We start from the raw sequence: 57,671 nt of genomic DNA on the forward strand, positions 1-57,671 counted from the left end.
CACTGCCTTTGTCATGCTTGGATTCCACCCAGATCCTTCCGCCATGGCGGGCCACAATTTTTTGGCAGATGGCCAGCCCTATGCCCGTGCCCTCATATTCAGACCTTGGATGCAGTCTTGTGAACACCCCGAACACTTTACCCGCGAACTCCGGCGCTATGCCAATGCCATTGTCTTTTACGGCGAACACCCATTCTCCATCCTGCCGGGTAGCGCTGATGTCCACTTCCGGTGGAGCGCCTTTTTTATGGAATTTTATTGCGTTGGTCAGCAGGTTCTGAAAAAGCGTTATAAGCTGGTTTTGATCCGCCATCACTCTGGGCAGTTCACCCGAATGAATAATGGCCACCTGCTCTTTTATTATGATTTCCAGGTTGCGGAGGGCCATCCGCAAACAATCTCCGCTTTGCGCGGGCGCCAGCGGCCTGGCCCTGGAGCTTACCCTGGAATATTCGAGCATATCATTTATAAGCGCCTGCATCCGTTTGGCGCCGTCCACGGCGAAGTTGATGAACTCGTCCGCCGTGTCGTCCAAACGGCCCTTATATTTTTTCTCCAGCAGTTGCAGGTAGCTGGACACCATCCGGAGAGGCTCCTGCAAATCGTGGGAGGCCACGTAGGCCATGGATTCCAGCTCCTGGTTTGAGCGTTCCAGTTCTACGTTCTTTTTTCTCAAAGCGTCTTCGGCTTTCAGCCGGTCAGTGATGTCCTCCGCGCTTCCTACCACGCCTATCACGGCGCCCCTGTCGAACAGAGGGGAGACATTCATAAGCAGTACCCGCGTTTGCCCATCCTTGCGGGTTATTTCAATTTTGAACCCCATCATGCTCCGGCCAATCAGGGCCGCGTCCAGGCTTTCCCTGGCCAACTTCTGGCTTTTAATGGAAACCAGCTTCAAGAACTGCTGGCCCGCAAGCTCGGCGGCGCTGAATCCGCTTAACTGCGCCCCGAAATCGCTTATCAGGCGGAACCGTCCCTCCATGTCCAGCGCGAATAAGGAGTTCGTGGCGTTTTGAAGGACTTTCTCCATAAATTCGCTGGCCCGGTGACGCTCCTCTTCAACCTGTTGCAACGTAGAGATATCCTGCACCGTGCCCCACATCTTCACGGGCCTTCCCACTTCGTCGAATATCACTTCGGCGCTTTCGTGAACGAACCTTATTTCACCTGTGGGTAGCACAATCCTGTGGACGATGCTGTACGGCTTACGCTCGTTCAGGGCCTGGTTCACGGCGCTCTTAACCATTTCCCTGTCATCGGGATGGACGGAATTTAGAAACGCCTCGTATGACGCGCCGAACTGTTGGGGTGTAAGACCGAATATCTTGTATATCTGGTCAGCCCATCGCAGGTCATTCTTAACAATGTCCCAATCCCAATCCCCCAGCTTGGCGGCGGTATGGGCTCTTTGCAGGCGGTACTGGCTCTCCTTCAGGTTCTCCTCGGCCAGGTTCCTTTCTGTCACATCCCGGGCGACGAGCATCATTCGTTCATCATCCCGGCCCATAAGACCGGCGTTTACCTCAACCTGAATGGCGCTCCCATCCCTTTTTCTATAAATGCGCTGTACAGTCATGGCTCTGCCGCTAAGCGAGTCGCCCCAGAGCTCTTCCAGTTTTTCCCTCGTAAAGTCTTGCTCCACTGCTTGAAGAGACATGGAGAGAAGCTCCTTGCGGGTGTAACCCAAGACTTCGCAGGCGATCCTGTTAGCTTCTGTGAACATGCCGTTTCTGTCGTGGATAAACACAGGGTCGGTAACACTATCTATGAGGGTATGGAACCTGGCATCGCTTTCCTTTTTTATTTCTTCGCGGCTTTTTAACTCCTGGAACATGGGTCCTATAAGGGCAATTCCGGCAAGAAGCATGATTGAGATGAGCAAGGCAAGAAGCTCCGCCGGGAGATCCACTCGAAGAGCGGTATCGCTGAGAATGGCGGTCAGCAGGGAATTGAACCTGCGGACGGACATGAGGACCAGCGCTGTGGCTAAAAGGCCCCATGCCAGTTTCCAGCCGGTTATCCTTATTAGCCGCCAAGCAACGGCGGCGGCTATAAGTTGTAAGGTAAGCGAGAGGCCTATTACCGCATAAGCCATTAGCGCGGATTCTCAGGAAGGATGTTCAACATGGCCATCAGAGCCTAACCGCCCTCCAAAAACTCTTAAAAGGCGAGGGTTACGCTGAAACACCGGGGGGGCTGGATTATTCCATGATTCCCGCCCCGGATAAAACGCCCCTTGCCGCCAATTATACAACGCCATACCGCCCATCCAGAAATGTTATGACGATTCGTATGGCAGATATATCGAGGCCACCACGCCACCCGCCTCGCCACGGTTGGACACCTCCAAAAGGCCGTCGTGGGCCTGCACCAGATGCAACGTCATGGACAGCCCCAAACCCGATCCGCCCTTCTTTCTTGAGAAGAACGGGGTGAATAGCCGTGAGAGGGTATCTTCATCCATCCCCTGCCCTTCGTCCGCCACTTCCACAAGGATAAACCTGGCTCTTCTGCCCGATGTTGTGGCGCGGGGCGCCCGCCAAGCCAGCGATGTGGTTATGGTTACCTGGCCGCCCGGATTGCACGCCTCCACGGCGTTCTTGAGTATGTTGAAAAATATCTGTTTTAACCGGTCTGCGTCCCCCAAGGCCGGGGGAAGGCTTGGATCGAACTGCCTGGCCACCTTTATCCCCTTGGTTTCCATGGCGCTCTTTAAAAGTCTCACCACGTTGTCCAGTATTGGGTAGATGTTGAGGGGCTCCTTGGCGAACTGGCCCGGCTCGTTCAACTCAATTAAATCCACCACCAGCCTGCTAATGCGGTCCACCTCGCTGATGATCAGGTTTGTGTATTCGTTCACCGGTTCGCTGGCCAGCTCATCGCCTAATAGCTGGGCCGCGCCCCGGATGCCGCCCAGCGGGTTTTTTATTTCGTGGGCGATGCCCGCCGCCAGCGTGGCCAGCTCCGACAGACGCTCGTTCATACCCATGAACCGTTCCAGCGCCTTTAGGGTGGTCCTGTCGCGGATAACCACTGCCACCCCGCCCCCCTCGGCTTCCCGCAATGGATAAACTGAGACCCCTACGGGCGCCGAATCCCCGTGCCGGTTTTTGAAGACCACGTCATGATCTGTAACCGACATGCCTGCGCTCATGGCCTGGTGGATAACCGAATGCACCGGCGAGCGTTCGGGGAACAGCGCCGACATGAAATGACCCGCCACATGCCCCATGGAGGTACCCATTAATTGTTCAGCGGCGGGATTGAGCCATTCGATGGATCCCTGGCTGTCCAGAATCACCACCGCGTCGGCGAAAGCCGAAAGGATATCCTCGAACCGGCTTACTTTGCCCATGCCTCATTCTACTTGTAAAACGCGGACTCAAAAAAAAGCCCGCCGGGCTATTTTACCAGCGCGGCGGGTAGCATTAACATCTCGCTTTTCAGGTTACAGCAACGGATTCTCGCTCATGGCCTTGATTCTTGCGAACCGCCGGTCCACCTCTTTCTGGAAGCCGTCCACGATTTCCTTATAGGGAGGCGTAAGCATGTGCTTTGTTTTGCCCATAAGCTTCAGCCAGTCCGTTACAGGGACCTTCTTGCCTTTGGCCTCCGGATCGTAATTGAGGGTGGTTATGCCATGCTCCACCTCGTAGAGGGGGAAGAAATTGCAATCCACCGCCGCCTGGACCACTTCCTGGCCGGTGTTGTCGGCGTGGCGCCAGTTCAGCGGGCAGTCGGAGAAGAGCTTGCCGAACACCATACCCTCGTGCTTGGCGTAGTACTGGGCCTTGGCCGCCTTGCGGATAAGGTCTTTGTACATGGACTCTGTCGCCGTGAACACATAAGGGATGTGGCACGCGGCGAACAGCTGGGCCGTGTCCTTATGCCCGAAGGTTTTGCCACGGCCCACCGTGCCGATGTTGGACGTGGAAGTGGAATGGCCGATGGGCGTAGTGAACGAAAGCTGGGCCCCGGTGTTCATGTAACCCTGGTTGTCATACTCCAGGACTATCAGGTTGTGGTTGCGGAAGGCCGTGCCCAAGGCTGGCCCCAGGCCGATGTCCAGCCCGCCGTCGCCTGTGACCATGATGAAGGTTATGTCCTGCTCCTTGGGTATCTCGCCGCGCCTCTGCCGCTCTTTGTACATCTCCACCACGCCGGAAAGCGTGGCCGCGCCGTTCTGGAACAGGTTGTGGATGTATGTTACGGCGAATGAGGTGTTGGGATAACCCGTGGTGACCACCATGCCGCAACCGGTATGCCACAGCATCACCACAAACCCCTCGATACCCTTCAGGAAGGTGCCGATGTTCGGGAATATGCCGCAACCCGGACAGGCGCCGTGGCCCGGCACGATGCGGTGGGGCATGGCGGTAAGGTCTCTCTGCTTTACCCCTTTAACTTCCATCAGGCCGGTTTTCTCATCCTTGTAAACGGAGAGGATACCGGGAGACTGCTGTTCCTTTGTTAAAGCGGGAACGCCAGCGACAGGTTTCCAGTTGGGGTCGCCTGGCTCCGCGCCGATATAGTCGTAAGGTATGTCCACCCTCCCCTTTTTGGCGGCGTCCTGGGCAACTCTGAACATTTCCCGGGCGTCTTCGGCGAAGAAATCCTTGCCGCCCAAGCCGTAGATGCGGGAGATTACCAGGGTTTTATTTTCCGGGTCGTCCTTGAGGGCCGCTTTCACCTCGTGAGACATCCTGCCGCCATGGGCGCCGTATGAATCGGCCCGGTCAGCCACCAGGATAGCCTTTACGTTCTTGCAAGCCTGCCTCAAAAGCTCCGCCGGGAAGGGGCGGATCATTGTGGGGTATATGACACCCACTTTCTGTCCCTTTTTCCGCAGGTCGTCCGCCACGTCCATGGCGGTGTCGGCCGCGGAGTTTAGGATGAATATGGCCGTCTCGGCGTCTTCCATCCTGTAAGTCTCAAGGACATTGTATTTCCTGCCGGAGATTTTCCCCCACTCGGCGAAAACCTTTGGGATAACGCTTTCCGCGGCGGCCATGGCCATGGAAAGCTGTTTTTTGTTGTTTATCTGGTCCGGATCGTTCATGTACGGCCCGATGGTTATGGGCTTGGCCGGGTCCACCGAGCAGTTCTGGGGCGTAAACGGCCCTACGAACTGGCGCACAACGTTTTCGTCCTCGAAATATTCCACCCGCCGTTTCTGGTGGGAGGTGAAGAAACCGTCGTCGGCCACTATCACCGGCAGGCGCACATCCGCGTGTTCACCTATCCTCACGGCGACGATGGTCATGTCGTACACCGCCTGCGGGTCTTTGGCCAGTAGCACTATCCAGCCCATATCCAGCGTGGACACCAGGTCTGAATGGTCTCCCCGGATGTCCAGCGGGCCGCTCACCGAGCGGCAAACCAGGTTCAACACCATGGGATAGCGCGTGCCGGACTGCACCGGGAGCTGTTCCAAAGAGAACAACAGGCCGTTGGCCGAAGTGGCGTTGAACACCCTTCCCCCGGCCGTGGTGGCTCCGTAGCAGATACCCGCCGCGCCGTGCTCCCCGTCGCCAGGCACAAGATGCACATGCGCCTCGCCGTTGGCCGCCATCTCGTCCAGATACTCGGCCACCTCGGTGGACGGCGTGATGGGGTAATAACCCATCACGTGGAAATTGACCTGGGCCGCCGCCAGCGACGACATTTCGTTGCCGGACTTGAAATCCACAGTCTGGGTTGTATTTTCCACGCCAGGCTGAATTTCTTTTGTTTCTGTAACGGAACCCATTTTATAAAACCTCCTGTGAATCTCCCGCCATTAATAACCGGCGGGAGACGCTGTTATTCGGTATATCCATCTTTAATGATCTGCGGGTCAACCTCGTACTCCACTTTGGATTCCAGCGCCTCGAACTTGCAAATGTCCACGCAACGCAGGCATCCCTTGCAGTACTGGTAAATGATCCGCTGTAGTGTCTGGGCGTCTTTACCCTTCTTGTCCGGAATGGCTTTCCATTCGAAACAGTAATCGGGGCAGGTTATGTCGCACTCTCCGCAAGATGTGCATTTGCTCCTGTGGAGGACCGGCACGAAACCCATCCGGGAAACGGTGAGGTCTTTGTGGATGGAGTTTCCGGGTGTGGTTATGGCCCCGCCTATGTGCTGGCTCATGTAGCCGGATTTTTGGCCATCCCGGCGGAAGGGCTGGAGCGGATATTTGCCGTCTTCGTCAAAGACCGCTTTTTTCCATTCCGCAAAGCCCCGGTCGAACGTTTTTATGTTCGCTGGAACCAGGAAAGAGTACTTCTTGCCAAGGTTGTGCTCTATATATTTCTTCACCACGTCCGGGTCGATAAAGCCCGAAGCGGCGGAAATGGCGCCAAGAAGGGCTGTGTTCACCCTGGTTTTCTCCTCCACGGCGATACGCATCGCGTCTATGGTGACAAGCGTGCCGCAGGGAAGTTTCATTTTGTCCCTGGCTTCTTCCGGGGAGAGGGCCGTGTTGAGAATCACAGTGGTGTTCTTGCTTACGCCTGAGAGGATGCCCGGATAAGAGAGCATGCTTTCAAGGAAGATCACCAGCAAATGAGGCTCTGTGACAGGGCTGTTGACGCGCACATTCACGGACGGGTCGCAGAACCGGACGAAGGATTTAACGGGGCTTCCCTTTTTCTCCGAGCCGTAGCTGGAGAAATTGGAGCCGTTGAACCCCATTCCAAGCACCCCCGCCTCGCCCAGGATTTTTCCGGCAAGGTTCGCGCCGAACCCGCCGATTGATTCCATCCTTATCTCGTAAAAGCCGAGATCGTTGACGATCGGCAATTTGGGCATAAACAAGCTTACTCCTACAGAAAAAAGGAAGTTGTAAACACGTACTAAAGCCCGACAGACTGGCGCGGGGAGAAGAACCGGCTCCAGCGGCACTGGCTATACAAAATCTCAATCCCAAGTTATATTTTACAAAATCAAATGCCTGCGTGGGAATTTTTTCGATGTTTTTTCATTATTTTTCGCGGCGTTAACAACGAAATCAACCGCTACCGCGGCATCCATGGGAAAAAAACTGGGGATACCAACAGCCATCACCACCGATAGCCGCGGATATCCCCGGAACGATTGACCTAAAAACCCTTAGTTAAGGGTGTCTTTCACCCACTTGAGCTTTATGGTCTTGAGCCCCATGGTACCCTTCCTGCCATCGGAGCCGGGCTCCAAATCCGTGGCTTTACCGCCCACGCCCACCCAAAGCTCGGTCTCGGTGGGGGCGAAATATTTCGGAAAGCTTATGGAATGCTTGTCGAAAGTGCGGTACGGCTTCTTGTCGGCGGTAAATTGCGGCGGCACCTCGTAATTGAGGCGCTGGTAGCAATAGTTCACCGAGCCGTGGGCCAGCGAGGCGCCCTGGGGCACGTTCACAAACCAGCCGGCCAGCTTGGCCTTTTTATCCTGATCCTTTAGGCCCACAACAACCTCCAGCTCGGTGGTTTCACCGGCTTTGAACGGTATCTCGGCCACACCTTCCTTGTTAATGAGGCTGGCGCCCTTGTTGTCACGCACATCAACGTAGATGTTCTTCTCAAAATCCCCGTTGCTCTTGTGGCAACCGGCGCAAGGAACCGGGCCGAACTCGTTCCCGGCCTTGGCGTTTGGATAAACGGAGGAGCCGGGAAGGGCAAAAGCCATCACCGGAGCTATCAACAGGGCCAAAATGGTAAGTATCGTCTTCTTCATGGTTTGTTACTCCCCTGCCGCAGGAACGAAAATGACCTTAATGGTATGCCCGGCCAGCGCCTCGGGGCCCATGCTGTCTTTACCGAGCGCAACGCGAAGCTCGCCGATCATGGGCTGGTCGGAAACAGCCCCGCTAAAGAAGAACGTCTGTCCGGCAACGGTGTGGAACTTCACATCCTTTTCCTGGCCGTCGGTGTCGGTGTATTTGGTCCACGGCTGGCCCTGCTCCAGTTTCCGCACGCAGTTGGGCAGTTCGGTCTCCACACCGGCGGGAAGCTTCCACAGCCAGCCCACGGCTTTGGCCTTTCCACCTTCTTTGGCGCCCAGAACGAATTTGTAACTGACCTTTCCACCCGGATGGACGGGGATGAAGATCGTGTTCGTCATCGGGTTATAATCGTCAACAATCTGTTTGCCGTCCTTCACGCGAAGCATCTTTACCGAGAGTTTGCCCCTAAACTCCGTGTTCACGTGACAGGCGCGGCACCCTTCCGCTGGCTCTGCGCCACGGGCAGGATAAGCGTCCGCCCTGGAAGCCATGGCCATACCCATTATGGCGGCCAGCCCCAGCGATAGCAGGCTTTTGGTTCGCATAAAACCCCTCCAACTAAAAAAAAGGAATTAAAAATTTCAACGGGCGCCCTATAAAAGCGCCCAATTCACACCGGAACCAAACGAGTTAAATATATAAAGAGAATGGGACGTATGGGGAAAGGTGAAAATCCCCATCAAGATTCCTTTTTTATATTTGCGGCGGCAATTTTAGTCAAGGGTTTTTAATTCATATAAACAAGGCTCAATAAGCTTATATATATTTGTAAATCAATGATTTCATGATCACCATGGTTGGCGAGCGCCCCTTTCGCGGAGCATTGGTTTTTCCATTCAGGCGCGCCATACGATGGAGCGCCATTGTTTTTAGCGCGGGGCTTTATATAATAAGCCGTTGCCAAACCTGTTAACTGGGAGATTCATTAATGGCTGAGCAGGCTCAAAAACAAAGCTCCACAACGGTGGTGTTGTGTCCTCATTGCAAAACGAACCAGGAGGGGGTTGTGGGGGTGGAGAACACCTGCGTGAACACCCTTTGTGGTAAAACTTTTACTCCCGAGGCGGAAGTTAAAGTGGTTGTTTATGGCAAACCCGGCGAGGGGGAGGAGGAGTAACCCTCCACCCTATAAAGGCGCTATCAAAAAAAACCGGCGGTCTTTATGATTCGCCGGTTTTTTTTATATCACCTCGAGGTTGGCAATCTCCGCCCAGCCGGAGAAACCGCTGTTGAGGGTTATGAACGCGAAACCTTTTTCAACCCTGCCTATCTGGCACATGGTTCCGTCGTGGAAGGTGAAAACCTTTTCACTGGAGCCTTGGGGCTCTAAAAATACATCCACGGAATCTGCCACGGCCACGGCCATATCCCCTCGCTCTATTTCATAAATCCTGGCGCCAGCCACGCCGCCGGACAAGCCCGTCAACATCCACAATGCCGCCGAAGCCGCAATGAGAACTTTCGGAAACCGTTTTCTCATGGCTATGGCGCCCAGCATGGCGGCCACCGCCCCGTAATAAAGCGATAAAGCCACAACAAGCCCCCACCCTAAGGGCATTAGCGAGAGCGTGAAGCCATAAATCCAGCCCGCGATATTGTCCCCCGCCAGTCGCTCTTTATCCTTCTTGATGGAATTTATGTATTCGATGTTTGCCAATGCGTCGGCGTCTCCTGGTTTCAAACGAAGCGCCCGGTGGAAATGAACGGCGGCTTTGCCCAGGCGGCCAAGTTTCAAATATACGGCGCCACGGTTATATTCCAAGTCCGGGTTCGCGGCTGTTATAGAGTTATATAACCCGATTGCCCCCTCATAATCCCCCGCCTGATAAAGGGCGTTTCCGGCGTTGTATATTTCCGCGTTGTCCCTGGCCCATGCGGCGTTCGCCAAAAGCGCCAGCAGAGCGGCTATGATCGAAAACCATCTCATTTCATCTTCTCCATGGCGCCGACAAGCCTTCTGGTCTTCGCCATATCGCCGCCTCGCCGTTCCTCGGGGAACGCCGGAGCGTAACGGGCCATCTCTATGGATTCGAACAACTCCTCAAATTCCGCAAGGGTATCTTCCCCGGCGCCTGTCAGTTTCTCCCCGAGAAGCTCTTTTGTTATGGATGGGGCCGTAAGGTTCCACCGGTCCGCCAGATAACCCCGTAAAGCCATGTCCAGCGCGGCGTAGAACTCTTTTTGATCCTTTTTCTTCTCCGCCTCGTCCAGCTTCTTCCGGGCGATTTTCCCGGCGTATGTAAAACGGGTCAACCCCTCGTCGGAAAGGATACGCTCCCGTCTTTTTATAAGATAAAGGCCCGTGAAGAACGAGGGGATGGGCAATACCAATATCAGCCAGAACCACGCCTGTTTGTAAAATGGCGAGCTATAGTTTTCCAGCGTGACCATATCCGGCTTGATATACCGCATACCCTGCCTGGCGCGGGCAATGGCTTGCTCTCCGGCCCCAATCTGCGATGGCCCGCCCGTGGACCGGGTTATGGTGACTTTAATTGGCGCGGTTTCTTTCTCCACATATTTCCCGGCAGACGGGTCGAACCAAGCCAGTTTGATGGCTGGCAACGTTTTTTCACCCTCATCCCTGGGAACCAAGGGGTATTCGATAATCCTTTTGGACACGATCCGCCCGCCGGTTTTATCCAGACTGTCCATCGTTTTGGGCTCGAAAGCCTCGAACCCCGGCGTTTGCGGGAAAGCTGGTGGCGTTACAGGTTTTAGATACCCTTCACCATTTACCATCACCCTGAACACAAGGCTTCCGTTCACAGGGGCCGTGGCGGGCTCCACCATGGAGTTTATTTCGTACTTCCCCACCATATTCGTAAATCCCGCTGGCTCCCCCTTTTTGGGCAACGGCTTTATGTTGATGGATACCGGGCTGGTGGTGAGCTTCATCCGGTCGCTCCAGGGGTCCAGCGACAGATAGACTTTCGCGGGCTCGATAACGTGTTTGCCCGTGGTGATTGGAATGAGGGCATACCGCAGGCGCGTCACGCGGTAGGGCTTTCCATTAAAAACCTCTTTTACGTTCTGCTCTTTCTCACCGGCGGCGAATGGAAGCTCCTCCACCCAGAACCCCTTAAAGTCCGGCTTGATGTATTGCGGCTGTTCCCAAAGCTCGGTGGCCCTGTAAAAAGAGAATGTGGCTATCACCTGCTGGTATGGTACGGCCTCTTTCTTGTCCACCTCCATGGTGATGAAAAGGTCGTCCTTTTCTATATCCTTCTGGCGCCCGGGGAAGATGCTTTTGTTGAAGAGCTTTTGGAAATCCAGCGGGTCTTTCTGGGACATCGCCCTGTTTTCCGCCGGTGGGGCCTTGGGATCCACAATTACAGCTACGGGATTGGCTGAATATTTTTTGCCGTCGTACTCCACGGTGGCCGGGGGTATCTGAAAAGTCCCCTCTTTCGGCGCGCGGATGGTGTAAACCACGGTTCTGGACACTTTCATCTGGAGGTTTACTATCTTCACCTCCTGGCTTCCGGCCTTGCCCAGGATCTCGAAATCCTTAAGTTGTGGCAGGACAGGCTCGGGCAACGATTTTATCCCGCTCCCCTCCACGGTGACGGTAAGCTGGAACGTCTCGCCCGGCGGCAGTGTTGAAGGATTCGCCGAGGCCGTAACATCCAAAGTGGCCGCCAGCGCGAACGACGGCCACCACAGGCCCAGTATTAAAAACGCGATAGGTCTCATAATGCGGTTAATCGTATATATAAAAGCGGCCGGATTTCAAGCTTGAGAAACTGTTTAAAGGATAGTGGCGGTGAATAAGGTTAGTCAATAAAGTAACGGGCGAAACGGCTCCATACGAAACCGAAAATTATCGTCACCACCCCGGTCCAGCCGGAAGAGGTCCAGTTCACCCACAAAATGGCCAGCCGAGCGTCGCCCAGGGTTCCTTGCTCCCCCCATTGGTACGGAAGCTCAGGCCTAGGGGCAAATGTGCCCGGATCCACAAGTATCATGGCGGAACCCAATGCGATACAAATAGCCCCGATCAGCTCTCGATGGTCGTACATCCAGGCTGAAAGGCCTGAACGGTTTTGCTGTTTGAGGATGGGCGCCACCTGGAACACACGGGAAGATTGCTGGGCCAGAACCTGCCGGATAACGTCGCGCCGGGCCTGTTCCCATTCCTCATCGGTAACCACCCCGTCTCCGTCCTTGTCGTACTTGGCCAGCAGGCCGGGATGCGCCTTGAGTTCCCTCAGGCGCTCTATCACCAATTGCTTTTGCCGGGCGTCAAGCTTGATCATGGTTATTATTATTACCACAACCATTATTACATTCAAGGCGCAAGCGAGTATTTGCCCGCCGTGCCAATAGGAGCCCATACACATTAAGGAACCCGCAGGCGGACTATTTGAAACATAATTTAATTGTATAAATACCCAAAATTGGTTAACATCCGCCCATCCTTTCCGTGGGGCTGGTTCTAACAGACATTATTTGATGGGGAATTCTCCGCCTATACCTGCCATTGGGGATAAGCGGTTTTTCAATTAAATTATACGAATGAAAATACGGACCGGTTTTTCTCATTTTTCTCCCATCGGCTCGTTTAAGCGTTCGGTAATCGTCACAACCCATATGCGGCGGTGGCGCAGGCTGACGTTATCAAACCATGGGGCCAAAGTAACGCTGGACAATTTTTCATGCGGCCCCTGTGGAGACAACGGATTACCTCTTTTCCCGGCGGGGAGCGTACCGCGAATATTTCCCCCCTCCCCGGTTTATCAAACCGGTTATTTGGGCCAATCTTTCCTGAAGCTGTTAGAGCTTCCCTTTATGCCGAAAAGAGAGTTGGTGGACACCGCCTTGCTTTTAGAGAAAGGCTCATCCCTATTCCCGCTGGACAATGAAGCCCGGTTTGACGCTGGCTGGCCGTTAATGGCTTCCAGCCGCGAAGGTAAACCCAAGGCCCTCATCTTCGCCATTAAAGAGGATGACGCGCTCCAAAAAATTGGAGCGATGAGAAAAGCTGGCCTTCGGCTGGCGGGCATATTCCCAGCTGTTGCGGCGCTGTGCGCGCTGGTGGCCCGTAGCGGCCCCCTGAACCGCGAAGGCGCGATGCTCCTTGCTCTGGTGGACGAGGGTTTCGCGGCCATAACCGTTTTCTCCAACGGGGCGTTGATGATGGTTAGGGAATTTTCGTTTCCCCATGGCGCCCAGGACACGGCGGCGGTTATCGCCCGGGAAACCAGCAGGACGCTGGATACGCTCAAACGCACCATGGGTATAAACCAGGTCTCCGGATTTATAACCGGCGAGACGGCCTTCCCCTCCATAGCCGAAAGTATTTCTGAAACCTGCGGAACGCAATTCGCCATTTATGACCCGCTGGCGGATTTCGTGATCTGCAAATGCTCCGGTCCGGTTCATGGGCCGTCGCTGGCCTTATCCCTTGGCGCCGCGCTGGATGGCGGTAAAACCGTTAACCTGGCCAGCGGCGCGGCAGGCAGGTTTTATGATCGCGTTCGACGCATGGGCAATGTGGCAAAAGCCGCGGTAGCATGCTTTGCGCTTGTACTTGTCATGGCTGGCGGCATTTGGGCAGACATGAAACGGCTAGAGTTTTTATCCGCAAGGCTTGAAAAAGATTTAACTGCGTTAAGACCCGTAAAATCCGAATACGAAAACAATATGGCGGATTTGAATGAACTGGAACTGCGGGACAAAATGCTGTCCAGGGAAATGGCGGCATTGAGCCACCCGGCAGTCCGCAAGGCCGACTGGAACGGCATGTTCGGTTTCATGTCCGCAAGAATGCCCCATAACATGGCGCTCACCAAATTGCGGATGGATATTAATGGTCTGACGGAAAATAAAAACGCTCCGATAGCGTCACAACCGGTAAAGGCCGTGAAGCTGGAAGGATTGGCAAAAGGTCCAGATGGCGAACGTATCTCGTCGGTCAGATATCTGGTAGAAGCGCTGAATGATAATCCATACTTCGCCACCGCCACATTGGCGCGGCTCAAAAAAGAGGGGGCCGCCAGCGGGGGCATGACAGAATTTGAAATTGTGGCGGATTGGACTGCCCAAAACCAGCCGGGGATCCGGTGAGCATGACACGAAAACCATTCAGCCTGCGGGAGAAGGTTTTGGTGGCTATGGCCATAGCGGTGTCGCTGGCGTTTGTGGCGGAACCGCTACTGGCGCGGCCGGTGATGGCTTCATGGCGCGCCCGCAAGGATCGTTACGAGACTCTGGTGGCTGAAAAGCGGTTAATGGATAGATATGTTAATGAACTGCCATCCCTGAAAATGCGGTTGAGCCTGGCTCGAAAGAAAAGCGATAACGTAATGGGCCGCCTTCCCGGGGGAAAAGAAACCTGGGGCCAGGGAAACCTGCTGGAGTTTATAGAAGAGACCGCCACTGGGGAGAGAATCACTTTAAAAGAGATAGTGGTGACCGCCGAGCCGGTTAAAGCAAACCCGCCGCCCGGCGACGGAAACTCAACGCTATCAGCCTCGGTTTATGCTTCAAGCGCTTGTGTGCGTAACCGGGTTAGTTTGAGGCTGGAGAGCGGATACCGGGAATTAGTTCATTTCCTAACCAGGCTTGATGAGCAGGATATGCCCCTTGCTATCCGCAAGGTAATTGTGTCCGCCCAAATAGACGGCATCCCTTCCAACTGGCTATTTTCGGAGATAGAACTTGAGGCCCTTACCTTATGACATTTTTAAGGAAAGCCATTTTTTGTCTGCTTTTAATAATGCCTGTTTGCGGTTCGGCTTTTGGCGATGACGGTTTGAGCCGTAACCCTTTCATCTTTGGAAATGAAATTGAGATTCACGGGAAAAGCGGCCAGACCGTATCCAGGGCCAATGGCGTAAAGGTGGAGATGACTCTTATCCAGGGCGATAAAAAACTGGCGGTGATAAACGGCGAGAAGAAAACCATAGGCGATATGGTAGGTTCCGCGAAAATTTTGGAGATAACAGCGGAGGGCGTGGAGCTTTCCTCGAAAGGCAGGCGATGGGTATGCAAAGTGGAAAACCGGTGAAAAACGGAATTGCCGCTGGATTCTTCGCCATATTGGTTGCGGCTGGGCTTATGTCCTGCGCCCGGGGCGGCGGCCCGGAAAAAGTATCGCTACGCCCTGTCTCCGTGCCTGGGCAACCCGTGAGCCCTGTCCAGTTCGGGCCGATTCCCCAGGAGTTCTCCGCTCAAAGAGAAACCAGCCCGGCGCAGGCTGAACCAGCTCAAAGTGTCAACGCGGTGGATCCGCCGGAGTCGGTAATATCGTTTAAAAACCAGCGAATTCCAAACCAAGCGGATCAACGGATAACCCTGAGCCTTGCCGAGCCGGTCCTGGAATCGGCGCTGGCGGTTTTGGCCGAGGTGTCCGGAATTAAATTCGCGCCAGACCCGGAGTTGAGGAAATTGAGGCTGGCCCCCATAAGCTTGCAGGATGTTTCATGGTTCTCCGCGCTGGAAGTTATTATGCGGGCCAACAACCTTATGGCGGTGGCGCGGGATGAGGAAATATTTTTTAACGCAGGTGGTTTCGGCCCCCAGCGCGCTTTTGGTAAAGACGACATTATCACCATCACCACCTATGAAAAAAATCTCCGGTTGCAGGAAGCCATGCTGAAATCAGCGGACGCCTCCATAGACATCGCCGAACGGCGCCGCAAGGCCGTGGAGGAGCGTATCGCCTCCGCCATGGCGGCGCAAAGCGGCCAGATGGAAACGAGGAGTTACCGGTTCCGCTACGCCGACCCGGTGGAGGCAGTGGAATATCTTGAACGGCTGTTCATAGAGTACGACAAGGAAACATTAAAAAACTCCACAGCCCAAGCTTCCACCGATCTGGCGCTGGAGCAATCAGGTTCCGCGGGGTTGAACCGGACGACGGGGCAAATGGGAACGGCTAAAGACACGGCGGCGGTGACAAAACTGCGCCGGAGCGGCGCCGGGGATGTGAAATTCGCCATCTACAAGCCCGAGAACCTGCTGACCATCCAGGCCCCAGCGAAAAAAATGTTGGAAATAATGGACCGCATCCTTGAAATAGATGTGAATCCAAAGCAGGTTTACATTGAAGCCAGGATAGTGGAGATACAACGCAACCAGGTGAACGAGCTTGGAATCCAATGGGGCGGCCGGTCCAACTTCTCCACCGATCTCACCTTCCCGAACGCCATTGGCGTGTATGGCGGAGGATCTTCCATATCTGGCGAATCTTCAATCGTGTCTTTACCGCCCCAATCGGCGGTGGATCCGGCCACGGGGCAATTGGTCTCTAACCCGCAAGGGGGAGTATTGGGCGTGAGCCTCGGGGGCGTGTCGGGCAGTATTTCGCTTCAGGCGCGGCTGTTCGCTCTTGAACAGGCTGGCATGAGCAGAACGCTGTCTAACCCCAAGGTGGTGGCTATCAACGGCGCCCGGGCGCTCATAAAGTCTGGCCGGGAAATCCCCTATCAGGCTTCTTCCGCGAATACGGGAACAACTGTGCTGTTTAAAGAGGCGGTAATATCGCTGGCTGTCACACCGCTTATCATGCAGGACGGGAAGATAAGGCTGAAGATAGACGCTAAAAAGGACGAGGTGGATCCTGGCCTTTCCGTCCAGGGCACGCCAGCCATCAAGAAAAAGGAGATAACCACCAACGTGGTGGTGCCAAACGGCGGATCGGCGGTGCTGGGCGGCATGCTGGAAGGGGAAGACAGCGACTTTGAGGATCGTGTGCCTGGTCTGCACGAGACGCCGCTTCTGGGCTGGCTTTTCAAAAACCGCCGTAAAGTGGATAACGAATTGGAGCTGTTAGTGTTCATAACGCCAATTGTGATAGAACCGGGGAAAATGAACTGATGCTAAAGCGGATCATCCCAATCGTTCTCATTATCACAATTACAATGGTAACAGCCACGTCTGCCTTGGATGAAGCGCCTTTGGCGCCGGTTGGAAAGGTGAAAGCCAATCTTCGCGGCGGCAAGTTCATTTCCCTCGAAGACACCCTGGCGCTGGAGATAAATACCGGAGCAATAGTTAAGGGTGACAAGTTGTGGCTGTTAACCAGGTCTCCTGAAAACGGTAGCGGCCACGCTTCATATACCAGGGCTGGCGCTCTGGTGGTTACATCCAACAGCCACGAGCCGCCAATGGGCCGGGTGAAATCCGCCGGGCATGAAATGGATGGCGAGGTGTACCTGGATTTCACGATTCCCGAGGCTCAACAGCTGAATCCTTTTCTGCCTTTTCTCCAAAGCCTGGCTGACAATTTGGTTGTCAATCATCCGTCCGGGCCGGTGAAGGTGGCGGTGGTGGATGTGGTGAACCAGTATGGCGAAAGAACGGCGGGAGGCGACCATCTGGCGGAATCGCTCCGTCGTTATGTTTGCGGCAGGCCCCAGTTCTCGTGCGCCAATCCAGCCGACATCGCGGTCGGCCTATCGCAAAACAAGGTTTCAACGTCCAGTTGGCTTGGCGACCATGGCGCAATGTTAATGTTGAAAACTCTCAATGCTACAGCGCTAATCAGCGGCCACGCGAGGATGGAGACTGGGATGATTGACCTTGCTCTGCAGGCGGTTTTCATTTCGGATGGCGAAGCCCCGGGCAGGATGTGGCGCAGATTCACTTTTACCCCGGCGGAATTGGGCGTGACTCCGGAGGATTTCGAGAAAGTTACCGCTACCAATCATCCTGTCCCGGCTGGCGCGCTGAAAATATGTGTTAAGGAAACAGCTATACTGGAAGGCGCTAAAGCTGAGTTCATAGAGTACGCTCCGGTGGACCGGTTCAGCGGAAGACGAATCCCTGCAATCGCGGATTTTTACGCATCCCTTGATGGAGAACCGTTGCGTATTGATTTCGCCAACGGGTGTTTTTTCGATGGCGTTATCGCATCCGGAGAACATGAAATCAAATTCGGATTTAGGGCCTCCGGTGACATGGGGGGTTTTGTGGAGAAGGATTTTAAAACAACCATCAGCGCTGGAGAGACTGAACAGATTCACTTGATGGGCGGCATGCAGAACGGCGTTGCTGTAATCGCCGCGGATATTGACAGACAGCGAACGCCTTTAACCAACCAGCCTGTCAGGCAAGCCCCTAAAGACGCTAAAGAGAATTAGCCAGCGGAAGCCTGACTGCCGGAACCCTGCCCTTGCGCGCCCGGTTCTTCGTGATCCACCACCTCGCGGAAATCCTTGCCCGTCTTGAAAAACGGCACTTTCTTGGCGGGAACAGAAACCTTCTCGCCGGTCTTAGGGTTCCTCCCCTCTTTCTGCGCCCGATGCCTTACGCGGAAAGAGCCGAACCCACGGATCTCAACCTTGTCCCCATTGGCCAGCGCTTCAATGATGCTGTTGGTGAAAATGTTGATGATTTCTTCGGCCTGCTGCTTCTTTACATTGATTTTTTCAGCCAGCTTCTCGGCCATTTCGGATTTTGTCATAAAAATCCCCTGCCACCGTAATAGTGATTTCTATTTATGCGCTTCACCAAGAACTACAAGACCCCGACTCAACCAACGGGATGAATGTAACAAAACAAAAACTTCCAGTCAACATCATCCCAAAACAATCCTCAAAAAAAAGGGGGGAGGCTACGCGCCCTACCCCGCCTTGTCTTCGAACACGTCCTCAAAATGAGTGTCCACATACCTGTCGAGCATGTCGTTGAGCCTGTCCTGGAAATAGTCGATGTCCGCTATATCCGTAATATTGTCCAGGAAATGCCTTATTAAAGACTGAACCACGGCCTCTACCTCTTCCAGGGTGAAATCGTTTTCCACCAGAAGCTTGTTTATCGAGGCAACTACGTTGCTTATCTTTTTCTGATCCATCACGGCTCCAAAACGTATCTACTTTTCCGCTGATTATAACAGAAATTAATCTAGGCAAAGAATTTTATCTTTGATTTTCAAGACGATGTGAAGATTAACTAGGTCCCAAGACCGAAAACCGCTCTTTCTGTGGGAAACCGCGCCTTCTTAAAACCTGCTTCGCCACTTTAGAAACGGCGCGAACCGCTTGAAAGCCCCTGCCCGCGACTAAAGTCCTATCAGTATGCGATTTAAAGACCCAACTGTAATTTAGCAATTTGGGTTCAATATTCATTTGACAATTAAGCGCCCATTTTGTAAATTTGAATGCTTCGGGGCTGTGGCGCAGTTGGGAGCGCGCTTGAATGGCATTCAAGAGGCCAGGGGTTCAAATCCCCTCAGCTCCACCAATTCTTTCAATCGGTTTACGGTCTTAAACCCGCCTTCATTTTCTGCGACTACAGTCAAATTGCAGTCAGTTTTGTCCAATACCGACACATCCTTTTTAAGGCTATCCACGCTGTGATGAGCGTATCGTTGCGTCATCCGCATGTCTTTGTGCCCTAAAAGATTCGCTATCGCGTATATGTCCGTACCTGACTGCGAAAGCTTTGTGGCCACTGTGTGGCGCAGATCGTGGAAACGGAAATTCTCGATCCCGGCTCTCTTGCAAGCGGCCCTGAACGCCCGGCCAAGGTGGGATTTGTATTCGCCTGACACATCCCCAATCGGTGAGTCTGCGCTAAGCCGCCTCTTTCACCTCCTGTTCCTTGGGCGGAATTTTACTAAAAATCAAGAATCTCACCCCACCTTCGTTAACGGCTCATACCTGACATGCCGTTGGCCCGCATGCCATAAATCCCAATCGCGCTGGAGGTTCAACCAGAACTCGGGGCCTGTCCGGAATGTTTCGCCAAATGCAAGGGCTGTGTCGGCGGAGACGCCGCGTTTCCCGTTGATGATTTCGTTCAGGCGGGCGTAGGGCCATTTTAAATGGCGGGCTAGCTCCACCTGGGTAATGCCCATCGGCTCTATAAATTCCTTCAACAACATCTCGCCGGGATGCGTAGGGGGGCGTTTTTTCGGTAGCATCGCCATTTCTCCTTAGTGATAATCCAATATCTCGACATTCACAGCGTCATCGCCCTCCCATTGGAAAACGATTCGCCATTGGTCATTGATCCGTAAGCTCCAGTACCCCCGCCTGTCGCCCCTCAACTTCTCCAATCTGTTCGACGGCGGAATCAGCAGGAACTCGACCGAAGGGGCGGCGTTTATCTGGTCTAAAAGCCTCCTTGCCTTTCCATGCAACTCTTTCGGAAGCTTCCGCGCATGACGGCTTTCAACTCCGTCATAAACATCCTGCGTCATCTTCCCGGCCAGATTACGGATCATGAATGGAGTGTATCATATATCGAGATACGATATATGCCTTTTTTCAATAAATTGCGCTCTTAAAATGGCCCTTTGATTGTGAATCATGGGGAAACCGCGTTTCCCACTACAGTCAAATTGCAGTCAAAATCAGCGAAATTGGCCGTAACTGGCCGTAATCGCCGCAAAATACAAATCCTGCCAACAGTCTGAAATAAAAAGCGTAGCGGTCTATCCAAAGCAGTATCAGGCGGTTAGAAAAATACCCTCAAAACCCTTGAAAACGAATGGGGTTCAGGTGGTCGGAGGTTCAAATCCCCTCAGCTCCGCCAAATTCAAATGGTTACAAAAGCCGTTTATCCCACTGTCAACCAAACTGTCAACCACTCCGGTAAACACCCCAGCCGCCTGCCCGGCGATAGCTTTTGTTCAGAGCCTCCGCCGCCTGCTCCAAAACCACGTTTCGGCAAAGATGCGTGTATTTCTCCGACATCCCCAGCGTGGCGTGTCCGAGAAACTCCTGAATCACCCTTTGGTTCATACCGGCCATCGCAAGACGGGAAGACTTGATACTGATGCTTCTGGATTTATTACGTATCTTGGCCGGTTAACGCTCCAGTTGACGGTGCGCAGTCCAGCATTGATTTATTGTAATGCACTATTATTAAATTGATTTATCAAATTCAACGGTTTAACATTATCAAGCCGTCAAGGACATTTGTCCATATTTACTGATTTAGCTACATGTTTCAAAAAGAATTAAGGGTATGGACAAACGAATCACCTTTCTTTCCAAATGTGTTCAAGAACGGCTCGATCTGATACAGCCAATCCCTTCACTCTCCTCCCCGGTGGGATACACATACCCGGACGCAAACGAACTCCAGCAACCGCCAGGAGAAGATCGCCTTGCCCTTGAACAGTTGGCCGAAGGAGGCTTCATTCAGAGAATCTTTTTCGACAAGATTCATCTCTGTCCCAGCTGTGAGCATTACCACCTCAATTTCCGGGAAACGTGCCCAGCCTGCCAGTCCTCCGATGTTTCTATTATCGACATCATCCATCACCTTAAGTGCGCCTACAGTGGCCCGGAAAAGGAGTTCCGGGAGGGAACGCGCCTGGTCTGCCCCAAATGCGCCCGCACTTTGCGCCACATCGGAGTTGATTATGAGAAACCGACCCGGAACTTCCTGTGCGCAAGTTGCTCAAATATCTTCATGGAGCCGAACATCTCCTGCGTTTGCATCCATTGCAACGCGATTACGCCTGTCCACCTTCTTGAAGTTGCGACGCTCAACTCGTACCGGGTAACGACAAAGGGAATGCACGCAGTGGAACGGGGGGTTATAGACGATCCTTTGGGGACGGAATTGTACGTCCGGGAAACTGGCACATATACCTTCGATTTCCTCTGTCATCAACTAAAGCACGAACTCTCCCGCTGGTACCGCTACAAGCGCCAGTTCAGTATCATGGCCCTGGCCTTGATAGTCTCCCCGGAATTCGAGCCGCGTTTCGGCCGGAACGGTTGGCGCCAGTTCCACAAGCTTATATCCGACACCGTCATCGGGACACTGCGGGACTGCGACTTGACCGCCCCGTGGGATGAAGAGAAGTTCGCCATGCTTCTTCCCGATACGCCCGAGCAAAACGCCGTACTCGTAACCGACCGGCTTGCGGAGCGGTTGAACAACCTGGCCCGCGAGCGTTACGAAGGGATGGCCCGCATTACGGCGGCAGTGACCGGTAGCCCCGAGGAGCGTCTCGACGTGGACGGTATCCTGAAATTGCTTGCAGGCCGGCTGAGCGCCTGAGCGCAGGCGAAAGGAGCGCATCTTGATAGAGTGGGCGATCTACCTGATTCGTGACGGCGCCGGCTTTATCGGTGTCACGTTCGATTTTATTATCGCCTCCTGGCCATCCGATTTCGTCCGTATATTCTGGGCTCTCGTGTTTTTGGAGATCCCCCGCTATCTCTTCTCCGATTTCTATGTCCTCTGGCTCCACGCAAAGGGGATATTCGTAGAGCCAACCGGCGTTTCGCCGCTTACACGGCGGCCTCTTATCTCCATTGTCCTGCCGGCCCTCAACGAGGAGGAGATCATCGGCAACACCGTCGCGTCCATGTATGAGCAGGATTACGACAATATCGAGATCATCATCGTTGACGACGGCTCCACCGATGACACGCCCCTCATTTGCCAAAAGCTACAGGCGGAGGGAAAGATCCGTTACTTCCGGTTCGACACGCGCCAGGGGAAATCGGCGGCCCTCAACTTCGGCGCCCGCCTGTCGCGGGGGGAATACATCATATTCGGCGACACGGACTCCACCTTCGACAGAGGCTCCATCACCAACATCATGCGTTATTTCTCCGATCCGAATATCGGGGCTGTCTCCGGGAACCTGGGCGTGCGAAACATGTACGCCAATCTGCTAACAAGGTTTCAGGCCATCGAGTATCTGGTTTCTTTCACCGTGGGACGCCGTTTCAAGGCGGCCACTGGCATACTGTCCATCGCCCCCGGCGCTTTCGGAGCGTTCCGGCGCGACGTGGTGGAGCGTGTGGGAGGGCACGAACCTGGGCCCGGCAACGACTCCGACCTGACAATCCGCATCCGCAAAATCGGGTATCAAATCGCCTTCGCGCCAGACGCCACCTGCCTGACCGACTCTCCCACCCGGTTCCGCCAGTGGCGCAAGCAACGGCTGAGGTGGGACCGCAACATCATCAGGAACCGGGTACGCAAACACAAGGACGTCTTCGATTGGAGAAATATGAGCTTCTCCATTCTCAACCTTATCAGCTTCGTTGACGTCCTCTTTTTCTCGATTTTCCTGTCGATCATCTGGCTGATATATGTCGTGGACATGGCCCTCCACTATTCCGAGGTCGCCGGCATGGTCTTCCTGGCCAACTATTTGCTCCACACCCTTAACAAGTTCGCTCAGGTATCCATCGCGATGACGATTCTGGAACCACAGCGCAGGGATGAATATCTGGCGCTCTATTGGGTCATCCCGCTGTTCAGCTTTTATCGGATAGCCATCCGGCTTGTCCGTATCACCGCCACCGTCCAGGAGATGCTTTTTCGCATGTCTTACCGGGACACCTTCGCGCCGATGCACGTACAGCCGCAGATGGAGGTCTATTAACTATGGCGCGACATCCGGTCATCGCGTTTCTAGCCGCCATCTCACTGGTTTTTTCCCTAACCGCCTGCGTTTCTGGCGTCGCCAAGGAAAAGATCCCGCCACGGTTTACCGGCGGGGAGGCGTTCGAACAGGGGCTTGTCCTATACGTCCGGGGCGAACTCGACGACGCCGCCGACAGGATTAACGAAGCAATCAAGAAGAATCCGCACGACCTGCGCGCAAGAGATCTGGCCGAGATGATCGCCATGGAGCGGGACGGCCACGTAAAAAATCCGGAGGAGCGGCGTGACATCGAAGAGAAACACCGCGAAATGGTCATCACCGAACCCCTGGGAGGTGAAGAAGTTGCGATGCTGGTCGCGGGGCGGCATCCTCGTATCCGGCAAGCGGTTTACACTGTGGCCGCCGCCCGTGGCCGCCTGCGTGAGGCCAACGTTTCCGTCGGCCCCGAATTCACACTCTATAGCCGACTTTCCCCATCGGGATTCATGGTATCCCTTGCGCAAAATCTCTTCGGAGGCCTGTGGAACAGGGACGCGGCTCTTTCCTCCGCGGAATGGGAAGTGATCCAGGCCATGGCCGAATACGCGCGTGTTAAAAACGACGCCCTATACAAGGGGATTGAGGTTTATCTGGACCTGCTTGAGGCCGAGGATACCGTCACCATACTCGCCGATGAAGTAACGGAACGGGAGCGTCAACTCGCCGTGATCCGGCGGCAGGTAGCCCACGGATTTCTTCCGTCGGTGGAGACTCCCCGCATCCAGGCGCATCACGAAACGGCCAAATCTGTGCTGGCCACAATGACCGAGGAGAGGAACTTAGCCCGGATTAGGCTAAACGGCTTTATGGGGCGCCCCCACGAGGCTCCGCTTCCGGTGCGGCGGCAAAGGATTCTTATCTCCCAGCCGGTCAACTTCTACCAAACGCTAAGCGGTTCCGTCTCGTCCCGGCCCGAAATTGCCCGCGCCGATGCTGAGGTCGGCCACTACCGCGGCGTCAAGAAGGAGACCGAGACCGCGGCCCCCGACATCGACCTGAAGGCCGCTTACGGCTCGTCAAGTCAGGCGGCGGAAGGGGATTTTCTTACCGGTACTTCTTTGGGAATACGTATTTCCGCGCCGATTTTGGTTCTGCCGTTGCAAAAGGCCAGGTCTGACAGGATGGAAGCGTTCGTCCGCCGCCTCGAACATGAGGCCCGCTGGACCGAGGCGGTCATGATCGAGGAAGCCGGCCGCGCATACCAGCTTTTTAGCGCACAACAACAGGTTCTGGCCGCCCAGTTGGCCCAACTCAAAACCGGGTATTTGACCGTGTGGAGGGATGAAGCCGCGCTTCGGTGGGCCGGCGGCGATTCTTTGCCGGTTCTCCTTAACAACCGGAGCGAGCATCTGCTCCTGCGCAGGCGCGCCCTGAACGAATATTACGGACTTCAAAAGGCCGCTACGGCGCTCCAACGAGCTTTGGGCGACCTGCCGGAGAAGGTGCGCTTCGAGGACAGCGCCGCGCCAACCGCTTCGGATCAACTCTTTGACACCTTAACATATGGCCCGGCCCGGCATGGCCGGGGCCTATGGGTATGGAAGGCGCCATTTCTGGACGATGAGAAAGAGCGAAGCTTCTTCCTGGACTTTTTGGAAGCCCGGCGCATAGACACCTTGTTTTACTCAGCCGGTTTCAAGCTTCTTTCCGAAAAAGCTGAAGCGTTGGCGGCCTTCCTGACCGCGGCTCACGCCCGGGGAATCAAGGTTCACGCTCTCTCGGGCGCCCCATCCTGGGCCGCAGAGCCGGCCCGCGCCGCAGAGTACGTGGCCGCCGTAGTAGCGTTCAACAAAAATGCCACACGCCAGCAGGCGCGGTTCGACGCGGTTCATCTCGATATAGAGCCACACGCCGATTCCCGATGGAAAAAGGACCGGGTCGGAATGGGCTACGCCCTTCTGGACGCTTTGGAAACAGCCAAGACCGAGGCCGACACCGCCCATATTCCGCTGGCCATAGACCTTCCCGACTGGTATGACACGATCATGCTGAAAGATGGGAACCTGGCCGAAGCGGCGATGGCGAAGGCGGACATGGTGGCCTTGATGGCGTATCGAAAAAATGCGAAAAGCGTGCAAAATGCGACGGTCGGCGAGGAATATATCGCCGCGAACTCCAATCAACGACTCTGGATCGGCCTCTCAACTGATCCAGCCCATCTTGGCGGCTCCCGGCGGCTTATGAGTCCGAACTTCGAGATTCTGCTCGACGATACCGAAGAACGGCTTCGCGGCAAATCCAATACCTCGGTGGCGATTCACGACTACGCCCGCTACCGCCGACTGATAATTGAACAATGAGGAACAGACTTTGAAATTTAACAAACTGAAGAGCTCTACTCCGGATGTGAAAACACAGCCCCCCGGGCGTGGCGCCACGGATCCAACAGGTGGAACACCGGCAAACAAAACCAAGGCGAACCGGAACTTTACATGGAATCGTATTTGGGCTGGCATACTGACGCTACTTGTCATCGGCGGTGGAGTTTATCTTTTTGTCAACATTAGTTGGGTGGTTACAACCGGCATGGTCAACACCTCAACAACCGCCGTAGCTTCCCTGACGGGCGGCAGGGTCGTTGAAATCATGGTCGGCGACGGAGCTAATGTAAAAGAAGGGCAACCAATCATGAAGCTGGCCAATCCGGCCATACAGGCCCGTTATGACGCCGCTAAAGCGCAACTGGATATAGCCCGCGCCCGGTTCACCCGGCTGGAGGCCTCCGGTTTCGGCGAAAACGTTCAAACCTCGTTCGCAAAACTCTCGAAAGCGCGAATTCGGCATGACGCCGCCGTCCGAAACGCCACCCGGGCAGAACGGTTGCTACTCCTTGATGCGATCACCCGCTCCAGATATGAAGATGCGCTAATCCAGTTGGCGGAAACCGCCGCGGACCGGAACCTTGCAGAAGCCGAATGGCGTGGGACAAAAGCCGCGTCCAGCACGACTGGCGAAGGAATAGAGGTGGATCTTAAAAACGAAATGTCTGCGGCAGAGGCGTCTTTGTCGGAAGCCGAGGCGGCCTTGGCAGATCTGACGCTGGTAGCTCCTTCAACCGGGCAAATGACTTGGCTCACGAAAAATCGGGGAGACATAGTGAAACCGTGGGAAGCTGTGGCCCATGTTATCAAGCCGGAATACCAGATAATAGATACATACGTGCGTCTTTCGGATCTGAAGGACATCGCTCCCGGTAGCAAGGCGAGCGTCCGGTTCGGCAACTTCGGAGGCGGACTCGATGGCGTGGTTACGGTCGTCGGCCCCAGGGTAAGCCTCTCTGATGATTCAAATTTCGTTGGGCCGGAGCGGGCCATCACTCCGAGCCGTATTGACGACCTTGTGACCGTTGTCCAAATCAGGCTTACAAATACCGTCCCTGCCAACATCAAGCCGGGCGAGACGGTCAACGTGTGGATCAAACGAAACTGAGTGGATGAGGGTATCATAGCTCTTAAGCAAATCCGGCTTTTTGCTAAAATGGGCATCTTTTCATAAGCCAGCTTGCCGATAGTCTTGCTTATAGCCTTCTTGAAGCGATGGGTGGACTGCGCCCCTTCTACATCAGCCTGTTGTGCGAGTTTGTCTTGCCGGAAAATCCCATCAGAAATGGTTCAGATTAAGGGGAGCCCCCTCACATTTATGGCTTCGCTTAAGAAATTGTCCACACTGAAGAACCGTTATAAATTACGGATTGTATTGTTGTTTTGTGTTAGTGAATCAATTTATGAATTATAATGAAATGGGGTGAGGGGATTTAATTCGCACTTAGTAGTACGGGATGTTATGCGCGTTTTATTAATCGGCCCTTCCGATCCTTCAAAAGGAACCTATTCCTTTATGGCCCCGCCATTAGGAATCTGGCGGATATGCGGGTTTTTACGGTCAAATGGCATTGAATGCCAGGTTTTCGACCCGAATCTTTATGATTTCCCCAATGAGCAATTAGCCCGGATTCTTCTGACTTTGGATTATCAAGTAGTCGGTTTTTCGATGAACGGCTTAACGCTTCATCATGACCTGGCGCTTGTTCACATGGCTAAAAGTTTTTCCCCTTCATCGCTTCTTGTTGCAGGGGGAGTTGAGGCCACATTCAATCACGAACTTATCATGTCAGCGTCTCCGGTGGACGTGATTATCCTGGGTGAGGGGGAGTTTCCGCTTTTTGATATATGCAATGCCGCGCAAAAAGGTTCTGGCTTTGAGGGAATTAAAGGCGCGGTGGTTCGCACATTGAACGGGCCTAAAGTAACATTGAACAGGCCAATGTGTTATGAAGAATATTGCCATGTAAGTTCAATGATTCCTTTAGAGGACATCCCGTTTGAAGCTTATTGGGAGAAGCTGAAAAAGCTGAGGGGAATTGAGCCAGGCGATATTGATGAACAAGACTTGAGGGAGATCCACAGTATCCGGTTGATGACCCTGAATTACTGCCCGTTAAAGTGCTCTTTCTGTTCTTACACAAACTTTCTCAATGTGGCTAGCGGGAAAAAGGGGGTAAAAGCGTGGCGGTTGCCTGCTGAAACGGTTTTGCGGTTGGTTAAAAAAGCCTATGCCGCCCATCCAGAAGTGCGGACGATCATTTTTCAGGATGACCTGTTCACCTTCAAAGATGACAAGCGTCTCAAACCATTATGCGAGGGTATCCTTTTAGCTAAAAAGAACGGGGAATTAGGCGCGAAAATAGAGTTCATCTGTTCAAACCGTGTGGACACGATCCCCACTGGAGACCTTGCTATGATGCGTAACGCCGGATTCAGGCTGATAGGTTACGGAATTGAATCTTTCTCTCTCAGGGTACTCAAAGAGTTCAACAAATCCATAATTTACAACGCCATCGAGCCGGTGATAAATAATACAATTAAAGCGGGCATCACGCCGTTCTTGAACATAATCCTTTCGTCGCCGGAATCAACTATGGATGACATAGTGGTCACCCTGCAAAAGGTCTTTGAATACCAGCGCAAGGGATGCGAGACAAGCATCTATCCATATGTAATTCCCTTCACCGGCGCGGAACTTTCCGGAAAAGCCGCCCATGATTCTTCCATGGTAAAAGAAGTGGCGCATATTCCCGGCGAAGAAGGCTCATTTACAAGGCCAACAAAAATATTGCCCAAGGACGACTTGGCGAGAGATTTCATAGAAGAGCTGGAAACCATGGTAAAGCGGGAAGCCAAGATGGTAATGGACGAGCTGGAGGTAACGCACATGCCATCACGGATGAAGGGGTTGATTACCACTTACACGGCCGCGAAGATAATGGAAAAAAGGAAAATACGCATATCTTTCAAGCCTGAAGATGTCATGTCCTTTATTCTTGAAAGGCGGAGAAATTGAGGACTCTGAACGCGCGTCCGGATGTATCGCCAGGACGCTTTTGGCCATATTTGTAACTGCGCGCATGAAAATCATTCCGCTATTAGCCTTGTTTCTGTTTCTTGGCGGAACGGCCCGGGCGCAGGGATTGGAGGAAGATATTGTGTCCTTTTCGCAAGGGACAGGAAAATACGAACTGCTGATGAACGCGTATGTGGAGAGTTATTCGTTCGCCAATGACACCACGAAGGGAGAGTCTGTGTCATTCGTGTACAGGGATCTGGACAAGCTGACCCTGTTCGCCGAGGAGACATACCAGAGCAAGTTCGGGCGCGATGAAAAGCTCTTCAAGGGAGGCGGAGCCTACAGGATAAACGATAAATTCATTGTCCAGGAAATACTGGCCTATTCAGGCGATAAATGGACATTCCCCAGCTACTCAACTGATACACAGGTCGTCTATCTTCCAGTGAACTATATCGCCGCGCAAGCCGGATATAAATATCTTAAGTTTAGCGATGCGAATGTGGACATATATATTTTAGGGGCTACTTATTATCCAATTATCGAGTTTTATATTAACGTACAGTTAATGCATTCAATTTCCGATTTCGACAATGGCGCCAGGAACGTGCCTAATAATTCATACCTGGCAAAGGCGGGATTCACGCCCGATGCTGACAATGAACTGATCGCTCTGTACTCGAAAAACTCCGAAAGTTTCATGAGCGTGGACAGGATAGGTGAATTTGAAGCCGATACTTACGGCGCCAACTGGAAAAGCCGCCTTCTGGGCAATTGGTGGATGTCATTGTCTTTCACCTATCAGCGCAGGATACATCCAGTGGAAGGCGCGCAAAGGACTTTTGAAGCGGGGGCGATTTACCGATGGTAACGGCGAAGAAAAAGGACAGCCCCGGTTACTGGAACAGCCGGGCCATCCAATACGGCGGCTCAACAGGGGGCTATAAGGCCATTTGCTCTTACGGGATGCCTTTTTTCTACAATAAATACATTGACCTCATCCAGCAAAAGGCGATGAGAAAAATATTAAGGACGCTGGATATCCGGGGAAAAAGCGTTCTGGACGTGGGATGCGGCGTTGGAAGATGGTGCCGGATTCTTTCAGGCATGGGAGCGGAAGTGACTGGGGCGGACCTTTCGGAAGAAATGGTGAAAATCGCCAGGGAAAACAGCGAAGGTTACGGCATCACTTACATCGCCTCACCCGTCTCCTCGATAGACCTTCCTTCGCGCAAGTTCGACCTGGTAACCGCAGTCACGGTCCTCCAGCACATTACAGACGGCGAGGAGTTCAACAAGAGCGCCGCGAACCTCACCAGGCTCCTGAAAAAGGGGGGCAAGGCGCTGATAATGGAGGTGGCGCCCGGCGGAGGCGCGCCGTACATGTTCAGCGATATCCTGTCGGTCAGGACTGCCGGTCAATATATAGCCGCGTTCAAGGCCGCTGGCGCGGCGCTGGAAGGCGTTTATTCGGTGGACGTCACGCCGATAAAGCACAGGCTGTTGCGGCTCACAAAGGGATGGCCCAGGACGCTCATCAATACGCTGATTTTCTTCGCGGTGGTTGTTTCGTTACCAATAGACCTGCTTTTCTCGGGAACCAGGCTACTGCAACGCCATTCGTGGCATAAAGTATTCCTCTTCAGCGTTCCGGACGATTAAGCCGTGCTTTTGACCATAGCCGTCTACTTCATATACAACCTGATATTCGTCCTGGATTTATGGGATACATCCCTCCGTATCTACTGGAGGATGAAACACCTGGGGCCCGGAAAGAAGGTGGGCGGCAAATTCATGGCCTTTCCGACCTCCATACCCATTGAACTTCCCTTCATGCCCGACGAGGAGAAGAAAAAAAGGCTTAAACCTTTCGTAATCCTGGTCTCCGTTTATAACGCCGAGGGATATATCAGGGAATTCCTTGATAAGCACAGGGACTATCTTGATCACATGCTGATAGTTGACGACCACTCCACGGATCAAACTTACCGCATCCTTGAGGAAATGGGCGTCCGCTACACCAGGAACGAGACGAACCTGAAGAAGCCAGCGTCCATCAAGAGGGCGCTAAAGCTCCTTCCCCCGAATATTGAAACAGTGATCGTGATGGATCCAGACTCACACATCATGGAGTCCGGCTATAATCCGCGCCTGAAAGACCTGGAGGAGGTGTTGTCCGACTTTCAAAGGAGCGGAGCCTCGGCCTGCGCTGTGCGCATAAACTTAAAAGAGGAGAAAGGGCTCTTGAGCAGGCTTCAGGAGCTGGAATACATGATATGCATCTCCCTTGGCAGAAAGAGCCTGCTGGACAAGACTGTGCTCTCCGGCATAGCCATCTACCATAGAAAAAACCTGGAGCAGGCCATGGAGGACCACCTCCTGTCGGTTTACGGCGAGGATTTCATGACCTCCCTGCTTATTTTAAGTAACGGAGGCCGCATATATTACGATGGGAGAGTTTTAGTAGACACCGAGGGCAAGCCAACAATTAAGGGGCTTATCTCGCAGAGGATAGGCTGGGACCTGGGCTATATAATGGTTTATTTTTACACACTGGCAAGGATCATGCGGAAAAAGGGGCTGACGCCCCTTCTGCTGGGTGACGCCAGAATGTTTGTCTTTTACAATTATCTTGTCTATCTCGGCGTTTTCGGAATACTTTCCCACCCTTTGAAACTTGTCAGCATCGGGGTCTTGCTTGTGAGTTTCGCCAACCTGGCGGTATTGATGATGGGCCTTCCCCTGCTTACAGTCGATACGCTTTATTCGCCATTGTGGTTCCTTTCCTTTTACATCTCTTACTGCATACTAACAGGAATAATGATCATGTCTGCGGTACAGGGGGCAAAGCGGCGCCGCTATTGGACTTTAATGCCAATCTATCCTTTTTACGCCCTGTTCCTGCTAATTATTAGGACCATAGGTTTCACCAATTACATTTCCCTGCTCGCTTTCGGGAAAAAAATCTACCATGACCACTACTAACATCAGCAAAAAGACATTCATAGTCTTTCTTATCGCTTTTTCCGTGATCCTCTTTGTGGCGATAAGGCTACTTCCGCACATGGACAAGATAAGCATTTCTCAGCCTCCAATGATAATTACCGAGTTTACCGTAATGAGCCTTTCTGATCACGGGCCAGATACATTGAGAGATGTCATAAACAGGGTCAACCGACAGCAGGCGTCAGCCAGGATAATCTTCAAATCCGAAGGGAGCATAAGGCTGGAGGAGCCATTACCCGCGCTGATAAGCGATGGAGCAACGTTGGATGGCGGGGGTAAAATAAGGATCGACGCAAGCGAAATTAGCGAGACCGGTTACGCATGGACGCTCAAAGGTGATGGCCAGACAGTGTTGGGCCTTGCCATTGCTGGCAAGGGGGGGAATGGATTGCTGATGCTTTCCAAAAATAGCGGCGTTGAAAAGTGCGTCTTCGATGGGCTGGGGATCGCCATTTCCATCGGCGCCAACCATGTTTACGTGAAAGACTCCGTTTTCTCGAAAAATGTGATAGCGGTTGAAGTTCTCGATGAAGCGCAGTTTTCGGACATAACCGCTAACAAGATAAGAAACAGCAAAAAGTCGGCCGTCTGGGCCGTGTGGAAACAGCGGAAAACGCCGGCGTTGCTTAAGATTGAGAAGAACGAGGTTTCTGGAAACGAAACCGGCGTTGTCCTGGCTGTGGAGAACGCGAAGTTGCTGGGTAACCACATGACATCCAACAAAGTGGCAGTACATGCGCTAAGCTCCAATAGTATAGAGATCATCGCTAACGAAATATATCAGAATACCCAGCAGGGGATTGTTCTAGAGGAAACCACGGTTAGCTCTGTTTCAAGAAACTCCATATACCAGAACGGCATTTCAGGCCTGCTAATGAAAAGATCTCCCGGCAACAGGATTGACGGGAACCAGATATATTCGAACGGAGCCTATGGCGTGGCCGAAGTCATGTCTAACGCAAAGTCTTCCATTCTTCATAACAGCATCACAGGCAACTTCATTTCCGATAATGGTGATGGGATCTACATGGCCGCCTCATCACCCTTGATAAAGGACAACATCATCACCAAAAACCGGACGTCTGGAATAATGATACAGGACCGTGCGGCGGGCGCGTCTGGCATAACATCCAATCCGCGAATAGAAACCCAAAGAGAGATGACCGATAGCGTTAAAGGCGGCCCGAATGAATGAATACCCGCAGAACCGTTACGAGTTGCTGGAGAGGAAGAGGAATGTTGACGCCGCGTGGTTTCTCACTCTTCCGTTTCTGCTCGTGTTCTCCGGGTTAATATGGCATTCCAGGCTTGCGCCAATCCAATTCATGCCGCTACTCAAGGTGAATCTTGTATTCATGTCCTGTTACATTGCCGCCCACCTTTTTATCGAGAATGTGGAGATGGGCATAAGGTTTGTGCGCCTTTCCATTTTCTTTTCATTCATCCTCATAATGCTACAGATAACAGCCACCATCCATTATCTCGGCGGCTATGAGGGGGTTCCGTTTTTCATGCTTTACCTGATACCCATCATCGCATCGGGAACGCTCTTTACCGGGTGGTACCCGCTGGGATGCGCGGCTATAAGCGCGGCCCTACTCACCATCTTGTTTCTGTTGGAGTCGCCGTCTTTTGTCTGGTATTTGGCCGAACTTGGGGCGCCTTCATCCATCATCGCCGTTTTCAACATTTACCCGCTACCCCACTATTCCATTTTCGGGTTTGATCCGGCTCCCGCAACGCATTTTACAATCCTGCTTTCATCTATATTCATGTTTTTCGCGTTCGCGATGCTGTCCCAAACGACGGCTCCTCTGCTGGACAGGTTGTACCGCCTTAAGGCTTCGATGGAAAAGGACATCGAAGGACGCGAAAATCTATTCAACCTATCCCTGTACAACGCCCCGGTAGGATTCGTAATCGGTTACTGCGCAAATTACCAGCCGGTTTACATCAATAAAGCCGTGTTGAACATGTTCAGGCTGGATGAAACTGTTGTGGCGGGGAATGACATGTTTTCCATGATATCGTTCGAGCCGGAGATACGCGATCTCCTTATATCTAAAATAGACTCCGGGGAGCCTGTCAACATCAACATAACATCCATCACGATGGCCGACGGGTCGAAGGTATTTTTCGAGATCCGCCTGAATTTCCTCGATTACCCCGCCCCGGAAGGCGAGGAGCGGATGTTCCTCCTGATAATAAACAACCTGACCACTGAGGTGAAGCTGAGCAATATCGTGGAGAATTCCAGTGACGCGATAGTGTTCCTGGACCTTTCCAGCAGGGTGAATTACTTCAACCGCGCCGCTCAATCGATATTTCCAGGCATTGCCAAAGGGGCGCTGTTTGAGTTCATCCTCGACGCCACGGGGGCTTTCGGCGGCCGGGACATCTGCAGGGACATAGTTATAGGCAAACCCATGGACGGCAAGGTGCAATTTGAGGAGAAGACCTACATTTTTTCATCGTTCTTCATGCGCGACGCGACGGGTCTGGGGCTTGGCGTCCTTTTTTCGCTTAAGGACATTACCAATGAAGAGACATTCTTTAACCTAAGTGTGAAGGACGAGCTTACCGGCTTATACAACCGGAGATATTTCTTTGACTTGCTGGAGAAGGAACTGGCCCAGTCCGAAAGATACCCGAAACCGCTAAGCCTCGCCATTTTTGACATAGATTTTTTCAAAAAGATAAACGACACCTACGGCCACCAGGCTGGAGATATGATACTGAAGGCCTTCGCTAACACTGTCTCGTCATCAATAAGGAAGGCGGATATAGTGGCCAGGATTGGCGGGGAGGAATTCGCCATTTACATGCCATTTGTTGACGTTAAAGGCGCAGGTGTCATCTGCGAAAAGCTTCGGGTGAATGTGGAAAATCTTTCCCCATCATTCAACGGCCAGCGAATACCTGTAACCTGCTCCATCGGCATCGCGGAATATAGCCAGAAAGATAAAGTGGACAGCCTTTTCGCGCGAGCCGATGGCGCCTTGTACAAAGCGAAAAATGGTGGAAGGAATCAAGTTGTCACTTCCGAATGATGTCACCCCTGAAAACTGGCGTATGGCTTAGCCAGGTCGTGAGGAGCCCCCTCACACCCTATAACTGGCCGATTAGCTTTCCAGCCGCGGTGCGAAGTCCGTTGCTTTCAACCGTTTTCCTTCTGTCCCTCTGGCAATTGGGCCTGCTCTACCGTTGTGGAGCTTTGCGAGAGCTGTTCCTTGAAATTCTTTATTCCCTTACCAAGCCCTCCGCCTATTTCGGGCAACCTTTTGGCGCCGAACATCAGCATCACCACCAGCATAATCACTATCAGCTCCGGCATCCCAAGACCTAACATCGGGTTTTCCTTTCCAGCATTAAATTGCTTTATCCGCCCACATGGACCATTTGCGGTTTTATCGCTTCTTCGTTCAACTCGTTTCTAACACCGTTTTTCTTCATCACCGCGTTTATGATTGCTACGGAAATCTCCTCATCTGACGCGCCGCCGCCTGCCATGGCGCCAAGATCAACCGATTCGCCGCCGAACAGACAGGTCAGCAATTTACCGGACGATGTTAGCCGCAACCTGTTGCAGTCCGCGCAAAAATGGCGGCTGACCGCGGAAATAAACCCCAACTCCCCTTTCGCTCCGGCCAGATGGTACACTTCGGCCGGGCCACTCCAGCGCGGTGTGTCCAACCTGGACAACACGCCCATATTTTCTACAATACTTTTCACTTCGCTCATGGGCACGAACCTTTTTTCGTTCCAATAAGCGGCCGCCGTGGGCATCAGTTCTATGAACCTGACCTGCGCTTTCATCACCCGGGAGAGCTTTACGAACCTGGGTATCTCGTTATCATTCACTCCACGGATCACAACCATATTCATTTTTACGGATTGGAATCCAGCCGCCATGGTGGCGCGGATGCCGCTCATCACCTTCCCCAACCCGTCATGACCAGTGATGCTTTGATACTTAGCCCTGTCCAGCGAATCCAGGCTTATATTGACGCTTCGCGCCCCGGCGTCACGCAACTTTCCCGCCAGTGAGTTCAGCATAAGCCCGTTGGTAGTTATGGCTACCTGCCCTATTCCGTGAATCGCCGAAATTTGGCCGATAAAGTTTATGATCCCTTTTCTAAGCAACGGTTCGCCGCCGGTGATTCGTATCTTGCTTACTCCAAGACCGGCAAATACTTTTGCGAGCCGGAGCATGTCCCGTAACGGAAGCATGCCGCAATCTGTATGGCGCGAGGCGCTAACGCCGGGCCTGCAATAGGCGCACGACAGGTTGCACCTGTCCGTGATGGACATCCGTAAATATTTTACGCGCCGGTTGAACCCGTCAACCAACCGTCCGTTCATCTGTCTCCCCCGCTATTTATGCCGCTCCAGCGGCCATGGAATACGCCTTGTAAGTGAAGAAGGCCACCTGTTTCCATGAAAGTTCCACAGGCTTGTAACCGTTAACAGCCCCAACTTCTGAACCGCCCAGGGCCATGGTAATATCGCGCGCCAGGGCAAGGGTGGAGTCTTCAGGAGACTGGCTATCCTTAAGGCAAATAACCGGTTTTCCGAAGGCTCCGGCCAGGTTGTGTATGGGGCTTTGGGATTTCTTCGTGTAAGGCAAAACCACCGTGTCCGCCGCGGCGAAGTACTTGAGCATTTCAAGGAACGGCACATAACGAAGATCCAGCGACACGTCGTTTTGCAAACCGTTTTTAGTTACAAGACCGGCCGGATCGGTAAACCCATCCACAGGCTGTCCGGCTATTAACAGCTTTGCGTTAGAGACCTGGCTTTTCACCCGGGCGAACGCGTCTATAAGATACTCAACACCTTTACCCTTGTTGATGTAGCCGAAGAAAAGCGCCACCCTGGCCGAATCGGATAGGCCCAGCGCGGCGCGCGCTTCTTTCCTGGTAAAAAGATTTGCCAGGGTTTCGAAACAAACGTAATCCGGAACCACCAGTATTCTCCCGGATTCTATTTCGAATAGGTCTGAAAGGACGGCCTTGCAATAATCCGAGTGGGCTATTATCGCGTCCATTTCGTTATAGATACCGGCCCACCACTTTATCCGCGAGAACCTGTTCTTGTGCGGAAGGATGTTTCCCGGCGTGTAAACAAGTTTGGCGGGGGTTGTAAGCCTTACAATCTTCAATAGCGCAAGCCCGGCGGTGGCTGAAGGAAACCATTTAAAATGGACGATATCCGGATTTATCCGTTTTATATGCCGGGCCGCGGAAAAATGCTCCCACGGGCTCAACAAATTGCCTTTTTCCGAAAATAACTTTATTACTTCATATTGTCTGGGCAGGTTATCCAACTCGTAATCTTTTGCGGTGAGCAACGTAACTTCGCAACCGTACCGGGATAATGCCGAACAAAGACTGTAGGCGGAATGGCTCAGCTTGCCCTTGCCAGCGGCTTCTACAATCACCACCTTGTTTACCGGCATGTCATGTATCCCCCTTCATTTAAAAATTCCCGCCGCCGCTTTCATTGAGGAGGCGAAACCTTATGCAAACAGCGGCGGGAAATAAAGCCGGAGAAGGCTATAAATACCTTCTCCGGACCTCTTGGGGCTAATCGTCTATAACCCCGCTTAGTACTCCAACTGCAACCGCGAGAACACGGTGGTGATGTTGCGGGACTTGTCCGCTTCCACGGTCATGTGGGAGCCGGCGCCAAGGGCGGCGTAGTCCACACCGAATTCGAGGTTGAGAGACTCGCCCAGGTTGTATTTACCCTGGACATAAACATCCGTGCCGATGTCCTTGGAAACCCCGGACGGAGCGTCACTGCTCTGGAACCAGCCAACGGCGGCGTAAATGCCGAGTTTGCTGTCCACGGGAATGTCAAGGTTAGCCTGGACGGTGGTAAGACCCCGGCCAAGGTTCTGGTTGCCGTAGGAGCCGCCATCTATGTTGACCGGATCGTCAATGCCAGTGTCCGTGGGACCCTGGATGTTGAGCTTGCCGGTGTAACCATAATACCCATGGTGGCCGATAAGCGACATCGGGGTGATGAAGGAGCTGGCGGTCTTGGTGGTGGAGCCGTAATCCTTGTCACCGGAGCCGTAAAGCCCCATCAGGCCCAGGGTCATGCCGCTCACCGGGATCTTGGCTTCCAGTTTCGCCGCCACACCGTTGGACTTCACGTCCCCACCGGTAAGGCTAAGGCTACTGCCCATAACGAAAGCGTTAACCTTCGCGCCGCCCAGATCCGTGGCGTAACGGACACCGTATATGGCAAGAGAGCCGTCGCCCACGCCTTTCTGGATGTCCAGATAGTAAACGGAGGCGCCAAGCCCACCCATATCCAGGTCGAACACGTAGGCGTCCAGGTCGTCCTTCGCTTTCCCGGTGTCACCTAAATCGTTCTCGTTGTTCTCCAGCAACTTGGCGAAACCAACCCTGTAACCGACACCGCCCACATCGCCCACAAAGGCCAGCGTAAGGGGGTTGAAGTCCCAATCTCCGGAAAAGAGCGTGTCGCCGAACTTGTCGGACACGGGAACCAGACCGGCCACGCCCGTCACGCTATCGGAAAGTTTCGCCGCAATATAAGCGTGGCGCAGGCCGAAAGCAGGGTCACCGCTGTTATTGGTCCTGGCGTTGGAGGTGTTCTCCTTGATGTGCCCGATATTAAACTGGGTGTGGGCGGAAACTGTGTCGCTGATCTTCGCTTCGATAGTGGGACGCCACCTCAGCCGCGCGGCGGACACGTTCTCGTCGCCGAAGGTTTCCGTGTCACCCCTGGAATCGGAGTAATAGTTGATCCTGAACTGGCCGTGATAAGTAAACTCGGCGGCCATGGCGGGGCTTCCGCTCATTACGAGCAGAAATGACGCCAACAGCAATAAGGGGTAAGTAATCTTGAATTTGCCTCTGTTCGTTTTCATCATGTGAGCGCCTCATAATGTTTTGGTGGCGGCCGGATGTCTTTACTTGCCAAACCAACGAACCTCTTTAGCGACAAGCTATGCCTGACGCAAAAATAGACCTGCCCGTTGTTTTGACTGCTCCTCAGCTAACAAGAAAAGAAAGGCCTTACCATCATCAAGCAATCATGGCGCCACTCATACCTGGACAATGAGTGTGAAGGGCGTCCAAGAATATCGTTCAACTTTTCAACCGATTACAATGAGAACAGGTTAACTGAATAGACCTGTTCCTACCCTGGAACAAACCGTGTGCTACAAAAGTTACAATAGCTGTTCCCTTTGGGAACAGTAGTCTTCAATGGACCAAAAGAGTTATGGAGGGTGTCTGAGGGGTGATTAAGGATGGTTTTCAACCCAATGGGCGCCATCGCGGGTGAACTCTTTTTTCCAGATGGGCGTTCTTTTTTTAAGTTCGTCTATAAGCCATTCGCAGGCGTCGAAGGCGGAAGCGCGATGGATGCTGGTAACGCCGACGAACACTATGTTTTCCCCGATACCAATCTCCCCTATCCGGTGGATTATGCCGCATTCCAAAATGCCGAACTTGGCTTTCGCATCGCGCTCCAGCTCCAAAAGGGTTTTTTGCGCCATATCAGAATAACATTCGAATTCCAACCGGATGATATCCATCCCCCTGGACTGGCCCCTGGCCGTTCCCACGAAAAACACCACGGCCCCCGCGCGGTTATCTTTCCGGAGCAGGTACCGGGTTTGTTCTTTAACATCGAAATCCTCGCGCTGGATCCGGATCATCACAAGCCCCCGGACAAAGGAGGGATCACAGCTACCTCATCGGTATCACCAACCATGGAATTAAGATCCGCCATTTCCCCGTTTATGGAGTATAGAAGATGTGGATTCTGGATTTGCGAAGGTCTCACCTCGGCTTGCCTGGCCACCGCGAAAAGAAAAAGGCTCAACTCCATTGGCGCGTCCAGTTTAATCATAATGGAATCCACGCCTACCCTTTCCCTAACAGAAGCAAAAAGCAACAGCTTGGCCAATACCGCCTCCGATATTATGTTTGATTCGGCAAGGGTACATAAGCTAAAACCATACCTTTCACCCAGGCTGGCCAAATTCATTCCTCAAAGGAACTAAAACGCCTAAATGGAGCGCAACGTGTGGGCTATTATGGAACATGTATATTCCCTAGTGGAGCCTGTTTCCCATTGAAAATGAAGGATTCTATCGCACTGCAAAACGTATCTATTTCACATGTCTCCAACAGAACAGGCGATGAGAGGATTGCGCCCCCCCCCTTCCCGGTAGTGTCTCAGTTTGAAAGTACAGGGGAGATTCTTCACTTACGCTCAGAATGACAATATAATAGTCGTTAATAACATTGTCATCCTGAGCGAAGCGCAAGCGCAGTGAAGGATCTGTCCATTATTTGAGATCCAAACTGAGACACCACCCCCTCCCCCTTCGCATTGCCGTATTGGCCCGTAAATTGCTAAGATGAAATAAGGCCATGTTTCCAGGCCATGCTATTTAGCCGACGATAGATCTACTGATAACATTAATGCATGTGGAAAGATAAAGAATGGGGAAGTACGTAATTTTTAGCAGGACCGCCTTGGCCACAAAGCTTGTGGCGGTCTTTATTTTCCTGGCGCTAGTCATCCCTCCGGTTCCGGCGGTGGGAGAGATTCTTGGCGTGGAAGAAGAAGCGGCGCTGGAAGAAGAGGAGCCGGCTCCGGAGGAAGTATTGACCCCATCGCCCGATCATCCCGGGCTTTTCACGAATCCGGCTGGAGAGCTTGTGGACGACCTGGGGATAATCATCCGTCTGGCTGAAAATGAGAGCCTTTGCATAAAGTGCCATTATGGGAAATCCGAGCATGAGAAGCTTGTGCTGGGGTGGGACAAGAGCAAACACGCAATGCGCGGGATGTCCTGCGCCAAATGCCATGGCGGCAATTCCGCCGCTTCCGTTCTGGCCGACGCCAAGAAGGAATCCACCGGTTTCAAACATATAAAAGACGCCTTGTCCACCCTGACCGGTGAAAGGGCGATACAAGCGGCATTTGAATATTGCGGTAGTTGCCATGGCGAAAAATACAGGGAGTGGTCTGCCGGTATTCATGGCAAGAGGCTCGGATACTGGAATGGCGAAAAGCAGATGTGGGTATGCGTGAAGTGCCATAACCCTCACAATCCGAAAATCAGGAAGATCAAGCCAAAACCCGCGCCGGTTAAGCCTTCGGAGATAGGTGTTAAATCGCAAAACGTGGCTAAGGGCAAGTAGGGGTTGAAGATGCCGAACGAAAACGAGAATAAATGCGCTGATAAAAACCTGGACCGCAGGAGATTTTTAAAATCCGCCGCCGTGGGGGCGGCTGGGCTTGCCTTGTCTTCATGCAGTTCGTCCAGTTTCCAGGCCTTTTTCCAGGATCATTTCCGCGAGATGGACAAAGACGAGCTTCTTTCCACATTAAAAAGGATGGAAGAGGAGTACTCGAAAAAGTATGGCAAAAAGTTCACGGTATCGGCCGAGGCGCCGATAGATGAAACCCTTTTTGGCTACGGGCTGGACATATCAAGATGCATAGGATGCAGAAGATGCGTTTACGCCTGCGTGGAGGAGAATAACCAGTCGAGGGACCCTCAAATTCACTGGATATCCGTCCTGCGCTTCAAGAAGGGCGACAAATGGATGGATCTCGAAAATTCCACGAAATACTATGATCCGGAAAAAGTGCCAGAGGATGGCTATTTCTATGTGCCCATAGCTTGCCAGCAGTGTGAAAATCCGCCATGCACGAAGGTGTGCCCTGTGCAGGCCACATGGAAAGAGCCCGACGGCATCGTGGTGGTGGATTACAACTGGTGCATAGGATGCCGTTATTGTATGGCGGCCTGCCCTTACGGGGCCAGGCATTTCAACCTCACCGATCCCGGATTGCCCGCTGAAGAGGTTAATCCGAAAACCCATTATCTTGGCAACCGGCCCCGCCCGCGCGGAGTGGTGGAGAAATGCACGTTCTGCATCCAGCGCACCCGCAAAGGGTTGTATCCGGCATGTTCCGAGATATGCCCCATGGGCGCGCGCAAGTTCGGAAACATTCTGGATCCGGAAAGCGAAATCCGTTACCTGATAGACAAGAAGAGGGTTTTCCGTCTGAAAGAAGACCTGAACACGTTGCCGAAGTTTTACTATTTCATCTAGCGGCTCCGGTGAAGACTGGAGCCTGATCACGCATATTGGGAGGACAATTTCTTGAAGCACAAGGTCAGGAATTTTCTGGCGGCCCTTTCCGAGGTTACCAGGGGGGGCAAGCTATATTACAGATGGGTGGCCGCGCTGTTATTCCTTATGGTTATCGGATTGATATCCTACGCAATCCAGATGTCAAACGGCTTTATCGTAACAGCGATCCGGGACCAGGTTTCGTGGGGATTCTACATATCCAACTTTACCTTCCTGGTCGGCGTGGCGGCGGCGGCGGTGCTTCTTGTGCTTCCGGCGTATGTTTACCACTTCAAACCCATCAAGGAGATAGTGTTCCTCGGTGAGATGATGGCCATCACCGCCATTTGCATGTGCATTTTGTTTGTGACCGTGGACTTGGGCCATCCTGAGAGGGTGTGGCACATGTTGCCCCTTTTCGGCTCGCCCAACTTCCCGCGGTCTATGCTGACCTGGGACGTGCTGGTGTTGAACGGCTATCTGATAATAAATGCCACAGTCTTTTTCTATATCATGTACAAGTTGTACGAGGGCGCCGATTACAACAAAATAATGCCACTCGTGCTTCTCTCCATTCCATGGGCGGTGAGCATTCACACGGTCACCGCGTTCTTGTATAACGGGCTGGGGGCGCGCCCATTCTGGAACGCATCCATTCTGGCTCCACGGTTTTTAGCTTCCGCCTTTTGCTCCGGCCCGGCGCTGATGATCCTGGTGTTGCAGATAGTCCGCAAGATGGCCAACGTCCCAATAGACAACAAGGCCATATTCAAGCTGTCGGAGCTTATCGCATACACCATGGCCTTAAACATATTTCTGCTTTTCTGCGAGGTGTTCAAGGAAGTCTATTCCGACAGCATCCACCTGTATTCGTTGAAGTACCTTTATTTCGGGCTACACGGCCACAACAACCTTGTTCCATGGATGTGGACGGCTCTCGTCTTCAATAGCGTAAGCCTTTTCCTGTTCCTGTATCCCAAAACATCGAAGAGCATAAAATACGTCAATGCCGCATGTGTCATGACCTTCATCGGCGTTTACATAGAAAAAGGCTTCGGATTGATCATCCCGGGTTTCGTTCCGGATACGCTGGGCGAGATATACGAATATTCCCCGTCAATAGTTGAGATCGGCGTGACAATAGGAATTTGGGCCACCGGGGCTCTGATCTACACGATGCTTTTCAAGTTCGCCTACCCGATTTACAAAAAGGGTCTGCCAAACAACGGAGAGCGGCAGGAGGGTTGATTATAACCATCATGTAATTCCCGTAGAGCCAATCTGAAGGCGCGTGGGTTCAAGACTCCCGCGCCTTTTTCTATTTGCAACCCAGGTATCATTTACTGTCACCCAGACGCTTGATGTAAAAACCTTGGAGCGGCGTTCAAGCCCCAATCAAGGCCCCCAGACGTATGCCCCCCACTACCGTACCGCACTGGCCATCGAGATGCGGGGGAAATCATAACTTCTACTGGATCAACCGTATCGGTTTAGGTGAAGTTATCGGGAGGGAAAGCCATCGGATAACGCGCCGTCGAGTATATCAGCGGCGCGCAAACGATAAACAAGGGAGAAAGGCGGGGACGATATTTGGAAGGCCCCTCTCCACCGCTTTCCAAAGCGAATGAGTGGCTTCAGCTTAAGCTACAGAGCCAGATTATTTTCCGGTGGCCGCAACGCCGCTATATGCGAAATCGTCATACGAGGTGACGCTGTCCGCTTTTGTCCACACATCCGCGGCGCCGGCTTGGCGTGGAGGTCTCCCCTGGCGTCAGTCCCAATATTTATCCTTTGCCTGGATGGCGGCCGGGCCTTCCGGTTTCGAGCGTTCGACAAGCTCTGCGTTGCCAAGCTTACCCTTGGAATAGAAAGCCCACTCATAAGCCGTGATTTTCCATATCTGCTCGTCCGAGAGCATTTCACCCCAGGCGGACATCGGGCTATCTTTGCCGAAGCCGTACTTGATTATCTGGAACCAACGGGCCTCGGTGAGGTTCTCCATATCCGGGCTCGTGGTGAAGTCCGGCGCGCCTTCGAACAGCGGCTTGCCATCTTTTCCGTGGCACACATGGCAGGCCACGTCCGGATTAACAAGACCCTCGTATAGCTTCCGCCCTTCCTCTACAACGGCCGCGTTCGTCCACCAGCCCTCGGGCATGTTTTCGGTGGAGACGTGCAACGCGCTTTTAAGGTTCTCAAGATATGTGACCACGGCCACCAGTTCGTCTTTTGTAAGCTGTTTGCCGTAATAGTCCGGCATGGAGCGGGCCACCTTGGGGTTTTCCGCGTATGGTTTAAGTATTTCCTTGTACGGGTCCACAAGAGACTCCGTTATCTTCTCCGGCTTGCCCAAGTCAATCTCCGAAAGGTTTGGCCCCCGCTTTACCTCGCCGCCCGGGGCGATGTTGTGGCAGTTGAAACACTCGAAGTCCTTGAACACCTGGGCGCCAGCCCTGATCACCGTGTCCTTGTCCGCGCCGGCCAGGGAGAGGGTGGTTTGCTTGAGCTTGGCTATCTCATTCTCCGGCTCATACTGAGGCAACATGGTGGAGGTGAACAGATAAAGCGCCGAAGAGCCCACATAAAGGACTAGAAGGTTATTCACGCTCTTAAGCCCGGAAGGCTCCGCCATGTCTGGCTTGAATTCGAGAAAAATGAAAAGGAACAGCCCAAGCAGGGCGAATACTATCATGGTGACAATGAACATGGGCGGGAACTTCAGCACGCTGGCGGCTCCCCACAACGCGACAATCATTGCGGCTCCGGACACGCCAAAGTAATACCCAAGCGCCTTCGAGAAGGACAAGCCCCCGCTTTCTGACCGGACCGCGCCGAAGTCGGACAATGCGAAATAGACGAGGTACGGTAGCGTGAAGGCGGAGAACATCACGCCGAAGCTACTAGGCATCTTATAAAGAGTAAATGTCAAAGCCCAGATGAACGCATTGGCGCCCAAAAGCCCGATGGCCTTCTGCTTGAATTTTTTCTTGGACTCGGCTGTCACGGTGAAAGCCATCTAAATTGCCTCCCTCTCCGGCGTAATTCCCTTACTCATGCTTTTTGGCTTCCACATTTACCCGCAGGCTGAACCAGATGATGAAACTGAACACCAGGAAAAAACCGAGGGTTATCAACGTGGTCATGGCCCCGGAATACTGTAGTGTCGGCGTGTAGGATTCCAGCGTGGTGTCTTTCACCTGGAGATAAACATGGTTGGATTTCCGGACAAGTTCCCTTACGGCGCCCATGAGGTTCATGAGCCATATGTCAGAGAAGCCGAGGAATATAAGAATGTATTGAGCCAGCGGATCCACCTTGCCCCAGGCCACCTGGCCGGTCTTGACCGACCGGTTGTATAGGAAGAAATTGGCGAAGGTACACAGGCAAATGATAACCGCCGCAAGGTTCTTGGCCTTCATCAGCGCCAGGTAGCCCAGGTGCGAGGGTAGCTCGGTTCCGGTAACGGCCATGCCCGGCTCCGGCACCATGGTGGCGAAATAGTGCCTTGGCAGGAACCAGATCATCGCGCCGAAGAAGATCAGCACGTAGTTCACCTTCATCCACTGCTCAAACCTCTCCGCCCCGGTGATGCGCTTCATGGAAATCCACATGTACAGGTTGGACGCCACGAAAAGAAGACCCACCAGCACCGCCTGCGCCTCGAAATACATCGAAAGCCTGTCGGACATCATGTACATTCCTATGCTGGCGTCGTACATGTAGAACTCGTAGGCGTATATATAGCCCATTATCGGCAGGGGTATCATGGCGCCAAGCCCGATAAGGTTGCCTATGTAACCCTGCCAGTCGTAAAACTTCCTGTCCTCCGCGTTTCTGGACATGAAGTACATGTAAGCGGAGATGATGCAAACCATGTAGCCGCCGAAGGTGACGTTGCCTATCATCCGGTGCAGGTTCAGCGGCATCCATGTGAAGTTGTTGATGTTGTCCCACAGCGTGGGGTTGTCTATTCCCTTGGGAGGCGTGTTCATGTAGCTGGCCGGGGCGTTCAGGATAAACAGGGTAAGTATGCCCACGCCGTTGAGCAGGAAGCCGATTCCGATATGGGCCAGTTTTTTCGTTTTAGTGCCAGACAGCGGGCCCCAGCTGTAATAGTACATGTACATCAGGATGGTTTCCCCTATGAACGACAGGGGGTATATGACAAGCCATATAAGGTCGAACTTGTAAAACAGGTAGTACGTGATCTTCGGGTAGAGGCCGAAAAGAAGCAGAGCGAAAGCCCCGCCAAAAAGAGCGGTTAGCGAGTAGCAGAACGCGGTGACTTTGATAACTTCCTTGGCCAGGCGCTCATACCTGTAATCTCCGCTCCATACGTAAAGCGCTTCGGATACCAGCACAAAGAAGGGCACCCCCAGGATGAACGAGGCGAAAAGGATGTGCGTCTGCGCGGCGATCCATATAATCGCCCTGTTCCCCATAAGGGGGAAATCTATGGGCGGCAGGTTCTCTGGCACTGGCGGAACTTTTTGGGCCCATGCCGCGTCTGCCATGAAAAACGCCAGCGCCGCAAAGGCCAGCATGGCGCCCGCGAACAACGTTCTACCGGTTATACCCTGAATTCTCATTCACATCTCCAGATGTCATAATCCCCTGGCCATATAGATTTCCAGCGGCGCTCCGATGTCGAACGGGACCTTTTTCAGATGCCTGTCCTTATATATGTACTTGACTGTGGGCGTGTCTTTCTTTTCAGTATGGCTATGCAGTAAAAGGCCATCCGGCGTCTTCATGGGGACATATTTCATGTAGTCCTCCTTGCCGTAAAAGAACACCCCTGGCCCCTCCTCCTCATGGCATTTAAGACACGGATCCGGACTGTAATAGAAAACAGTCTTTATGTCGGACATGGTGGCCCGGCGTTTGGTGATTATAAGGAAGGGCGCCTCAAGGTCGAACCAATCGTCATCCCACGCCGACCCTACGGGCGGTTTTATGGTGGATACCGGAACCTTTTGGCCGAAAACCGGCGAACCGCTGGCCTCGGCCTCCTCCACCTTCTCGGGTACCATCAGCGCGCGGAAATAGTTGTCGGAATTCCTGATGAACAGCCCGTACCAGATAGCGCCGCAGATAAGCGCCGCTATCAAGGCTCCAAATTTTACTTTTTCCATTCGCCCCTCACCGACCTCGGTTTCAAAAATATGTTACTGGGACCGAGATTGTGCGTGTCAAGGTCCATGATCTGACGCCCCTCCGCCTCCACCCTCTTAAGGAGCTCTTCCCGAGGCCCGAAATCCAGCGCCTGGCTTGGGCATTTCATCATGCAGGCCGGTTTATTGCCGCCAGGGGCGTCCGGGCTTCTATCGGCCTTATGGACGCAGAATGTGCATTTGTCCACCACAAGGTATCCGTATTTGTTCTTCTGCGGGGAAAGCCGTATGGCGCCGTATGGGCAGGCGAACTCGCAGAACCGGTCACCGTCGCACTTGTCCGGAATGATTATCACGCGCCCATCGGACTCCCGTTTCTCGATAGCCTTGCCCTCCACCGGGCACGCGGCGATGCACGCTGGCTTTTCGCAATGCTGGCAGTTCATGTACACCGGAAACAGGGCTGGGTCTTTACTCTGGTCCGGCCCCATAAGGACAACCTCGTTCCGCTGATATTCCTGCCTGATATGGTTTTCAAGCTTGCATGCGATCACGCAACCGCGGCAGAAAATGCACCGCTCCATGTCCACAAGAAACGCCATCTGCTGTTTTACGGCCATAATCCGCTCCTACTTGCCACTCTGGCCGGTTCCGCCGCCAAGCTCCTCGGCCGGATGCCCGATTTTGTATATCTTCAGGCCTGGATGCGAGCTTATGGAGCAAAGCTGGGCTTTGTAACATACCTGGCCGGAAAGCGTGTCGTAATACGTTTCCGTGAGGTTGTTCACGGAGTCCCAAACACGCCGGTCCATAGCCGTCCTTACAACTTGCTTTAGGCCGAAGCCTATTGGAACGAAGACGGTGTTCGGCTGAATCCCGTCCCACACGATGACAGGCCCTTCGATAAACCCGCGCGGTGTCTCCAGCTTTATGAAGTCCCCGCTTTGGATGTTCATCTGCTTGGCCACGTCAGGATGGATCTGTATGTACCTGTCTCCCGATTGTTGCACAAGCCCCCATGCCCAGTGCGTGATGCTGTGGAAGTGCAGGGCGTTGGGCCGGCCGGTGGTGAACTGGAATGGGTATTTCTCCCTCAACTCCTTGTCCGGCGCCACACCGATTTTCACTTTGTGCACAAGGTTGCCGCCGGACGTGTTTGCGACGGTCGGGCTCTTGACGAACTCGTCCAGATACTGAAGCGTGGGTAGCCCGTCCATGTTCTCCGGCGATGTGTAAAATTGGGGGATGGCGGAGTGCCCCGTGGCCTCCAGGCTGGCCTGCAGTTCTTTGGTGAATACCTCCACCTTGCCGGACGGCGTAAGGAACCGTTTACCGCCGAATATGCCGCGCCACTCCGGCCTGTCCAGATACATCACGCTCGTTCCGGGATGGGTGGTTGATGGGCATGGCCACCTGAGGGGTGACGCCATTTTGTCCAAACGGTCGGCCGTCATCCCGGCGGCGGTCTTGTTGTTGGCCGGATTTACGGTGTTCCACAACAGGCGGTTGTCCAGCCACTCGGTTTTCAGATTGTCCTTCCAGTACGCTGGCGGATGCTTCTTGTCCAACTCCGCCATTTTCTGCCCCATCTCTATCCATATGCGGGAGTCAATGCGGCTTTCGCCAACCGGCTCCACCACCTTGTTGTTCCACCTGATGCCGCGGTCGCACCGGCGCATGCCAACAGCGTCCACCTCGTAAAAGGTGGTCGTGGGCAGGATGTAATCGGCGAAGTAGCAGTCCTCCTGCGGGAAGAGATTGAGCGACACGAAAAGATCCAGCTTTTTAAGCGCCTCTTGTGTGCGTTTGTTGCTGGCGTTCTGCGTCATCATGTTGCCGGCGTAAATCACCGCATGGAGCGGGTATGGCTTGCCTGTCAGCGCCGATTCCACGAAATAGTCCGGATGGGGTGGAAGGCCAGGCTCGGTTATGGGTTCCACGTCTATGATGGGAGGCAGTGTCAAACCCACCGGGCTGTTGTGCAGGAAATTGGCCCCGCCGCCGGGAATGCCGACGTTGCCTGTTATGGCGGCGAGGAAGCTTATGACGCGATAAGTGTCCACCGCGTTTACCTGGTGGGCTATACCGGCGTTGGTTATTATGGCGGCCGGTTTTGTTGTAGCGTATTTTTCGGCGACTTCCCTTATTGTGGCTTCGGGGATGCCTGTTATCCCCTCCGCCCATTTCGGGCTGTAGCCTTTGCCAATCACAAAACCGGACAGCTCGGAGAAACCCAGGGTCCATTCTGATACGAACTTTTTATCGTACAGCCCCCGCTCAATGATGTGGTGGATCATGCCATAGATGAACGCCATGTCCGTACCGCACTTTATGGGAATCCACAAGTTGGCCCCGGAGCCGGTGAACGTCATGCGCGGATCAACCACCACCCATTGCGCCCCAACGGCTTGTTTGCGCAGGAGCATGTAGCCGTGAAGCACCGGATGGGTTTCAGCGTGGTTGGAGCCTAGCCAAAGCACAAATTTGGAGTCGCCCAAGTCTTCAGTGCCCGTTATGGAATCCGGCCCGTAGCCATTGGTCTGCCCGGCGTTTCCGAAAGTCATTTTCAGGGCTATCCCGCCAGCGTCGTTGCATACATAACCTTCGTGGGTGGTATTCGGGCTTCCCAAAAGCTCCATGAACCGCCATTGCATGGCTGGGGTCTCCCTGGTCTGCCTGCCTGTGGCCTTGGCGGCGATTGCCTTGGCCCCGTGCTTTTCCTTTATTTCAAGGAGTTTGGAGCATATCTCCGTGTAAGCCTGCTCCCATGAAATAGGCTGGAAATTGGAGGTAGGTTTGTCACCAACGCGCTTCATCGGTTTGAGAAGACGGTGTTTGTTGTAGATCAACTGCGGTATGGCCTGCCCCTTGGCGCAAAGCTTGCCTCTTTGCACCGGGTCGCCAGATTCTCCGTAAACGTTGTAAACCCTGCCGTCTTTTACGTGTACATGATGGCTACAGCTGGATGGGCAAAATGAGCATCCCGATTTTACGACACCGTCTATTTCCTGCCCATCTTCGGGCCTGTGTATAACTTTTTGCGTGTATGGGTAATCAATAAGGGGATCTATCAGCCTTGCTTCCAGCCCTCTTCGCTGAAGACTGCTTTTCGGAGCCGGGTAACATCCAGCGCCAGCGGCCAGCGCGGCAGGGGCAAGCTTGATAAACGTCCTGCGTGTTAATCGCATCTTGTCCACCATGGCTAGTAAAGTGTCCCGGCGCCGGACTTCATGCCCAGCCGCTCTTCAAGAATATCTTTTTTCTTGTTTAGTGAGTCCGAAGGAGAGACTGACATTCCGGGGCCGCAAATAACGTTATCTACAGCCTCCTTCTCCGGCTTCAAGCCCAGCCTGGCTCCAACAATGCCCAACCCGATCAAGCCGAGAGACTTAAGAAAAAAAGCCCTTCGCATCCTCGATCCTTCCCCTTCAAAGCCCAACGATAATGCAAAAAAGTATCCGGGCTATCTTTTCCCCGGACAAATAACTTAGCCTCGAACAGATCAACCGAGCTTTAGGGGGCAGTAAAGCGGCAAGGCCGAGTAACGCCCTTGAGGCCAAAGCGGGAACTTTATGTGTCATTCCCAATCGTATCCCCCGTAAACAATACCTCTGTCCCCGAAATGCAAAAACAGCAATTTCCGGGCCATAACAAGCGCATGGCCGAATTCCAACAACAGATAACGCTACTATATATTGCCAGTAGCCAATGGCGTTAAATATTTTTAATTTCATTAATTACATATGGTTTGCCCCTTCCGGCCGCAGGTTTTTGATCACTGGAGCGTTTTTAGCATGAAGTGGCTTGTCACAAGCTTTGTCCGCTTGAATTCCGGTTCATCTCTCAAACGGTGTTCCTTTTTTCAATACCTTGGAAATTGGACGTTCCTATTGTTAACACCTGTTCAAGCCATGCATCCACGCGCTCGGTAAAAGTCCTATAGTACTTCCCGGTAACGCTTGCCGGTAGTGTCCCAGTTTGAAAGTACAGGGGAAGTTCTCCACTTACGCCCAGAATGACAATATAAAAGCCGTTGATAACATAATCATCCTGAGCGAAGAGCAAGCGAAGTGAAGGATCTGTCCATTATTTGAGATTCAAACTGAGACACCACCCGCTTGCCCCATTCCTTTTTTTCTGGTAACTTCCGGGCATGAGCGTGGATTCAGCGATCTCCGAAATATTTCTTACCCTGTCTGAAATATTTAAACCGCCAGAAGATATTTTTTCCGGCCAACTTGCTTCATCACAAGTCCAGAGCGCCATGGATGGCTGGATGCAAGAGGCGGGATACCGCTTGGAGTTTCCTGCGGCGCCTGCCATATCCGCGGAGGGTGAACCAGCTTTTTTCCTTTCGCTCCGCGAAGAGTATATGTCCCTTTTTGAAGGGCCCATGCCTCCTTTTATTCCGCTGATAGAGTCAGTGCATAAACCGTGGGACAAAACCGGTGTTTCCGCCCTGGGCGCTCAAACCGGCTATTTTCTGGGTGACCCTGCCATCGACATGAGGAATAAGTACGAAGCGGCGCAACTGGAAATCCCAGCTGAATACGGGCACGCCCCGGATCATCTGTGCCTGCTCCTGGAGTATTACGGCGCCGTTCACGCAAATGTTCCAGTAGCGGATAACCTGGAGTATCTGACTAACCATTTCGACTGGCTGGCGCTGATTTTAGAAGAAGCAGTCAAAATATCCTCGGCCCTTTTTTATCCGTCCATGCTGAAATTTACGATGGATATCATCGCCGCCGAGACGGCAAGGTTGAACGGGTTAAAGGAGTGAAAGCCGCGCGCTGGTCACTTTTTAGCTGAAAACCGGGCAAAAGGCGAGCGTTCCATCGCCTTTTCCAGCGCCTCTTCGGTGATGTATTTATAACCGTTTTCCCTGGCGAATTTCTCTATGAACTTGCGCGCCATGGGGCGGAAAGGTTCCGGAGCGCTCTCAAGCCTTTTGCTGGCCTCCGGGGTCCATCCCATTTTCTCCCCCGTGTCGTCCGAAAAGAAATCGCCGAATTTTTCGATTATGTTTTCATTTTTTGCTCCACGGGTGTCCAACATGGCTTTTATGTTTTCGATGACTTCCTGCTTGCGGCCATCTTTCTTGAATTTCCCTTTGGCCTTGTCCCACGCTTCCATGCTCAATTTCTCAAATCCCATCTTTTTCATCCTGCGGGTCACAAGCATCATGGATTCGTCGCGGATTTCTGAAAGGAATCCTGAGGTTATCCGGCCAATCCCCCGCTGTCTCGCTCTGATGGCCATAAGTTTCAATATTCCCGGCCGCACAAAATCCGGAGCGTTTTCCACCCGCGCGCGGGCGTCTGCATCCCATTCCACGCTCTCGCACGCGATTCCTGGCGAAAGGTTCTTGCGGCTGAACACCGGCGCGCCTGAGGGGGCTGGAGCCGCCGCGCGTAAAATGTCGCTGGTAATAACCGGAACCCCGTGTTTGGCGGCGTATTCCTCTACGCGCTGTTTTACAATCTCACGGGCGAAAACCGGTATTTTCTCCATCGTCTCCACCGCCTCCCTGGACCATTCGGCCCCGCAGATATCCTCCCCGCCGAACCTGCTACGCGTGTCGGCGCATACCACCGGTTCTTCCACCCCTTTGGGTTGATACAGGCAATACGGATCCTCGCCCATTTGGCCGCCACCGGAAGCCAGAGCCCGCGCCCTGCATCCGCCGCAAAGCAACCTGTAAGCGCACACGCCGCATTTGCCATGGTATTCCGGCGTCCGGAACATTGACAGCCCTGGAGAATGCCGCCATATGAGTGGAAACTCGCTTTCCCTCAAGTCACCGGCCGCCGTGTCCATGTACGGGCAGGGGGTTATTTTGCCGTCCGGTTTTATCCTGCAATAGTTGGTTCCCGCCCGGCAGGCGGCGATATATGTTTTAAGCAACGGGTCATTGGCGTCGGCCTGCGCCATTATCCGTTTGAAATGGGGCGCGCATTTGGGGCGGATCATCATCCCTGGATACTCCGCCCGCGCGTCCGACGCCCATGTGAGTATCCGCTCATACTCTTCCGGGGAAATGTCTGTCATCTTCTCTCCCCGGCCTGTGCATACCAGGAAAAACAGATTGAACGCGCGCGCCCCCATCCTGTGCGCCCATTCGGCTATTAGAGGTATTTCGGCGGTATTGCCGGGGCGCGGCGTTGTCTGCACCTGTATGTCCAGCCCCGCATCCCTCGCGTTTATAAGCCCTTCCACCGACCTGGCCCAGGCCCCCGGCGCGCCGCGGAACCCGTCATGGCGCCCAGGCTCTATGGAGTCTATACTCACACCGACGCCGGTAACTCCGGAAATTTTTAACGCCGCCGCCATCTTGGCGTCAAGCAACGTTCCGTTTGTCCCCACCACGGTGATAAGCCCAAGCCCAGCCGCCCTGGAGGCGATCTCAAAGATGTCCTCTCTCAGCAAAGGCTCCCCGCCTGTGAGGATTAAAACAGCGCCGGGATTGACGCTGGCTATCTGCTCCACCACCGCCAGCGCTTCCTGCGTGGAAAGCTCCTCCCCCTCCCCTGCGGCTCGCGCGCCAGCGTCCATATAGCAATGGGCGCACGACAGGTTGCATCGCGAAGTGAGGTTCCAGGATACGGCGTACGGCAGGAAAGTCACTTCCCGGGTTCCAGACGGGATCGGGCCTGTTGCATCATTTCCCCCGTTATAGTCTTGGCGCCTTGGCGGCGCGCCTCGGCTTCCATATGACCACGTATCATATTGCGCACGAACGAAGGGGCGCGGTTCAACATCACTATGGCTTCGTCCTCCCACTTCACAGGCTCGGACTGTACCTCATTGTCCTTTCCTGGGGTGACAGTGCGGCTTACAAGCATCACGTTACAGGGGGCGGCCCTCAACAGGGTCTCGGTGTTTGAGCCGATATCAAGCCCGTTGTTGGAGTGGACGCCAAGCTTGCCAAGGATGAGCATGGACACGTCATTACCATCCAGCCACTTGAGTATCTCATCGTAAGGTTTGCCGGCCAGAACGAGCCCCTCGGCCTTAACCCCCTCTTCTTCGGCCATTTTAATGGCGCTGTTAAGGTGGTCCCGGTAAATCTTCTCCAGGCCGGAGTCTATGATTTCCTCGTGAAGCTTCTCCTGCTCCTTAAAACGGAACACCTGACCGTCCTCTTCGGAAAGCACCCGCGCAATGCTGTTGAAAGCCCGGTAATGGAAGTGCGGGTCATACACCGTGATGGCGGTGATGGAGCATCCCATGTGTTTGTTCATGGCAATGGCCGCAGACATCGCCGCGAACGACCAGGCGCTTCCATCAATGCCCACCACCACGCGCCCGTCTTTTAACGGCCTGTCGTTTTTCAGGACCACCGCATCCACCTGTATGCGTCGCGTCACGCGCTCACATACGCTCCCCAGCTGGGTGGACGGGGTCTCACCGAGCCCCTTGGCCCCCATCGCCACAAGGTCGTAACCGGATGATTGAACGTCCTTTACGATTTCGTGGTAATTTTTCCCCTCCAGCGTCTTGCGCTCGTATGGTACTTTCCGGTCGTCGCACTTTTTCTGGAACACATCCAGGAACGAGTCGGAAACTATTTTCAGCCCCTTTTCAATGAGGACAGAATGGATGTCCCGCTGTTTGGAAAGCTCCTCAGGATCCTGGAACTGCGCGGGCAGTCCGGGTTCCATCTGGATGAACCTGTCTTCATGGAGACGGGCCGCATAAACATGGCTTCCCACCACTTTAGCGCCGAAGGCGTTTGCGAAATCGGCGGAAATATCCACCGCCCAGCCGGAATATTTTGAATTGTCAACCATGACAAGTATGTTCTTGTACATACGTTTTGAGAACCTCTTGGATTTAAAACATCTCCAACCTATGTAGCAATGGATATGCCCAATTGGCGTTAAACGCACAACTTGAGAATATGCGGCTTAACTGGCTGATTTTCCAGCCATACTCATCTTCCAGACCATCAACAACAAAGGAGGTGTGTGGGTTTCCCCACGGCGCAAAGGTAAAAACGCCATGGAAGCGCGCCAACCTGGAACACTCTAGATTAGCGTGATACCCGAATTAGCCGTAACCACATGTACATGACGCAACAAATTGGCCGTGGAGCGTTTTTTGCTTATAATTTGAATCCAGTGTACTAAATAATAGGCTGGGATGTGATATGAAAAAATATTCCGAAGTGAGCGGAGATGGCGGCTCTGGGATTCTGGAACAGGTATCCGGTCAGCTTGGCGCCCTTCACGAAAGGATGCGTGGCATCAAGCGCGTCATAGTGATTGTCAGCGCAAAAGGCGGTGTGGGTAAAAGTTTCATAACAGCCATGATGGCCAAGGCGCTTTCGAACCGTGGATACAGCGTTGGCGCGCTGGACGCGGACATAAACGGCTCGTCGATACCATACATGTTAGGTGTGGACTCATATAAGGCTATACGCGGAGAAAACGGTATTATACCTGCCGTGGGAGAATGCGGCGCTAAGGTGATGTCGCTGGATTTTTTCACCGGCTCGAACGGAGCGCCCGTGAAATGGGAGGGTCCGCAGGCCACACATCCATGGCTGGGCGCAATGGAGGCCACAGCCATCCGGGAACTGCTAAGCGACGCGGACTGGGGCCAGTTGGATTACCTGCTTGTTGACACACCCCCTTCCCTTGGAAGGCTCAACGACCTGATGGGGTTAGTGCCGTCGGTTTCCGGCGTGGTAATTGTCACCATTCCCTCGAAGGTGTCGTACCGGGTGGTGTTAAAGTCCGTGGACAGCGTACGGGACACTGGCGCGCCTATTATAGGCGTGGTTGAGAACATGAGCGGAGTTTTGTGCCGTCATTGCAACAAAATGGCGCCAATTTTCAACGGAGGCGACATGACCGAAGCATTGGATTTTATGCGTCTTCCATTACTGGGCAGTGTGCCGTTTGTCCGTGAAGGTGAGAGCATGGAAATTCCCGAGGCCGCCATAAACGGCATTTGCGATAAAACTGTTGCGTACGTGAACAGCGCCGGTTAAAGGAGGCTACGGAATATGAAATTCGTGTGTATCAAGTGTGAAGAGGCCATGTTGATAAACTCCGTTAACGGCGACACCGACGGGTCGGCTGGAATAACTTTCAAATGCCCTTCGTGCGGCTCCGGCGCGCTTATGCTGATAAACCCGATGGAAGCCCAGCTTGTTAAAGGGATGGGAGTGCATGTGGGGCTTGGATCCGCTATGGCACAGCGCGCGCCCATGGAGGCCGTTGAGGGGGCCTTGAAGAAATCCGGTGATGACGAACCGGTAATTTGGGACAAGCAAGCCGAAGAGCGGCTTATGCGCGTTCCAGACATCGCCCGGCCCATGGCCAAGATGGCCATCGAAAGGCATGCCCGCAAAACCGGAGCCAGGATCATCAGCACAGAGCTGATGGACGAGGTGAAAAAATCGATGTGACCCCAGGCGGGGCGGCCGTGTTCAGGCCCCGGGGGGCGTCTTCAAACGATCCTGTTGAGGCTGTCGGCCAATAGCGGCATCTTTATCTGGTAACGTTTTATTTTGCGCCACAGGGTGTTACGCCCAATGGCCAGAATGTCGGCGGTCTTCTTCTGGTTATAGTTATTGGACTTCAATATTTCCAGGATGTACCTTTTTTCCAGTTCTTCAAGAGTGATTGGATTTTGCGACGCCGCGTAGGCGATGCCCACCTCCACCCCGCCCAGGGATTTTGGCAGGTCATCCAGATCTATCGTGCTGGACTTGCACAGGGCCACGGCGCTTTCAATGCAGTTTTCAAGCTCCCGCACATTTCCGGGCCATGGATGCTCCAGAAGCCTGTTAAGGGCATCTCTGGTGAATCCCTTAACGTCTCTTCTCATCGACGCGGAGAACTTGTTCAGGAAATGTTTGCACAACAGTAAAACATCCCCCTTCCGCTCCCGCAGGGGGGGTATGTTTATCTCCACCACCCTCAGCCGATAGTAAAGATCCTCCCTGAACTCACCGGACTTCACCATGTCGGCCAGTTTCCGGTTGGATGCGGCGATGATGCGGGTATTTATCTTCACATTTTCATTGGCGCCAAGCCGCTGGATGGTTTTGTCCTGAATGACGCGAAGCAGTTTTGTTTGCAGGGAAATCGGCATGGAGCCTACCTCGTCCAGAAACAGCGTGCCGCCGATAGACTCCTCGAAAAGCCCGACCCTGTTGGACACCGCGCCGGTGAAAGAGCCTTTAACATGCCCGAAAAGCTCGCTTTCCAGGAGATTTTCATTTATTCCGCCACAGTTTATGGCCACAAAAGGGCCGGAAGCGCGTAGGCTGGAACTGTGCACCGCCCTGGCCATCAGGTCTTTGCCTGTGCCGTTCTCTCCTTCTATAAGCACTGAAACGTCGGTCTCCGCAATCCTTTGCACAATGTCCATCGCTTCCATTATCTGCGGACTTTCGCCAAGGATGTTTTGGAAACCGTACTGTTTGCGGAACTCCTTGCGAAGGGTTTTTATCTCGGCCACCAGGCTTTTGTGCTCCAAGGCCTTGGAAACCGTGACTAGGAGTTTGTTCGAATCTATGGGCTTTATAATGTAATCGAAGGCGCCGAGTTTTATAGCCTCCACGGCGGACTCAAAAGAGCCATAGGCGGTGAATATGATGACCTCTGTCCTGCTGTTCATCGCCTTGGCGTATTCCAGCACCTCCGTCCCTCTGCCGTCCCTCAGCTTCAGGTCCGTAAGGACCAGGTCGTAAATGTTGGCGTCCAGCAGGCGTTTGGCCTCGGTCGCGCTGGAGGCTACTTCAACGCCATGTCCCTCGTTGCTGAACAGGATATGGAGTGTGGTGAGGATGGAATGCTCGTCATCTACTATAAGAAGATTGCCCATTATTCATACTGCCATTTTATTGTTTTATTTAAAGTCAGTTGACCGGAAAAAGCACGCGGAAATCGGCCCCCCTGCCGGGCCGGGAGCTAAGCTCTATCTTGCCGTTGTGCTGTTCCACTATCCTTTTCACGGTG

General features: G+C 53.4%; 53 protein-coding genes and 1 tRNA gene (2 of these 54 running past the window's edge). 23 read left to right on the top strand and 31 right to left on the bottom strand.

All coding sequences use genetic code 11. The features are described from left to right. The 6 genes from HY751_00785 to HY751_00810 form a co-directional block, all read right to left on the bottom strand. A protein-coding gene (locus HY751_00785; GenBank protein ID MBI4664922.1) for a PAS domain S-box protein crosses the window boundary here: on the bottom strand, positions 1-2,095 show its 5' portion. The gene continues 83 nt to the left of window position 1, outside the view; 2,095 of the gene's 2,178 nt are visible here — the first part of the coding sequence; its start codon is at positions 2,093-2,095; its stop codon lies beyond the left edge, outside the window. Between the two features lie 183 nt (positions 2,096-2,278). After that, on the bottom strand, positions 2,279-3,355 hold the full coding sequence (locus HY751_00790; protein ID MBI4664923.1) for a PAS domain-containing protein: 1,077 nt from the start codon (positions 3,353-3,355) through the stop codon (positions 2,279-2,281). 93 nt (positions 3,356-3,448) lie between these two features. Further along, positions 3,449-5,749: a pyruvate synthase gene (locus HY751_00795; GenBank protein ID MBI4664924.1), complete on the bottom strand. Its 2,301-nt coding sequence runs from the start codon at positions 5,747-5,749 to the stop codon at positions 3,449-3,451. Positions 5,750-5,802: 53 nt separating this feature from the next. Continuing rightward, positions 5,803-6,792 (bottom strand): 2-oxoacid:acceptor oxidoreductase family protein, encoded by a 990-nt coding sequence (locus tag HY751_00800; GenBank protein ID MBI4664925.1) that lies wholly within the window; start codon positions 6,790-6,792, stop codon positions 5,803-5,805. A gap of 300 nt (positions 6,793-7,092) precedes the next feature. Beyond that, positions 7,093-7,692: a hypothetical protein gene (locus HY751_00805; GenBank protein ID MBI4664926.1), complete on the bottom strand. Its 600-nt coding sequence runs from the start codon at positions 7,690-7,692 to the stop codon at positions 7,093-7,095. Positions 7,693-7,698: 6 nt separating this feature from the next. Then, positions 7,699-8,286: a hypothetical protein gene (locus HY751_00810; GenBank protein ID MBI4664927.1), complete on the bottom strand. Its 588-nt coding sequence runs from the start codon at positions 8,284-8,286 to the stop codon at positions 7,699-7,701. Positions 8,287-8,669: 383 nt separating this feature from the next. On the opposite strand from HY751_00810, the gene HY751_00815 reads away from it, so the two are divergent. Then, the gene (locus HY751_00815; GenBank protein MBI4664928.1) at positions 8,670-8,858 is read left to right on the top strand and encodes a hypothetical protein; all 189 of its coding nucleotides are present in this window, start codon (positions 8,670-8,672) and stop codon (positions 8,856-8,858) included. A 63-nt stretch (positions 8,859-8,921) separates the two neighbouring features. Here HY751_00815 and HY751_00820 read toward each other — a convergent pair whose 3' ends face one another. The 3 genes from HY751_00820 to HY751_00830 all read right to left on the bottom strand — a co-directional run bounded on the left by HY751_00820 (position 8,922) and on the right by HY751_00830 (position 12,024). After that, on the bottom strand, positions 8,922-9,668 hold the full coding sequence (locus tag HY751_00820) for a tetratricopeptide repeat protein (protein MBI4664929.1): 747 nt from the start codon (positions 9,666-9,668) through the stop codon (positions 8,922-8,924). Next, on the bottom strand, positions 9,665-11,437 hold the full coding sequence (locus HY751_00825) for a protein BatD (protein MBI4664930.1): 1,773 nt from the start codon (positions 11,435-11,437) through the stop codon (positions 9,665-9,667). The genes HY751_00820 and HY751_00825 overlap by 4 nt, the downstream gene beginning before the upstream one ends. A gap of 80 nt (positions 11,438-11,517) precedes the next feature. Next, positions 11,518-12,024 (bottom strand): hypothetical protein, encoded by a 507-nt coding sequence (locus HY751_00830; protein ID MBI4664931.1) that lies wholly within the window; start codon positions 12,022-12,024, stop codon positions 11,518-11,520. Between the two features lie 508 nt (positions 12,025-12,532). On the opposite strand from HY751_00830, the gene HY751_00835 reads away from it, so the two are divergent. The 5 genes from HY751_00835 (at position 12,533) to HY751_00855 (ending at position 17,829) form a co-directional block, all read left to right on the top strand. After that, complete coding sequence (locus HY751_00835; protein MBI4664932.1) at positions 12,533-13,810, top strand: hypothetical protein; 1,278 nt, start codon at positions 12,533-12,535, stop codon at positions 13,808-13,810. A gap of 2 nt (positions 13,811-13,812) precedes the next feature. Then, a complete protein-coding gene (locus HY751_00840) occupies positions 13,813-14,424 on the top strand; it encodes a hypothetical protein (protein MBI4664933.1) in 612 nt (203 codons plus the stop codon). A gap of 74 nt (positions 14,425-14,498) precedes the next feature. Further along, complete coding sequence (locus HY751_00845) at positions 14,499-14,753, top strand: hypothetical protein (GenBank protein ID MBI4664934.1); 255 nt, start codon at positions 14,499-14,501, stop codon at positions 14,751-14,753. Further along, positions 14,732-16,564 carry a hypothetical protein gene (locus tag HY751_00850; protein ID MBI4664935.1) on the top strand — a complete coding sequence of 611 codons (1,833 nt, stop codon included), beginning with the start codon at positions 14,732-14,734 and terminating at the stop codon, positions 16,562-16,564. Before HY751_00845 ends, HY751_00850 begins: the two co-directional genes overlap by 22 nt. Positions 16,565-16,662: 98 nt before the next feature. Then, complete coding sequence (locus tag HY751_00855; GenBank protein ID MBI4664936.1) at positions 16,663-17,829, top strand: hypothetical protein; 1,167 nt, start codon at positions 16,663-16,665, stop codon at positions 17,827-17,829. Here the strand turns inward: HY751_00855 and HY751_00860 are convergent. Both HY751_00860 and HY751_00865 read right to left on the bottom strand, forming a co-directional pair. After that, a complete protein-coding gene (locus tag HY751_00860) occupies positions 17,826-18,152 on the bottom strand; it encodes an integration host factor subunit beta (GenBank protein ID MBI4664937.1) in 327 nt (108 codons plus the stop codon). The genes HY751_00855 and HY751_00860 overlap by 4 nt on opposite strands. 159 nt (positions 18,153-18,311) lie before the next feature. Next, positions 18,312-18,542, bottom strand: a complete 231-nt coding sequence (locus tag HY751_00865; GenBank protein ID MBI4664938.1) for a hypothetical protein — start codon at positions 18,540-18,542, stop codon at positions 18,312-18,314. Positions 18,543-18,855: 313 nt separating this feature from the next. Between HY751_00865 and HY751_00870 the strand changes: the two genes are divergently transcribed. Continuing rightward, positions 18,856-18,931, top strand: a tRNA-Ala gene (locus tag HY751_00870). On the opposite strand, the gene HY751_00875 is transcribed toward HY751_00870, so the two are convergent. The 4 genes from HY751_00875 to HY751_00890 form a co-directional block, all read right to left on the bottom strand. Continuing rightward, on the bottom strand, positions 18,894-19,250 hold the full coding sequence (locus tag HY751_00875; protein MBI4664939.1) for a site-specific integrase: 357 nt from the start codon (positions 19,248-19,250) through the stop codon (positions 18,894-18,896). The genes HY751_00870 and HY751_00875 overlap by 38 nt on opposite strands. Positions 19,251-19,322: 72 nt before the next feature. Further along, on the bottom strand, positions 19,323-19,613 hold the full coding sequence (locus HY751_00880; GenBank protein ID MBI4664940.1) for a HigA family addiction module antidote protein: 291 nt from the start codon (positions 19,611-19,613) through the stop codon (positions 19,323-19,325). A gap of 12 nt (positions 19,614-19,625) precedes the next feature. Next, the gene (locus HY751_00885; protein ID MBI4664941.1) at positions 19,626-19,916 is read right to left on the bottom strand and encodes a type II toxin-antitoxin system RelE/ParE family toxin; all 291 of its coding nucleotides are present in this window, start codon (positions 19,914-19,916) and stop codon (positions 19,626-19,628) included. 358 nt (positions 19,917-20,274) lie between these two features. Further along, the gene (locus HY751_00890; protein ID MBI4664942.1) at positions 20,275-20,436 is read right to left on the bottom strand and encodes a hypothetical protein; all 162 of its coding nucleotides are present in this window, start codon (positions 20,434-20,436) and stop codon (positions 20,275-20,277) included. 226 nt (positions 20,437-20,662) lie between these two features. On the opposite strand from HY751_00890, the gene HY751_00895 reads away from it, so the two are divergent. The 10 genes from HY751_00895 to HY751_00940 all read left to right on the top strand — a co-directional run bounded on the left by HY751_00895 (position 20,663) and on the right by HY751_00940 (position 34,492). Beyond that, complete coding sequence (locus HY751_00895) at positions 20,663-21,709, top strand: diguanylate cyclase (protein MBI4664943.1); 1,047 nt, start codon at positions 20,663-20,665, stop codon at positions 21,707-21,709. Positions 21,710-21,731: 22 nt separating this feature from the next. Beyond that, complete coding sequence (locus HY751_00900; GenBank protein ID MBI4664944.1) at positions 21,732-23,051, top strand: glycosyltransferase family 2 protein; 1,320 nt, start codon at positions 21,732-21,734, stop codon at positions 23,049-23,051. A gap of 2 nt (positions 23,052-23,053) precedes the next feature. Next, complete coding sequence (locus HY751_00905) at positions 23,054-25,393, top strand: TolC family protein (protein MBI4664945.1); 2,340 nt, start codon at positions 23,054-23,056, stop codon at positions 25,391-25,393. Beyond that, a complete protein-coding gene (locus tag HY751_00910) occupies positions 25,383-26,522 on the top strand; it encodes a biotin/lipoyl-binding protein (protein MBI4664946.1) in 1,140 nt (379 codons plus the stop codon). The genes HY751_00905 and HY751_00910 overlap by 11 nt, the downstream gene beginning before the upstream one ends. A 315-nt stretch (positions 26,523-26,837) precedes the next feature. After that, complete coding sequence (locus HY751_00915) at positions 26,838-28,433, top strand: cobalamin B12-binding domain-containing protein (GenBank protein ID MBI4664947.1); 1,596 nt, start codon at positions 26,838-26,840, stop codon at positions 28,431-28,433. Positions 28,434-28,497: 64 nt separating this feature from the next. Beyond that, complete coding sequence (gene yaiO, locus HY751_00920) at positions 28,498-29,307, top strand: YaiO family outer membrane beta-barrel protein (GenBank protein ID MBI4664948.1); 810 nt, start codon at positions 28,498-28,500, stop codon at positions 29,305-29,307. Next, a complete protein-coding gene (locus tag HY751_00925) occupies positions 29,301-30,098 on the top strand; it encodes a class I SAM-dependent methyltransferase (GenBank protein ID MBI4664949.1) in 798 nt (265 codons plus the stop codon). The genes yaiO and HY751_00925 overlap by 7 nt, the downstream gene beginning before the upstream one ends. A gap of 9 nt (positions 30,099-30,107) precedes the next feature. After that, a complete protein-coding gene (locus tag HY751_00930; protein MBI4664950.1) occupies positions 30,108-31,421 on the top strand; it encodes a glycosyltransferase family 2 protein in 1,314 nt (437 codons plus the stop codon). Then, a complete protein-coding gene (locus HY751_00935; protein ID MBI4664951.1) occupies positions 31,408-32,637 on the top strand; it encodes a right-handed parallel beta-helix repeat-containing protein in 1,230 nt (409 codons plus the stop codon). Before HY751_00930 ends, HY751_00935 begins: the two co-directional genes overlap by 14 nt. Beyond that, positions 32,630-34,492: a diguanylate cyclase gene (locus HY751_00940; protein ID MBI4664952.1), complete on the top strand. Its 1,863-nt coding sequence runs from the start codon at positions 32,630-32,632 to the stop codon at positions 34,490-34,492. Before HY751_00935 ends, HY751_00940 begins: the two co-directional genes overlap by 8 nt. 107 nt (positions 34,493-34,599) lie before the next feature. Here the strand turns inward: HY751_00940 and tatA are convergent, their stop codons facing one another. From tatA to HY751_00970, 6 genes are all read right to left on the bottom strand, one after another. Next, entirely contained in the window at positions 34,600-34,791 is a 192-nt protein-coding gene (gene tatA / locus HY751_00945; protein ID MBI4664953.1) for a twin-arginine translocase TatA/TatE family subunit, read from the bottom strand. A 29-nt stretch (positions 34,792-34,820) separates the two neighbouring features. Then, positions 34,821-35,804 carry a GTP 3',8-cyclase MoaA gene (gene moaA / locus HY751_00950; GenBank protein MBI4664954.1) on the bottom strand — a complete coding sequence of 328 codons (984 nt, stop codon included), beginning with the start codon at positions 35,802-35,804 and terminating at the stop codon, positions 34,821-34,823. 16 nt (positions 35,805-35,820) lie between these two features. Beyond that, positions 35,821-36,900 (bottom strand): glycosyltransferase, encoded by a 1,080-nt coding sequence (locus tag HY751_00955; protein ID MBI4664955.1) that lies wholly within the window; start codon positions 36,898-36,900, stop codon positions 35,821-35,823. A gap of 147 nt (positions 36,901-37,047) precedes the next feature. Continuing rightward, positions 37,048-38,346 (bottom strand): hypothetical protein, encoded by a 1,299-nt coding sequence (locus tag HY751_00960; GenBank protein MBI4664956.1) that lies wholly within the window; start codon positions 38,344-38,346, stop codon positions 37,048-37,050. 378 nt (positions 38,347-38,724) lie between these two features. Then, entirely contained in the window at positions 38,725-39,141 is a 417-nt protein-coding gene (locus HY751_00965) for a molybdenum cofactor biosynthesis protein MoaE (protein MBI4664957.1), read from the bottom strand. Then, positions 39,141-39,347: a MoaD/ThiS family protein gene (locus tag HY751_00970; GenBank protein ID MBI4664958.1), complete on the bottom strand. Its 207-nt coding sequence runs from the start codon at positions 39,345-39,347 to the stop codon at positions 39,141-39,143. The genes HY751_00965 and HY751_00970 overlap by 1 nt, the downstream gene beginning before the upstream one ends. A gap of 587 nt (positions 39,348-39,934) precedes the next feature. On the opposite strand from HY751_00970, the gene HY751_00975 reads away from it, so the two are divergent. The 3 genes from HY751_00975 (at position 39,935) to nrfD (ending at position 42,829) form a co-directional block, all read left to right on the top strand. Beyond that, a complete protein-coding gene (locus tag HY751_00975; protein MBI4664959.1) occupies positions 39,935-40,639 on the top strand; it encodes a cytochrome c3 family protein in 705 nt (234 codons plus the stop codon). Between the two features lie 9 nt (positions 40,640-40,648). Next, the gene (locus HY751_00980; GenBank protein ID MBI4664960.1) at positions 40,649-41,560 is read left to right on the top strand and encodes a 4Fe-4S dicluster domain-containing protein; all 912 of its coding nucleotides are present in this window, start codon (positions 40,649-40,651) and stop codon (positions 41,558-41,560) included. 147 nt (positions 41,561-41,707) lie between these two features. Then, a complete protein-coding gene (gene nrfD, locus HY751_00985; protein ID MBI4664961.1) occupies positions 41,708-42,829 on the top strand; it encodes a polysulfide reductase NrfD in 1,122 nt (373 codons plus the stop codon). 523 nt (positions 42,830-43,352) lie between these two features. On the opposite strand, the gene HY751_00990 is transcribed toward nrfD, so the two are convergent. From HY751_00990 to HY751_01015, 6 genes are read right to left on the bottom strand one after another with little or no spacing between them, the layout of a single operon-like run. Continuing rightward, a complete protein-coding gene (locus tag HY751_00990; protein ID MBI4664962.1) occupies positions 43,353-44,597 on the bottom strand; it encodes a c-type cytochrome in 1,245 nt (414 codons plus the stop codon). Positions 44,598-44,628: 31 nt separating this feature from the next. Then, the gene (locus tag HY751_00995) at positions 44,629-46,170 is read right to left on the bottom strand and encodes a cytochrome ubiquinol oxidase subunit I (GenBank protein MBI4664963.1); all 1,542 of its coding nucleotides are present in this window, start codon (positions 46,168-46,170) and stop codon (positions 44,629-44,631) included. Positions 46,171-46,185: 15 nt separating this feature from the next. Continuing rightward, complete coding sequence (locus HY751_01000) at positions 46,186-46,716, bottom strand: hypothetical protein (protein MBI4664964.1); 531 nt, start codon at positions 46,714-46,716, stop codon at positions 46,186-46,188. Continuing rightward, positions 46,704-47,315 (bottom strand): 4Fe-4S dicluster domain-containing protein, encoded by a 612-nt coding sequence (locus HY751_01005; GenBank protein ID MBI4664965.1) that lies wholly within the window; start codon positions 47,313-47,315, stop codon positions 46,704-46,706. Before HY751_01005 ends, HY751_01000 begins: the two co-directional genes overlap by 13 nt. Before the next feature lie 9 nt (positions 47,316-47,324). After that, positions 47,325-49,883: a molybdopterin-dependent oxidoreductase gene (locus HY751_01010; protein ID MBI4664966.1), complete on the bottom strand. Its 2,559-nt coding sequence runs from the start codon at positions 49,881-49,883 to the stop codon at positions 47,325-47,327. A gap of 14 nt (positions 49,884-49,897) precedes the next feature. Next, positions 49,898-50,107 carry a hypothetical protein gene (locus HY751_01015; protein MBI4664967.1) on the bottom strand — a complete coding sequence of 70 codons (210 nt, stop codon included), beginning with the start codon at positions 50,105-50,107 and terminating at the stop codon, positions 49,898-49,900. Between the two features lie 864 nt (positions 50,108-50,971). Between HY751_01015 and HY751_01020 the strand changes: the two genes are divergently transcribed. Beyond that, a complete protein-coding gene (locus HY751_01020; protein MBI4664968.1) occupies positions 50,972-51,478 on the top strand; it encodes a molecular chaperone TorD family protein in 507 nt (168 codons plus the stop codon). Positions 51,479-51,492: 14 nt separating this feature from the next. On the opposite strand, the gene HY751_01025 is transcribed toward HY751_01020, so the two are convergent. After that, the gene (locus HY751_01025) at positions 51,493-53,322 is read right to left on the bottom strand and encodes a radical SAM protein (protein MBI4664969.1); all 1,830 of its coding nucleotides are present in this window, start codon (positions 53,320-53,322) and stop codon (positions 51,493-51,495) included. Further along, complete coding sequence (locus tag HY751_01030) at positions 53,319-54,509, bottom strand: universal stress protein (protein MBI4664970.1); 1,191 nt, start codon at positions 54,507-54,509, stop codon at positions 53,319-53,321. The genes HY751_01025 and HY751_01030 overlap by 4 nt, the downstream gene beginning before the upstream one ends. Before the next feature lie 338 nt (positions 54,510-54,847). Between HY751_01030 and HY751_01035 the strand changes: the two genes are divergently transcribed. Further along, a complete protein-coding gene (locus HY751_01035; GenBank protein ID MBI4664971.1) occupies positions 54,848-55,693 on the top strand; it encodes a P-loop NTPase in 846 nt (281 codons plus the stop codon). A 15-nt stretch (positions 55,694-55,708) separates the two neighbouring features. Continuing rightward, positions 55,709-56,113: a PCP reductase family protein gene (locus tag HY751_01040; GenBank protein MBI4664972.1), complete on the top strand. Its 405-nt coding sequence runs from the start codon at positions 55,709-55,711 to the stop codon at positions 56,111-56,113. A 41-nt stretch (positions 56,114-56,154) separates the two neighbouring features. On the opposite strand, the gene HY751_01045 is transcribed toward HY751_01040, so the two are convergent. Both HY751_01045 and HY751_01050 read right to left on the bottom strand, forming a co-directional pair. Next, positions 56,155-57,537, bottom strand: a complete 1,383-nt coding sequence (locus tag HY751_01045) for a sigma-54-dependent Fis family transcriptional regulator (protein ID MBI4664973.1) — start codon at positions 57,535-57,537, stop codon at positions 56,155-56,157. Positions 57,538-57,571: 34 nt separating this feature from the next. Beyond that, a protein-coding gene (locus tag HY751_01050) for a hypothetical protein (GenBank protein MBI4664974.1) crosses the window boundary here: on the bottom strand, positions 57,572-57,671 show its end. 1,736 nt of this gene lie beyond the right edge of the window; only the last 100 of its 1,836 coding nucleotides appear in the window; its start codon lies off the right edge, out of view — the gene reads right to left on this strand; it ends in the stop codon at positions 57,572-57,574.

The organism is Nitrospinota bacterium, assembly GCA_016208975.1.
In the GTDB taxonomy this organism is placed as follows: Bacteria; Nitrospinota_A; UBA7883; order UBA7883; family JACRLM01; genus JACQXA01.

Excerpts from the sequence above, each read along its gene's own strand:
- HY751_00790 (MBI4664923.1), bottom strand. The coding sequence starts at position 3,355 with ATGGGCAAAGTAAGCCGGTTCGAGGATATCCTTTCGGCTTTCGCCGAC.
- HY751_00795 (MBI4664924.1), bottom strand. The coding sequence starts at position 5,749 with ATGGGTTCCGTTACAGAAACAAAAGAAATTCAGCCTGGCGTGGAAAAT.
- HY751_00800 (MBI4664925.1), bottom strand. The coding sequence starts at position 6,792 with ATGCCCAAATTGCCGATCGTCAACGATCTCGGCTTTTACGAGATAAGG.
- HY751_00805 (MBI4664926.1), bottom strand. The coding sequence starts at position 7,692 with ATGAAGAAGACGATACTTACCATTTTGGCCCTGTTGATAGCTCCGGTG.
- HY751_00810 (MBI4664927.1), bottom strand. The coding sequence starts at position 8,286 with ATGCGAACCAAAAGCCTGCTATCGCTGGGGCTGGCCGCCATAATGGGT.
- HY751_00815 (MBI4664928.1), top strand. The coding sequence starts at position 8,670 with ATGGCTGAGCAGGCTCAAAAACAAAGCTCCACAACGGTGGTGTTGTGT.
- HY751_00820 (MBI4664929.1), bottom strand. The coding sequence starts at position 9,668 with ATGAGATGGTTTTCGATCATAGCCGCTCTGCTGGCGCTTTTGGCGAAC.
- HY751_00825 (MBI4664930.1), bottom strand. The coding sequence starts at position 11,437 with ATGAGACCTATCGCGTTTTTAATACTGGGCCTGTGGTGGCCGTCGTTC.
- HY751_00830 (MBI4664931.1), bottom strand. The coding sequence starts at position 12,024 with ATGGTTGTGGTAATAATAATAACCATGATCAAGCTTGACGCCCGGCAA.
- HY751_00835 (MBI4664932.1), top strand. The coding sequence starts at position 12,533 with ATGCCGAAAAGAGAGTTGGTGGACACCGCCTTGCTTTTAGAGAAAGGC.
- HY751_00840 (MBI4664933.1), top strand. The coding sequence starts at position 13,813 with ATGACACGAAAACCATTCAGCCTGCGGGAGAAGGTTTTGGTGGCTATG.
- HY751_00850 (MBI4664935.1), top strand. The coding sequence starts at position 14,732 with ATGCAAAGTGGAAAACCGGTGAAAAACGGAATTGCCGCTGGATTCTTC.
- HY751_00860 (MBI4664937.1), bottom strand. The coding sequence starts at position 18,152 with ATGACAAAATCCGAAATGGCCGAGAAGCTGGCTGAAAAAATCAATGTA.
- HY751_00865 (MBI4664938.1), bottom strand. The coding sequence starts at position 18,542 with ATGGATCAGAAAAAGATAAGCAACGTAGTTGCCTCGATAAACAAGCTT.
- HY751_00880 (MBI4664940.1), bottom strand. The coding sequence starts at position 19,613 with ATGCTACCGAAAAAACGCCCCCCTACGCATCCCGGCGAGATGTTGTTG.
- HY751_00885 (MBI4664941.1), bottom strand. The coding sequence starts at position 19,916 with ATGATCCGTAATCTGGCCGGGAAGATGACGCAGGATGTTTATGACGGA.
- HY751_00890 (MBI4664942.1), bottom strand. The coding sequence starts at position 20,436 with ATGAACCAAAGGGTGATTCAGGAGTTTCTCGGACACGCCACGCTGGGG.
- HY751_00895 (MBI4664943.1), top strand. The coding sequence starts at position 20,663 with ATGGACAAACGAATCACCTTTCTTTCCAAATGTGTTCAAGAACGGCTC.
- HY751_00905 (MBI4664945.1), top strand. The coding sequence starts at position 23,054 with ATGGCGCGACATCCGGTCATCGCGTTTCTAGCCGCCATCTCACTGGTT.
- yaiO (MBI4664948.1), top strand. The coding sequence starts at position 28,498 with ATGAAAATCATTCCGCTATTAGCCTTGTTTCTGTTTCTTGGCGGAACG.
- HY751_00925 (MBI4664949.1), top strand. The coding sequence starts at position 29,301 with ATGGTAACGGCGAAGAAAAAGGACAGCCCCGGTTACTGGAACAGCCGG.
- HY751_00935 (MBI4664951.1), top strand. The coding sequence starts at position 31,408 with ATGACCACTACTAACATCAGCAAAAAGACATTCATAGTCTTTCTTATC.
- HY751_00940 (MBI4664952.1), top strand. The coding sequence starts at position 32,630 with ATGAATGAATACCCGCAGAACCGTTACGAGTTGCTGGAGAGGAAGAGG.
- tatA (MBI4664953.1), bottom strand. The coding sequence starts at position 34,791 with ATGTTAGGTCTTGGGATGCCGGAGCTGATAGTGATTATGCTGGTGGTG.
- moaA (MBI4664954.1), bottom strand. The coding sequence starts at position 35,804 with ATGAACGGACGGTTGGTTGACGGGTTCAACCGGCGCGTAAAATATTTA.
- HY751_00955 (MBI4664955.1), bottom strand. The coding sequence starts at position 36,900 with ATGCCGGTAAACAAGGTGGTGATTGTAGAAGCCGCTGGCAAGGGCAAG.
- HY751_00960 (MBI4664956.1), bottom strand. The coding sequence starts at position 38,346 with ATGAAAACGAACAGAGGCAAATTCAAGATTACTTACCCCTTATTGCTG.
- HY751_00965 (MBI4664957.1), bottom strand. The coding sequence starts at position 39,141 with ATGATCCGGATCCAGCGCGAGGATTTCGATGTTAAAGAACAAACCCGG.
- HY751_00975 (MBI4664959.1), top strand. The coding sequence starts at position 39,935 with ATGGGGAAGTACGTAATTTTTAGCAGGACCGCCTTGGCCACAAAGCTT.
- HY751_00980 (MBI4664960.1), top strand. The coding sequence starts at position 40,649 with ATGCCGAACGAAAACGAGAATAAATGCGCTGATAAAAACCTGGACCGC.
- nrfD (MBI4664961.1), top strand. The coding sequence starts at position 41,708 with ATGGTTATCGGATTGATATCCTACGCAATCCAGATGTCAAACGGCTTT.
- HY751_00990 (MBI4664962.1), bottom strand. The coding sequence starts at position 44,597 with ATGGCTTTCACCGTGACAGCCGAGTCCAAGAAAAAATTCAAGCAGAAG.
- HY751_00995 (MBI4664963.1), bottom strand. The coding sequence starts at position 46,170 with ATGAGAATTCAGGGTATAACCGGTAGAACGTTGTTCGCGGGCGCCATG.
- HY751_01000 (MBI4664964.1), bottom strand. The coding sequence starts at position 46,716 with ATGGAAAAAGTAAAATTTGGAGCCTTGATAGCGGCGCTTATCTGCGGC.
- HY751_01005 (MBI4664965.1), bottom strand. The coding sequence starts at position 47,315 with ATGGCCGTAAAACAGCAGATGGCGTTTCTTGTGGACATGGAGCGGTGC.
- HY751_01010 (MBI4664966.1), bottom strand. The coding sequence starts at position 49,883 with ATGCGATTAACACGCAGGACGTTTATCAAGCTTGCCCCTGCCGCGCTG.
- HY751_01015 (MBI4664967.1), bottom strand. The coding sequence starts at position 50,107 with ATGCGAAGGGCTTTTTTTCTTAAGTCTCTCGGCTTGATCGGGTTGGGC.
- HY751_01020 (MBI4664968.1), top strand. The coding sequence starts at position 50,972 with ATGCAAGAGGCGGGATACCGCTTGGAGTTTCCTGCGGCGCCTGCCATA.
- HY751_01030 (MBI4664970.1), bottom strand. The coding sequence starts at position 54,509 with ATGTACAAGAACATACTTGTCATGGTTGACAATTCAAAATATTCCGGC.
- HY751_01035 (MBI4664971.1), top strand. The coding sequence starts at position 54,848 with ATGAAAAAATATTCCGAAGTGAGCGGAGATGGCGGCTCTGGGATTCTG.
- HY751_01040 (MBI4664972.1), top strand. The coding sequence starts at position 55,709 with ATGAAATTCGTGTGTATCAAGTGTGAAGAGGCCATGTTGATAAACTCC.
- HY751_01045 (MBI4664973.1), bottom strand. The coding sequence starts at position 57,537 with ATGGGCAATCTTCTTATAGTAGATGACGAGCATTCCATCCTCACCACA.